Annotated in this window: 47 protein-coding genes and 3 pseudogenes (1 of these 50 running past the window's edge); 29 read left to right on the top strand and 21 right to left on the bottom strand. The window is 59.3% G+C overall.

The genetic code is table 11. The features are described 5' to 3' along the window. Positions 1–1,010 precede the first annotated feature (1,010 nt). Positions 1,011–1,982, bottom strand: a pseudogene (locus E5X88_RS28765) (cation:dicarboxylase symporter family transporter); the annotation flags it as partial. Positions 1,983–2,692: 710 nt separating this feature from the next. Between E5X88_RS28765 and E5X88_RS28770 the strand changes: the two are divergent. Continuing rightward, positions 2,693–3,082, top strand: a complete 390-nt coding sequence (locus E5X88_RS28770) for a hypothetical protein (RefSeq protein WP_029354905.1) — start codon at positions 2,693–2,695, stop codon at positions 3,080–3,082. Between the two features lie 488 nt (positions 3,083–3,570). On the opposite strand, the gene E5X88_RS28775 is transcribed toward E5X88_RS28770, so the two are convergent. Next, positions 3,571–4,167 (bottom strand): Crp/Fnr family transcriptional regulator, encoded by a 597-nt coding sequence (locus E5X88_RS28775; protein WP_348632930.1) that lies wholly within the window; start codon positions 4,165–4,167, stop codon positions 3,571–3,573. A gap of 642 nt (positions 4,168–4,809) precedes the next feature. Between E5X88_RS28775 and E5X88_RS28780 the strand changes: the two genes are divergently transcribed. Beyond that, a complete protein-coding gene (locus E5X88_RS28780; protein ID WP_029354901.1) occupies positions 4,810–5,058 on the top strand; it encodes a DUF6074 family protein in 249 nt (82 codons plus the stop codon). Positions 5,059–5,422: 364 nt separating this feature from the next. On the opposite strand, the gene E5X88_RS28785 is transcribed toward E5X88_RS28780, so the two are convergent. The 4 genes and pseudogenes from E5X88_RS28785 to panB form a co-directional block, all read right to left on the bottom strand. Beyond that, positions 5,423–6,055 carry an acyl-homoserine-lactone synthase gene (locus E5X88_RS28785; protein WP_029354900.1) on the bottom strand — a complete coding sequence of 211 codons (633 nt, stop codon included), beginning with the start codon at positions 6,053–6,055 and terminating at the stop codon, positions 5,423–5,425. A 92-nt stretch (positions 6,056–6,147) separates the two neighbouring features. Then, on the bottom strand, positions 6,148–6,867 hold the full coding sequence (locus E5X88_RS28790; protein WP_029354898.1) for a LuxR family transcriptional regulator: 720 nt from the start codon (positions 6,865–6,867) through the stop codon (positions 6,148–6,150). A gap of 99 nt (positions 6,868–6,966) precedes the next feature. Continuing rightward, entirely contained in the window at positions 6,967–7,875 is a 909-nt protein-coding gene (panC, locus tag E5X88_RS28795; protein ID WP_091595811.1) for a pantoate--beta-alanine ligase, read from the bottom strand. Beyond that, positions 7,872–8,707: pseudogene (gene panB, locus E5X88_RS28800) on the bottom strand (3-methyl-2-oxobutanoate hydroxymethyltransferase). Before panB ends, panC begins: the two are co-directional and overlap by 4 nt. A 172-nt stretch (positions 8,708–8,879) precedes the next feature. On the opposite strand from panB, the gene E5X88_RS28805 reads away from it, so the two are divergent. The 10 genes from E5X88_RS28805 (at position 8,880) to E5X88_RS28850 (ending at position 20,306) form a co-directional block, all read left to right on the top strand. Further along, the gene (locus E5X88_RS28805; protein ID WP_091595813.1) at positions 8,880–9,842 is read left to right on the top strand and encodes a hypothetical protein; all 963 of its coding nucleotides are present in this window, start codon (positions 8,880–8,882) and stop codon (positions 9,840–9,842) included. A 62-nt stretch (positions 9,843–9,904) separates the two neighbouring features. Further along, positions 9,905–10,879 (top strand): quinolinate synthase NadA, encoded by a 975-nt coding sequence (gene nadA, locus E5X88_RS28810; protein ID WP_029354894.1) that lies wholly within the window; start codon positions 9,905–9,907, stop codon positions 10,877–10,879. Beyond that, a complete protein-coding gene (locus E5X88_RS28815) occupies positions 10,876–12,417 on the top strand; it encodes an L-aspartate oxidase (protein WP_029354892.1) in 1,542 nt (513 codons plus the stop codon). The genes nadA and E5X88_RS28815 overlap by 4 nt, the downstream gene beginning before the upstream one ends. A gap of 4 nt (positions 12,418–12,421) precedes the next feature. Continuing rightward, positions 12,422–13,300, top strand: a complete 879-nt coding sequence (gene nadC, locus E5X88_RS28820; RefSeq protein ID WP_091595900.1) for a carboxylating nicotinate-nucleotide diphosphorylase — start codon at positions 12,422–12,424, stop codon at positions 13,298–13,300. A gap of 207 nt (positions 13,301–13,507) precedes the next feature. After that, positions 13,508–14,476: a biotin synthase BioB gene (gene bioB, locus E5X88_RS28825; RefSeq protein WP_236370746.1), complete on the top strand. Its 969-nt coding sequence runs from the start codon at positions 13,508–13,510 to the stop codon at positions 14,474–14,476. Continuing rightward, complete coding sequence (locus tag E5X88_RS28830; protein ID WP_091595817.1) at positions 14,473–15,612, top strand: 8-amino-7-oxononanoate synthase; 1,140 nt, start codon at positions 14,473–14,475, stop codon at positions 15,610–15,612. The genes bioB and E5X88_RS28830 overlap by 4 nt, the downstream gene beginning before the upstream one ends. After that, positions 15,609–16,244 carry a dethiobiotin synthase gene (gene bioD / locus E5X88_RS28835; protein ID WP_029354884.1) on the top strand — a complete coding sequence of 212 codons (636 nt, stop codon included), beginning with the start codon at positions 15,609–15,611 and terminating at the stop codon, positions 16,242–16,244. Before E5X88_RS28830 ends, bioD begins: the two co-directional genes overlap by 4 nt. Next, positions 16,244–17,509 carry an adenosylmethionine--8-amino-7-oxononanoate transaminase gene (locus tag E5X88_RS28840; RefSeq protein ID WP_091595819.1) on the top strand — a complete coding sequence of 422 codons (1,266 nt, stop codon included), beginning with the start codon at positions 16,244–16,246 and terminating at the stop codon, positions 17,507–17,509. The genes bioD and E5X88_RS28840 overlap by 1 nt, the downstream gene beginning before the upstream one ends. After that, complete coding sequence (locus tag E5X88_RS28845; RefSeq protein WP_091595821.1) at positions 17,506–18,489, top strand: beta-ketoacyl-ACP synthase III; 984 nt, start codon at positions 17,506–17,508, stop codon at positions 18,487–18,489. Before E5X88_RS28840 ends, E5X88_RS28845 begins: the two co-directional genes overlap by 4 nt. A 173-nt stretch (positions 18,490–18,662) precedes the next feature. Next, positions 18,663–20,306, top strand: a complete 1,644-nt coding sequence (locus E5X88_RS28850) for an MFS transporter (RefSeq protein WP_128260324.1) — start codon at positions 18,663–18,665, stop codon at positions 20,304–20,306. Positions 20,307–20,536: 230 nt separating this feature from the next. Here the strand turns inward: E5X88_RS28850 and hemN are convergent. Both hemN and E5X88_RS28860 read right to left on the bottom strand, forming a co-directional pair. Beyond that, positions 20,537–21,866, bottom strand: a pseudogene (hemN, locus tag E5X88_RS28855) (oxygen-independent coproporphyrinogen III oxidase). Between the two features lie 495 nt (positions 21,867–22,361). Beyond that, positions 22,362–22,718 (bottom strand): hypothetical protein, encoded by a 357-nt coding sequence (locus E5X88_RS28860; protein ID WP_091595902.1) that lies wholly within the window; start codon positions 22,716–22,718, stop codon positions 22,362–22,364. A 679-nt stretch (positions 22,719–23,397) separates the two neighbouring features. On the opposite strand from E5X88_RS28860, the gene E5X88_RS28865 reads away from it, so the two are divergent. Beyond that, positions 23,398–24,537: a porin gene (locus tag E5X88_RS28865; RefSeq protein ID WP_236387763.1), complete on the top strand. Its 1,140-nt coding sequence runs from the start codon at positions 23,398–23,400 to the stop codon at positions 24,535–24,537. A gap of 489 nt (positions 24,538–25,026) precedes the next feature. Here E5X88_RS28865 and E5X88_RS28870 read toward each other — a convergent pair whose 3' ends face one another. The 4 genes from E5X88_RS28870 to E5X88_RS28885 form a co-directional block, all read right to left on the bottom strand. Next, entirely contained in the window at positions 25,027–26,898 is a 1,872-nt protein-coding gene (locus E5X88_RS28870; protein ID WP_091595825.1) for an acyltransferase family protein, read from the bottom strand. Positions 26,899–26,982: 84 nt separating this feature from the next. Beyond that, positions 26,983–27,546 carry a CpaD family pilus assembly lipoprotein gene (locus E5X88_RS28875; RefSeq protein WP_029354878.1) on the bottom strand — a complete coding sequence of 188 codons (564 nt, stop codon included), beginning with the start codon at positions 27,544–27,546 and terminating at the stop codon, positions 26,983–26,985. Positions 27,547–27,555: 9 nt separating this feature from the next. After that, a complete protein-coding gene (locus E5X88_RS28880) occupies positions 27,556–28,977 on the bottom strand; it encodes a type II and III secretion system protein family protein (protein WP_051695798.1) in 1,422 nt (473 codons plus the stop codon). A 71-nt stretch (positions 28,978–29,048) separates the two neighbouring features. Next, positions 29,049–29,735 carry a response regulator transcription factor gene (locus tag E5X88_RS28885; RefSeq protein WP_029354874.1) on the bottom strand — a complete coding sequence of 229 codons (687 nt, stop codon included), beginning with the start codon at positions 29,733–29,735 and terminating at the stop codon, positions 29,049–29,051. Between the two features lie 607 nt (positions 29,736–30,342). On the opposite strand from E5X88_RS28885, the gene E5X88_RS28890 reads away from it, so the two are divergent. Further along, complete coding sequence (locus E5X88_RS28890; RefSeq protein ID WP_164747350.1) at positions 30,343–30,831, top strand: hypothetical protein; 489 nt, start codon at positions 30,343–30,345, stop codon at positions 30,829–30,831. Between the two features lie 580 nt (positions 30,832–31,411). On the opposite strand, the gene tdh is transcribed toward E5X88_RS28890, so the two are convergent. The 7 genes from tdh to E5X88_RS28925 all read right to left on the bottom strand — a co-directional run bounded on the left by tdh (position 31,412) and on the right by E5X88_RS28925 (position 40,570). Then, a complete protein-coding gene (gene tdh, locus E5X88_RS28895; RefSeq protein WP_091595827.1) occupies positions 31,412–32,446 on the bottom strand; it encodes an L-threonine 3-dehydrogenase in 1,035 nt (344 codons plus the stop codon). Positions 32,447–32,511: 65 nt separating this feature from the next. After that, positions 32,512–33,606 carry an adenosine kinase gene (locus E5X88_RS28900; protein WP_245316490.1) on the bottom strand — a complete coding sequence of 365 codons (1,095 nt, stop codon included), beginning with the start codon at positions 33,604–33,606 and terminating at the stop codon, positions 32,512–32,514. 19 nt (positions 33,607–33,625) lie between these two features. Next, on the bottom strand, positions 33,626–34,801 hold the full coding sequence (metK, locus tag E5X88_RS28905; RefSeq protein WP_063169265.1) for a methionine adenosyltransferase: 1,176 nt from the start codon (positions 34,799–34,801) through the stop codon (positions 33,626–33,628). Between the two features lie 57 nt (positions 34,802–34,858). Next, positions 34,859–36,196 carry a serine hydroxymethyltransferase gene (glyA, locus tag E5X88_RS28910; protein WP_091595829.1) on the bottom strand — a complete coding sequence of 446 codons (1,338 nt, stop codon included), beginning with the start codon at positions 36,194–36,196 and terminating at the stop codon, positions 34,859–34,861. Positions 36,197–36,233: 37 nt separating this feature from the next. Further along, a complete protein-coding gene (locus E5X88_RS33730; protein WP_091595831.1) occupies positions 36,234–36,578 on the bottom strand; it encodes a helix-turn-helix domain-containing protein in 345 nt (114 codons plus the stop codon). Between the two features lie 1,054 nt (positions 36,579–37,632). Continuing rightward, positions 37,633–39,444 carry an HrpF/NolX family T3SS translocon protein gene (locus tag E5X88_RS28920; protein WP_236370748.1) on the bottom strand — a complete coding sequence of 604 codons (1,812 nt, stop codon included), beginning with the start codon at positions 39,442–39,444 and terminating at the stop codon, positions 37,633–37,635. A 427-nt stretch (positions 39,445–39,871) separates the two neighbouring features. After that, a complete protein-coding gene (locus E5X88_RS28925; RefSeq protein ID WP_091595837.1) occupies positions 39,872–40,570 on the bottom strand; it encodes a secretin N-terminal domain-containing protein in 699 nt (232 codons plus the stop codon). A 186-nt stretch (positions 40,571–40,756) separates the two neighbouring features. On the opposite strand from E5X88_RS28925, the gene E5X88_RS28930 reads away from it, so the two are divergent. Next, positions 40,757–41,266, top strand: coding sequence for a nodulation protein NolB (locus E5X88_RS28930; protein ID WP_029354864.1), 510 nt, complete (start codon positions 40,757–40,759; stop codon positions 41,264–41,266). Between the two features lie 9 nt (positions 41,267–41,275). Continuing rightward, on the top strand, positions 41,276–42,139 hold the full coding sequence (sctJ, locus tag E5X88_RS28935; RefSeq protein WP_091595839.1) for a type III secretion system inner membrane ring lipoprotein SctJ: 864 nt from the start codon (positions 41,276–41,278) through the stop codon (positions 42,137–42,139). Between the two features lie 244 nt (positions 42,140–42,383). On the opposite strand, the gene E5X88_RS28940 is transcribed toward sctJ, so the two are convergent. Then, complete coding sequence (locus E5X88_RS28940) at positions 42,384–42,605, bottom strand: hypothetical protein (RefSeq protein ID WP_029354860.1); 222 nt, start codon at positions 42,603–42,605, stop codon at positions 42,384–42,386. Between the two features lie 170 nt (positions 42,606–42,775). Between E5X88_RS28940 and sctL the strand changes: the two genes are divergently transcribed. The 9 genes from sctL (at position 42,776) to E5X88_RS28985 (ending at position 50,314) form a co-directional block, all read left to right on the top strand. Next, positions 42,776–43,399 (top strand): type III secretion system stator protein SctL, encoded by a 624-nt coding sequence (sctL, locus tag E5X88_RS28945; RefSeq protein ID WP_091595841.1) that lies wholly within the window; start codon positions 42,776–42,778, stop codon positions 43,397–43,399. Further along, positions 43,396–44,754, top strand: a complete 1,359-nt coding sequence (gene sctN / locus E5X88_RS28950; protein ID WP_024505372.1) for a type III secretion system ATPase SctN — start codon at positions 43,396–43,398, stop codon at positions 44,752–44,754. Before sctL ends, sctN begins: the two co-directional genes overlap by 4 nt. Continuing rightward, entirely contained in the window at positions 44,730–45,242 is a 513-nt protein-coding gene (locus tag E5X88_RS28955) for a hypothetical protein (RefSeq protein WP_091595843.1), read from the top strand. The genes sctN and E5X88_RS28955 overlap by 25 nt, the downstream gene beginning before the upstream one ends. Before the next feature lie 89 nt (positions 45,243–45,331). Next, positions 45,332–46,360 (top strand): type III secretion system cytoplasmic ring protein SctQ, encoded by a 1,029-nt coding sequence (sctQ, locus tag E5X88_RS28960; protein ID WP_187331393.1) that lies wholly within the window; start codon positions 45,332–45,334, stop codon positions 46,358–46,360. Then, on the top strand, positions 46,353–47,018 hold the full coding sequence (gene sctR / locus E5X88_RS28965; RefSeq protein WP_029354851.1) for a type III secretion system export apparatus subunit SctR: 666 nt from the start codon (positions 46,353–46,355) through the stop codon (positions 47,016–47,018). Before sctQ ends, sctR begins: the two co-directional genes overlap by 8 nt. A gap of 2 nt (positions 47,019–47,020) precedes the next feature. Then, the gene (locus E5X88_RS28970; RefSeq protein WP_024505375.1) at positions 47,021–47,296 is read left to right on the top strand and encodes an EscS/YscS/HrcS family type III secretion system export apparatus protein; all 276 of its coding nucleotides are present in this window, start codon (positions 47,021–47,023) and stop codon (positions 47,294–47,296) included. Between the two features lie 8 nt (positions 47,297–47,304). Beyond that, positions 47,305–48,123 (top strand): type III secretion system export apparatus subunit SctT, encoded by an 819-nt coding sequence (gene sctT / locus E5X88_RS28975; RefSeq protein ID WP_091595845.1) that lies wholly within the window; start codon positions 47,305–47,307, stop codon positions 48,121–48,123. After that, positions 48,120–49,157: an EscU/YscU/HrcU family type III secretion system export apparatus switch protein gene (locus tag E5X88_RS28980; protein ID WP_029354843.1), complete on the top strand. Its 1,038-nt coding sequence runs from the start codon at positions 48,120–48,122 to the stop codon at positions 49,155–49,157. Before sctT ends, E5X88_RS28980 begins: the two co-directional genes overlap by 4 nt. Before the next feature lie 356 nt (positions 49,158–49,513). After that, entirely contained in the window at positions 49,514–50,314 is an 801-nt protein-coding gene (locus E5X88_RS28985; RefSeq protein WP_091595847.1) for an Effector protein NopP, read from the top strand. A 541-nt stretch (positions 50,315–50,855) separates the two neighbouring features. Here E5X88_RS28985 and E5X88_RS28990 read toward each other — a convergent pair. Next, entirely contained in the window at positions 50,856–52,970 is a 2,115-nt protein-coding gene (locus E5X88_RS28990) for a hypothetical protein (RefSeq protein ID WP_236387762.1), read from the bottom strand. Positions 52,971–54,312: 1,342 nt separating this feature from the next. On the opposite strand from E5X88_RS28990, the gene E5X88_RS28995 reads away from it, so the two are divergent. The 4 genes from E5X88_RS28995 to sctV all read left to right on the top strand — a co-directional run. Further along, complete coding sequence (locus E5X88_RS28995) at positions 54,313–54,642, top strand: hypothetical protein (RefSeq protein ID WP_091595908.1); 330 nt, start codon at positions 54,313–54,315, stop codon at positions 54,640–54,642. 72 nt (positions 54,643–54,714) lie between these two features. Continuing rightward, positions 54,715–54,957 carry a nodulation protein NopA gene (locus E5X88_RS29000; RefSeq protein ID WP_224570034.1) on the top strand — a complete coding sequence of 81 codons (243 nt, stop codon included), beginning with the start codon at positions 54,715–54,717 and terminating at the stop codon, positions 54,955–54,957. 116 nt (positions 54,958–55,073) lie between these two features. Further along, the gene (locus E5X88_RS29005) at positions 55,074–55,964 is read left to right on the top strand and encodes an EscD/YscD/HrpQ family type III secretion system periplasmic domain-containing protein (RefSeq protein ID WP_029354836.1); all 891 of its coding nucleotides are present in this window, start codon (positions 55,074–55,076) and stop codon (positions 55,962–55,964) included. Between the two features lie 232 nt (positions 55,965–56,196). Further along, on the top strand, positions 56,197–57,671 hold the 5' portion of the coding sequence (gene sctV / locus E5X88_RS29010) for a type III secretion system export apparatus subunit SctV (protein WP_292167314.1). Its footprint extends 589 nt past the window's final position; the window shows 1,475 of its 2,064 coding nt (coding positions 1–1,475); it begins with the start codon at positions 56,197–56,199; the stop codon falls past the right edge of the window.

Below are 57,671 nucleotides of genomic sequence, written 5' to 3' on the forward strand. Positions count from 1 at the left end.
CGGAGAGCACGGCGACCAATGCCGTTACCTACACCACGCCATGGGGCACGATCTTGAATATGACCAGAACGGCATCGCCTTGCGGGTTGCCGGCGATTGGCGAAGGGGGTCGTTGTCGAATGCGCCGCTCCACTTTTGCCTGTCGATCGACCACGCCTGCCGGTGCAGGTTCGCGCTATATTGGCTCGCCAGCACGGCGAGGAGTAAAAGAAGAGCTGCGACAGTGATGGCAGTCGGCTTAGACATGAGTCTCCAATCCATGGACGGCGTGGCAGCAACGGCCCGCCTTTTGGTGTAAAATGCTTTTGATCGAGCCCCGCACTTGCCACAGGGCGCAGTCGCGAGGGCGCACAGCTATAGATGCCGGTGCGCTCTGGCGGTTTCTGGAAAGATGGCCTTGCGCCATCGGGCCCACCCCACCCAGCTGAGCGTCGTTCGCGCGGGCCGGGCAACCGCGACCGCCATTCACCACGCCGGGCGACTGACCGTCCGCCCGGCAGAGCGCTGAAGGGTCCCCGGACCTTCCGGGTTGCCGGCGATTTGGCGAAGCGGGGTCGTTGACGAGTGCGCCGCTCCACTTTTGACTGTCCATTGGCACGACTGCATGGGCGGGGGCGGCCTTTCCCGCGGCGGGTGCGCGCTATTATGGCTCGCCAGCACGGAAAGCAGCACGGCGAGGAGAAAAAGGAGAACCGCGAGAGTGGTGGCCGTTGTCTTAGACATGAGGCTCCAATCCATGGACGGCGTGGCAGCAACGGCCCGCCTTTTCGGTGTAAAATGGGTCGCTTTTGATCGTGCCCCGCAGTTGCTACAGGCGCACAGGTGCGGGTGCGATCTGGCGGTTTCTCAAATACGGCTTTGCGCCATCGGGCCCACCCCAATAGCTGAGCGTCGTTCGCGCGGGGAACTGCGTTCACCACGCCGGGCGACTTGACCGTCCACCGCCAGAGCGCTGAACGGTCCGCTAGTGAGGCGCTCCCCGAATCGTCGTTTATCCCGCTCGCCCCAGACCGGGCGACAGCCAGCGTTGCCGCTACGCTGCGGAGAAATATCGTCAGCGCGTGGCATTCGGACATAAGCTGATCGACGCCAAGAATAAGACCCACGGAGGTGACCGGTGCGGCCGGAACAAGAAAGAGCGTTGCAGCCATTGTGACGAGGCCTGCACCGGTAATGCGGGTTGTTCCGTTCGAAGGGAACAATGCGACGAACAGCATGAGGATCCGGCAGCCGATCGGCAGATCAGTTTTCGTCGTCTGGGCGATGAAGAGGGCGGCGAGCATCATATTCGTGCCGTCCAGATTGAATGGAATGAGACCCACGACCGAATGCGTGGCGCCGGCCTTTTCCATCTTCTCCATGAGCGAGGGCAGCGCGGCCTCCGAGGAGGACGTTGCGAGCAGCAGCTCGTCCTTGATGTATCGGACGAGAGAGAAGATCGAGCGGCCGTTGTAGCGGCAGACCGCGCCGAACAGGACCGAGAAGAACAAGACTTGCAGGATGTCGCCTTCCGCGAAGGCACTGGCAATGGTTGATGGGATGATGTTCATCAGGAAGCTGGTCACGGACTGCTCGTGAGCCGTGGCCACATAGCCCTTAACGGCTTGGACATCGAGCGAGGCCGGATCGATGTTGAGGCCGGCGCCAGGCTGAACGATATTCGCGACAATCAGTCCGACAACGAGTGCAAGTGTCGAGAAGGTGAGGAAATAAACCATCGCCTTGGCGGCAACTCGGCCGACCTTCTGCAGATCGCTCATGCCGGCAATGCCGGTCGCTATTGTCAGGAAGATGACAGGTACGGTGATTATCTTGACGACATCGACGAAGGCATCGCCGAGCGGCTTCAGGCTCTGGCCGGTCTCCAAATGGAAATAGCCGATTGCAGCACCCAGGATTATGGCGGCAAGCATCTGCACGTAGGCCCGGGCAAAATGGCGCTTGCGGGCCGCTGCGTTGGCTATGGGGACTTGTGGAACCAACACCGTTTCTCTCCTTGACCGGATCGGGGTGGGGCTCCTCCTTCTCCCATGCAGTGCTCCGGTCGAACGCTGCGCCCACTTCGGCGCAAGCGATGTGCCAAATAGCAAAGAGGGGAAAACGCGCAGGACCTCTCACGCAGTGCTTGTTCGCTCTCCCGCACTCGCGCTGCGGTTGCCAGTCAACTATGGAAGGGTCCGTTCTTGGGAATTCCAAAGGTCGCTCTTTGCTTCGGCGCAGCTTGGCTGGCTGGAAGGTTCCCTGTTTGCCTTGGGGTCTGGGACCTGCGTCCAGATGGTCAACATTTTCCTGCGCGCCGCACGGGGCTCCAAAGATTCAATCGAGGACGGGCCCTCTTCGAAAACGGCGGCAGCGTTGGTCAAGCCCTTCCACCCTGCTGTCCCACCAAGGGTGTTCAGAAGCTCAGTTCACGATTAAGCGATGGATCAGCGTCATCTGGCGTTTGCGCCATCGCGGCGGCGTTGCAAGGGGTCTGCCAAGGATGAGCAAGCCGCGAGGCAGGGCCCGAGACCTAGACTCCATCCTCATCAACAGCGCTCGGCTCGCGTTAGGAATGTTCGAACCGCAGCACGATCAGGTGGCCACACCGTTGGTCGGAACCGGAACCCGACGAATGATCGTTCGTGACCGACATCTGTGAACAAGCAGTGTGTGTCATTGCAATCACCACCCATTGCGCGCAATTGCCCATATGGCCGTGAATGAACTGGATTTGGTGATTTTCCAGATGGCGGTGGAAAGCGTCCGCTTGCTCTCTTCAAGCTTTGATGAGAAGGCGGCTGAGATAGCCACGAGGAGCCGTGGTAGCCTTCTTTTCGACGTGCGGGTTGACGGTGACCTGGAGGTCCAGCGAGTCGCAGCCATTGGATATCCAGGCGACAAGATCGGTGTGGTGGCATTGGACCGAGAGGGCCTTGTTAGCTGCTGTTGCCTTGTCAATGGCACCTTCTCACCTTTCATTGCACCATTGGAGAACTGGACCAGCATGCCCCTGTCCATGCAGGCCCAGATCGATGTCACAGGCTATGCGAGGCTCCTTCTGGCCGCCCTGCGAAATGCTGGACATATGCTGGGCAGGTAGCATCACCGATGATGTCTGTGATGAGATGGTGCAGACGGCTGGATGAGGCGATCGCTTGCCGGCAGCTTTGGCCGCCAAGCGATCGGTGAGTTCGCAATGCTGGACACGTCCTGTAGACTCTGCCAGTTAAGTTAGCGGACAACCATCTGACGAATGCCCGATCTGACAGTCTGGACGGCGCGGCATGCCCTCCTAGGAATGCAGCCGTGGTTCTACTCCCTCGGCTGTTTTTGCGTCGAAGGCGACGGGCACACCGTGAACGATGGACGTCGCCGCCACCAATTCCTCAACTCGCGATCGGTCGCTTTGCACGCCGGCATAAGCGTTCGAATGGCGCGGATCGCCTGGGCGGTGGAGAGGAACCGGGCCTTGCCTCTGGACAGAACATAGGCTTCGGCGGCTTTTTCACCCGCCTCCCTGAAACTCTGACTGACACGATCTAGGACGGGAGTTCGGCAGCCTTCAAGCCTATGTCCGATACCGGACAATCAGGCAGCGGTGGCCAGGCCGAAATAACGTTGCTCCTCCTCGCCGTAAGCGCCATGCGTGAGTTCCATCAATCCGACGCGGTCGATAATCGTGACCTCGCCGCGCTTGGCACGGACAAGTCCTCGATATTCAAGCATTTGCAGGGCCGTGGTGACCCCGGGACGGCGGGCGCCGAGCATGGTCGCCAGAAATTCATGCGTCAGGTAGATCTTGTCTCCGTCAGAGCGGTCATGGATCATCAGCAACCAGCGGGCCAGCCGTTCCTCGATTTTGGAGTGGCCATTGACCAGTGCCGTCCGGGACGACTGGACAAGGAACGCGTGGGCATAGTCCAGCACTGACGTGCGCAGCGACGGGCTTTCCGCAACCGCAGGACGAATGATTTCAACCGGCAGGCGCCAGCCATTGCCTGCGACCTGGATATAGGTCTCGTTGGAAGAGCTGTCCTGTCCGAGAATGAGGGCAATTCCTGTCATCCCGTCATATCCGATAATGCCGACTTCACATTGCCGTCCGCCGGTCATGGTGGCGACCACCGAGGCGATGCCCCTCTCGGGAAAATATCCATTCCTGATCGGCTGATGCGCGATCTCCAACTGAGCCTTGATGTCCAGTTCGACGCGATGCAGCGATGGTCGCAACAGCGCGAAGTCCTCCGGCGAAAGGGATTTCAGCACCCGGTTGCGAAAAAGGGATTCGGGCAAGGCTCTCTCTCATGCGGGCAAGAGCGCGTACCTCTTACTGTCGGCTGCATCCGAAGTAACTGACGGCCGATGCCAAGCATAGGCTTCGAAACGCGCGATTGCAAAGCCCTGTCGGGGCAGTGCAGCCATGCTAGAAGTCGCGCGGCCTTACGATAGGCGCGGATGACATGATTCCCTTCTGCGGCCACCAAGAACGGCTCGGGCACGCTTTAATCATTCATACACAAGCTCGCAGGAATGTAAGCGGCGGAACAGTCGGGTGATTCGTGCCGCCCTGCCCTTTCAGAAATCAAGTCATTGGACGTCAATTCGGGCTGGAACGCCTCGTCGCGGAACGGCACAGGAAACGCAGCCGGATCAGCAATGGTGGTTCACCTTATGTGCGGTCCGGATGTGCGGTCCGGCGGCTCATCGCCCAATGGCTTGTCGAGGGGAAGTGGAACTCGTCATGTCGCCGCGAACCGTCACCGCGCTAAGCGGCGCTTTTGAAGACGCCGGTGTTTTCTTTGTGGAACTGAAACTGTGAGGTGATTGATGCATGACTCAAACATTTGCGTATTTCCGCTGCATCGGCGACGCACATTGGTCGAAAGTATCGCCCAGGCCCTCGAGACCAAGAACGGCGAGGCGGCGAGTGCGTTCTGGCGCTGTGCTGCCAAGAAAATGCTCATTCAATTGTCCGATGTAGGAATTGCGCCAGAGTTCGCTGCGCAGGAGGTTGGAAGGCTTCTTCATGCGGTCTTGGACGATATGGCCAACCGAACGGTAATGCACATAGCATAGGCTTGGGCGCTGTTGGATCGCGCGTCAGCTCGGGTCCTTATCGGGGGACTGCTCCGACTGGCCGACGGTCCGGCCAAACCGGCATACCGGCAAAGGTTTGAGGTTGGGATCGCTCACGGCGGCCGGTCCAATATTCCAAGGCGATCTCAGAAGCCACATTGGCTTCTTTCCAAGCGGACGGGCGCCACTTTGGCGTGCTCACGCTGGACTGCGGGTTGCGCCTACGGAAATCCGAAGTCCGGCCGCGCGAGTCGATCGACCGGAACAGTCGAATGCTCGTGGGGCCGGGTCCGCTCAGCTTGACGGCGGGCGGTGGCGGCCGTGAGCAGACTTAACCCAGGTCACGGCTGACCATCCGCAGGCGCTATGCCGATTGGACGAGAACTGGTTGCCACAACACCGGCCCGTTCAGGCGTCCCCTCCAGCGGATGCGCAAGAGACTGGCGTAGGAAATCTCGAGGAAGCCGGCGACTGCCTCGGTGTTGCCGACCTGCTGGGGCTGTCCGATACGTGACAACGGCCAGGTCGCGAGACGAAGGATCCTTTCGATGCGCGTATCTGTCACCGTTACGATCCCGGAGAGATTGTTGGCCAAGCCGAATTCGATGATGCCCGCGAAGAGCTCGTAGGTTGCTTGTGCCAGGCCGCCAGCAGCCTTCGGCGCTGTCGCAGGGAGATCGAGCGCGAAACGACTACTCTCCCAGATATCGGCACTCGCAGGGACCACCATCTCATCCAGCAGCGCCGGAAACGTATCGCGCAACATAGTCGGTCCGGTGGTCGGCAAAAGGCGGACGCAGCCGCAAGTTCGCCAATCGGACCCCTTGAGAAGTAGGTAGACGGGGTTCAGGCTGTCAAACGGGTCCGTTTCCATTTCGCCTTCGGTCTGCACTTCCCAATCGAGCCGCTTCTTGAAAACCCGATACCTAAGCCCGTGCATTTCCCTGAGTTCGCTCGCGAACTCGGCGTAGCAGTCGGGTGTTATCAGCTGCATCATTGTCGTCTCCGTGCGGGATGTGTCCACGCAATCGAAGGGCAAAGCCGTCATGAATGCAGCCTGTAGACCTTTACAGCTAGCCTTGGAGAGGATCAGGATCTCGCCCGAGCAGCCATCCGCACTATGGCCTGGTTGATGGTTCGCACGCCAAGCTTCGCCTTGGCGTTTTCCTGATGGAAGGTCACGGTGCGTTTCGAGACACCGAGAATCTGGCTGATATCCCAGGCCGACTTGCCGCACGCCGCCCATTTCAGGCACTCGAACTCCCGCGGGGTGAGCGTTATGCCATCTACCACGCAATCTTCGGCGAGCCTGCGCCGGGCATGGATATGAACGTTGATCGCAACCAACTGCATTGCTTTTTCGTAGCGCGTCAGCGACCTCAAAAGTGGCGGATGCGCCTCGTTGGAGGCGAAGGTCAGTGCGGCGAACCGGCCGCGATGATCATGCATCGACATGGTCAGTCCGCCGCGAATGCCGAACTCAGCTGCTTTTTCCAGGACTTCCTGCTGCGAGGTCGGCAAATAACGGTGATCGCGGTCCACACCCCAGTCGAAGGTATCCCAGCCTCGCAGTCCCCGCAGGATCACGGGATCCACGCTGTGGTAGCGCAGTTGCAGGTAATGTGATGTCCATGATGATGGATAATTCGAGATCAATCGCGGCGTGTCGCCGGAAGCGGATGGGTAGGTGAAATAAGCGAAGAACGGAAAGTCGAACCCGGCTGCGGCGGACGCCATTGCCTCATGGAGATCGACGGCATCGACGCTTGCAGAGAGTTGCTCGACCAAGGTTTCAAATACGCGATGCATCTGCGCTTTGCCTACCTCGCGGAGGTTGCTGGAAGCCGGGCGGAGACGTGGTTCTAAATGATGGCCTGTCCCTGCAGGGCGTACGACGCGCCGCCGTCATCACCGCAATTGCTGTGCTGCTTCCGATTGGAGAGAGCTCCGCGCACCTGACCAACTACCGATGGGTGATATTGCGACGTTATCGATGAGCCGCGTGTCGCCAAGCCAAGCCGCAGCAAGCAAGCGTGCCGGTCGGTCAAGGCTTGCTAACGATTGCAGGTCTGTTTCTCCGCGAAGCTCCAGGTATTCGAGCTCGCGATAGCCGGCAGCCAGAATTGTTGCACGCGCTTCATCAAGCGTAGGCAGGATGGGAGAGCCGCGTGCAAGCCGCTCGGCCGTATCGAGCAGGACCGATGCTAGTTTTGGGGCAATGGCGCGTTGGGCTGGGGAGAGCCGCACGTTACGCGACGATAGCGCAAGACCATCGGCTTCGCGGACTGTCGGACAGGGCACAATAGTGATCGGAATGTCGAGGTCCCGGACCAAGCGCCTGACAAGCTGAAGTTGCTGAAAATCCTTTTCGCCAAAAAAGGCGAAGTCAGCGCCGGCCTGCAGGAAGAGCTTGGCCACGACCGTCGCCACGCCATTGAAATGGCCGGGCCGGAATGCGCCGCACAGGCATTCGCTGATGCCGGACACTGAAACGACCGTGGCGAAGCCCGCCGGGTACATTTCCTCTGCGTCCGGCACATAGAGCAGATGCGTGCCCAGCGGCGCGAGCTTGGCAGCATCTTCGCTTTCCGTCCGAGGATAGGCAATCAGGTCGGCGGGGCTGTTGAACTGCTTGGGGTTTACGAACAGCGTCACGATCACCCGCTCGGCCCTTTCAAGCGCCTTCCGCACAAGGCTCAGATGCCCGTCGTGCAAGGCTCCCATGGTCGGCACAATACCGATCGTGGCACCCGAGCGACGCCATTGCGCAACGACGGCGCGCAGCTCGCTCACAGTTCGAGCGATCGGCACGCTCATGTGAAGTCTCCGGCCTTCAAGGCGTTGACATAGAGATGTTCGACCGCCGGAAAGTGCCGGTTCCGCACATCGGTGGCGTAAGCGGCGATTGCCGCCTCAGCCTGCTCACCGAGCTCGGCATAGCGTTTGACGAACTTCGGCCGAAATGAGGTGAAGAGCCCGAGCATATCGTCGCTCACCAGAATCTGGCCGTCGCAAGCTGGCGAGGCACCGATGCCGATGGTGGGTATGTCGATATCGGCGGTTATCTGCCGTGCAAGCTGCTCCGGTATCTTTTCGAGCACCAAGGAGAAGGCGCCCGCCTCGGTTACCGCCCTGGCGTCGCGCCTGATCCGCTCTGCATCGGCTCCCCGGCCCTGCACACGATAGCCTCCGAACGTGTTTACCGCCTGCGGCGTCAGCCCCACATGGGCCATGACAGGTACGCCGCGCGCGGTAAGGAAGCGGATGGTTTCCGCGATGGTCTCGCCGCCCTCGAGCTTCACCGCTGAACAACCGGTCTCACCCATCACGCGCGCAGCGTTGCCGAAAGCGTGCTCTGGGCTTTCCTCGTAGGAACCGAAGGGCAGGTCGACGACCATCAGCGCGTGTTCAAGGCCGCGGCGAACGGCCTGTCCGTGCATGATCATCATGTCGAGCGTGACGCCCAGCGTCGACGACAGGCCGTGCCCACCATGCCGACGCTGTCGCCGACAAGAACGATGTCGCAGTGGCGATCGAGTAGCCTCGCGACCGGCGTGGTGTAGGCCGTCAAGCATACAAGTGGCGTTTGGCCTTTTCGCAATCGAATATCTGGAGGGTTAATCCCTTTTATCTCACCAGCCGCGCTCAACCGACGCCCCCTTCCCTTACGTTACCAACAGCGGGTGTCGCGTTTGGCATATTTTTGTGCGACTGCGAAGAGCTAAAAACAGTGCTTGAGTAGTACGGTGTTGACGTGCTGGCTGCCAAGGTTACATTCAATCGATTAAGGCGCTCCGTTGGGCCAACCCACTTTCGCAAACATGGATCCTCAGACAAGAAGAACCAAGAAAGGCAAAGCCGCCGTCAAAGCTGACGAAGCCAAAGTGGACCTGACTGCCGTCGTGGTCGCCGTAAACGACAGTGAGCCCTGTGTCCTCACCGTCGGTCATGCGGACACCCTCCCTTCTGGACCTTTTGCGCTTGAGCATCGATCGCTGCAGTCGGGTTTGAGGGGGTGGGTGGAGCAGCAGACCGGCCATGCACTGGGATACATCGAGCAACTCTACACCTTCGCCGATCGCGATCGCATCGGCACTGAGCGCCACCAGCGCGTCATCTCAATCAGCTATCTCGCATTGACCAGGAAGGAACAGGCAACGAACTCGGCCGCGTGCGGCTGGCAAAGTTGGTACGAATATTTTCCCTGGGAGGACCACCGCTTCGGCACGCCGCCTGTGCTGCTCGATAGATTGCGGCCCCGCCTGATTGAGTGGGCCGGCGGCGCCAGCGAGCCGACCACTCAACGCGAGCGCCGGCAGCGCGCTGCGATAGCCTTCGGCTTCGACGACCGCCATTGGAACGAGGAACTCACGCTCCAACGCTACGAGTTGCTCTATGAAGCTGCTCTGATTGAAGAGGCCGGTGGCGGCAGGGACGCGATTGCGGCCGCGGCTGGCAAACCAATGGTCGCTGACCACCGTCGTATTCTGGCAACCGGGATTGCGCGGCTGCGTTCGAAGATCAAATACCGGCCGGTCGTGTTCGAGCTTATGCGGCCTTCCTTCACGCTGCTGCAACTGCAGCGAACCGTGGAAGCTCTGGCTGGCAGGCTCATCAACAAGCCCAACTTCCGGAGACTGGTCGAGCAGCAGGATCTTGTTGAGGAGACTGGGGAGACCTCCCTCGACACGGGCGGCCGACCGGCGAAGCTTTATCGCTTCCGCCATGCCGTTCTCGACGACAGGGCTATCGCCGGGACAAAATTACCGCTGGCGCGGGCTTGACATACTTATAGTCAAGGTAGACATATTCCCTTATTGTCAAACCGAATATAATCGAGGCGCCAATGGCTGGGGCGTTACCTATGGCTGCGTCCCTGTATGAGCGTGTCCGGCGGGTGATCCCTCCCGTTGAATGGCTCGCGTTCGCCGGCGATATTGAAGCCATCTTAGCGCTGAAGCGTGAGCGCAATGCGGTGGTGCTGGCGCACAATTACCAGACGCCCGAAATTTTTCATTGCGTGGCAGACATCGTCGGCGACAGCCTGGCGTTGGCCCACAAGGCGGTGACGGTCGACGCCGACATCATCGTGGTTGCCGGCGTTCATTTCATGGCCGAGACGGCAAAACTGCTCAATCCGAACAAGACCGTGCTCATCCCGGATCTCAGCGCCGGCTGCTCGCTGGCCGAATCGATCACGGCAGACGACGTGCGGCTAATGCGGCTGCGGTATCCGGGGGTCCCCGTTGTTACTTACGTCAACACTTCGGCCGCCGTAAAAGCGGAGTCCGACATCTGCTGCACGTCCGGCAACGCGAAGGCGGTGGTGGAATCGCTTGGCGTGGCGCGTGTGCTGATGCTGCCGGACGAATATCTGGCGAGGAACGTGGCAGCCGATACAGACGTCGAGATCATCGCCTGGAAAGGCCATTGCGAGGTGCATGAGCGCTTCACCGCAGCAGACATTCGGGAACTGCGCGATGCCCATCCAGGCGTCATCGTGCTGGCCCATCCAGAATGCCCACCAGACGTTGTCGCGGAGGCGGAGTTCTCCGGCTCGACCGCAGCGATGTCGGATTATGTCGAGCGGGAGAAACCGACGCGTGTCGTCCTTCTGACCGAATGTTCGATGAGCGACAACGTCGCGGTCGCGCATCCCGACGTCGAGTTCGTTCGCCCATGCAACCTGTGCCCGCACATGAAGCGCATCAACCTGGCCAACATTCGCGCCGCGCTCGAGCAGAACCGGCATGAGGTCCGGATTGATCCCGAAATTGCCGGCCCCGCCCGCCGCGCGGTCGAGCGCATGCTTTCCCTATGAGCCTGGAGGTTCGCGACATCGCCGGGGCGCCGGTCGTCATCGGTGGCGGCATTGCCGGCCTGATGACGGCGCTTCATCTGGCGCCGGAACCGGTCGTGCTTTTGACCAACGCGCCGCTTGGAACCGGAGCCTGCAGTGAGCTTGCCCAGGGCGGTCTTGCGGCAAGTCTCGGCGGCGACGACGGCCCGGATTTTCACCTTTGCGACACGATAGCTGCCGGCGACGGACTCTGCGACGAGGCCACGGTGCGGCGAGTGGTCCGAGCTGCACCCGAAGCGATTAGGACGATCCAAAGGTTCGGCGTCGCCTTCGACCAGCACCCTGACCGCGCGTTGCGACTTGGGCTCGAGGCGGCACACTCGCGACGGCGGATTGTGCATGCAGCCGGCGACGCCACCGGTCGCGAGTTGGTGCGCGTGCTCATCGCCGCGGTTCGGCGTACAGCCTCGATCACCACTATCGAAAATGTGGAGGTCCGCCGGCTGGTCGTGCAGGACGGGTCGGTCATCGCCGTGGTCGCCGCAGGACGAGCCGGCGCGCTCGCTCTGCCCACGCGTCGCGCGGTGCTGGCGACCGGCGGCGTCGGCGGGCTGTTTTGCGACACGACAAACCCCGCTGGCTCATGGGGTCACGGGCTGGCGCTCGCCGCATGGGCGGGGGCGGAACTCGCCGACTTGGAATTCATACAGTTCCATCCAACTGCGCTCGACGGTCCGCGCCGGCCGATGCCGCTGGTGAGCGAAGCCGTGCGTGGCGAAGGCGCGGTGCTCATCGATGAGCGAGGAGAGCGCTTCCTCGCTGACACACCTGGCGGTGAACTTGCGCCTCGCGACGTCGTAGCGCGCGCCATTTGGCACCAGCTTGCCGTTGGACGCCGCGTATTCCTGGATGCACGGCAAAGTCTCGGCCCGAGATTTGGCAAGCGTTTTCCAGGCATCGCCGAATTGTGCCGGAGCGCAGGGGTCGACCCCGCGACCGACCCGATCCCGGTGCGCCCGGCGGCACATTATCACATGGGCGGCGTCGCCGTAGACAGCGCCGGCCGCAGCTCCATCGAGGGATTGTGGGCCTGCGGTGAGGTCGCCTGTACCGGCCTGCACGGCGCCAACCGCCTGGCCAGCAACTCGCTCACCGAAGCGGCGGTCACCGCGAGCTGGGTTGCCGAAAGCGTTGCCGGCACGTCGTATACCCGGCGACCGCGCAGATGCTCCACATTCGTCCCTCCACGACCAGACGCTTCCGCGGTCCGCCCAATTGTCTCCGCCGCCCTGGGTATCATCCGCGACGGCGAGGCAATGCGCGAAGCGGTGGCGACCCTGCTGCCGATCGCAGCTGACAATGTCGCTGCCTCTGGTCCGGCTTTGGTCTCACTGATGATCGCCGTGGCGGCCCTGGGGCGGGAAGAGAGTCGAGGCGCGCACTGTCGGTCCGATTTCCCGCTCCACGATGCCGACGCGCGCCCATCACGGCTGACACTGCACAGCGCAATGCGGGCCGCGGCCGCACTCGATTGCCGGGCTACCATACGGAGCACCTGATGTGATTTCATTCTCCCCCCTCCCCGCGACCCTGATCGAACCGATTGTGCGCGGTGCGCTCCTCGAAGACCTGGGCAGATGCGGCGACCTGACCAGCGATGCGGTTATCCCGCATGATTGCACTGCCACGTTGGTGCTCAGATCGAGGCAGGCGGGCGTCGTTGCCGGGCTCGATCTGGTCTCGTACGCCTTCCTGCTCGTGGAACCGGCGATCAACATCCAGATCTGGCGCCCTGATGGCAGCGATGTCGGGGCCGGGGAAACCATTGCAAGATTGTCCGGACCCGCGCGAGGCCTGCTCACGGCCGAACGCACTGCCCTCAATTTCTTATGCCGGCTGAGCGGCATTGCCACTGCCACAGCGGCGATGGTTGAGGCCGTGCGCGGTCACAAGGCGAGGATCGTATCGACGCGAAAGACGACGCCCGGCCTGCGGGTATTGGAAAAATACGCCGTGCGCGTCGGCGGCGGTGCCAATCACCGCTTCGGCCTCGATGACGGCGTGCTCATAAAGGACAATCACATCGCGATCGCCGGCGATATCCGCACAGCAATAGAGCGGGCGCGCGCCGCCGCAGGGCATATGGTGAAGGTCGAGGTTGAGGTCGACACGCTGAAGCAGCTCGATGCAGCGCTCGCGATTGGTGTTGACGCGGTGCTGCTCGACAATATGTCGGTCGAGGATCTTGCCCGCGCGGTTTCTATAGTGGGTGGCCGTACGATCACCGAGGCTTCCGGTCGGGTGACGCCGAAAACGGCGGCGGCGATTGCGGCGACCGGTGTCGATCTCATCTCCATGGGATGGCTGACGCACAGCGCCCCGATCCTCGACATCGGCCTGGACATGCCGGACCACCAGAACATCTGCAAGCATTTGAACTGAGGATTACGGCATGAGGAGCAACATCAGCTCGGCAGGCGTAGGAAGGCGGTGGAAAGACGTGCCGCAGCTCGCCTTTTAGCGAGTGCGCTCCAAAGCCAAGTCGGACCGAGCTTGCCGGTCGACAGACTCCTGAAGGCGTACCGGACTAGCAACAAAGGTTTGACGATGACGGTTGGAATGAACTCGGAGTTCGACGTGAACCAGACCATGCAATCGGTCGATGGAACGCCTCCGCGATGGAACCGCAAAGAGGCTGAGGCCATCTACGGCATGCCATTCAACGATCTGCTGTTCCTAGCTCAGACGATCCACCGCCAGAACTTCGATCGAAACCGAGTGCAGCTGTCGCGGCTCCTTAGCATCAAGACCGGCGGCTGCCCCGAAGATTGCGGCTATTGCAGCCAGTCTGCGCATTACGAAACCGGGGTGAAGGCGTCGAAGCTGATGAACGTCAAGCATGTCATCGACGAAGCGGCCAAGGCGCGTGATGGCGGCGCAACGCGCTATTGCATGGGCGCAGCGTGGCGAAGTCCCAAGGAGCGCGACATGGACGTTGTGGTCGCCATGATCGAGGGCGTCAAGGCGCTCGGCATGGAGACCTGCATGACGCTCGGCATGCTCGATCTTGAGCAAGCTGCTCGCCTGAAGCAGGCCGGTCTCGACTACTATAACCACAACATCGATACCTCTGAGCGCTACTATGGCGAGGTTATTTCAACCAGGACTTTTGCCGACCGGCTGGAAACGCTTGGGCACGTGCGCGCGGTTGGGATGAAAGTCTGCTGCGGCGGCATCGTCGGGATGGGAGAAGAAAAGACCGATCGCATCGACATGCTGGTCACGCTCGCGAACCTGCCCGAGCCGCCGGAAAGCGTGCCGATCAACATGCTTATTCCCATCGAAGGCACGCCGCTTGCCGCGGCCGACGCCATCGATCCGATCGATTTCGTCCGCATCGTTGCGCTCGCGCGGGTGATGATGCCGAAATCCTGTGTAAGGCTGTCCGCCGGCAGGACGGCGATGAGCGACGAAACGCAGGCGTTGTGCTTCTTTGCCGGCGCTAACTCGATCTTTGTCGGCGACACGCTGCTGACGGCGGACAATCCCGGCGAGGACAAGGATAGCCTTCTGTTCCAGCGTCTCGGCATCGAGCCGATGGAACTCGCCACGCAATGAACGAGGCAATTCTTGCCCGCTATGACGCATCCTTGCGCGGACTGGCGCGCAAGGACCGGTTGCGGACGCTCGCACCGCGCGCCGGTCTCGACTTCTCGTCGAACGACTATCTCGGACTTGCCGCCTCCAAAAGACTTGGCGAAGCGGTTGCGGCGGCGATTGCGCGGGGCACGCCGGTTGGCGCCACCGGGTCGCGGCTGTTGCGCGGCAACGCACCGGAACATGAGCAACTGGAGGCGGACGCCGCGGCATTCTTCGGCGCCGACCGTGCGCTGTTCTTTGGCAGCGGCTACATCGCCAACTTCGCCCTGTTGACCGCGCTGCCGCAGAAAGGCGACCTGCTGGTCCTCGACGAACTCGCCCATGCCAGCATGCATGAGGGCGCGCAGGCCGGGCGCGCCGAGTTCAAGCTGGCCGCGCACAACGACGTCGACGCTGTCGAGGACGCAATCACCCGCTGGCGCGCCGAAGGCGGCACGGGGCGCGTGTGGATCGCCGTCGAAAGCCTTTACAGCATGGATGGCGACCGCGCGCCGATGGAGAGCCTGGTCGCGATGGCCGATCGGCACCAGGCATTCATCGTCGTCGATGAAGCGCATGCCACCGGCATCTGGGGACCGGACGGCCGGGGACTGGCCGCCGCGTGCCAAGGCCGCGACAACATCGTCACGCTCCACTCATGCGGCAAGGCGCTCGGCGCATCCGGTGCACTCGTCACCGGGCCGAGGACACTGTGCGATTATCTCGTCAACCGGTGCCGGCCGTTCATCTACGCCACCGCGCCCTCGCCGCTGATGGCGGTCGCGGCGCGCGAAGCGCTGACTATTCTGTCCGACGAGCCCATGCGCCGCGCTCAGCTGCAGGAACGCGTTGCCTGCGCCGGCCGCCAATTGGCCGAGCGCTGCGGCGTCGTACCCAGCGGCTCGCAGATCCAGCCATTTGTCATCGGCGACGTTGGGCGCACCATGGCGGTGGCGGCGGCCCTGCAGGCACGCGGCTTCGACATACGCGGCATACGTCCGCCGACGGTGCCCGAGGGCACATCGCGCCTGCGCATTTCGCTGACGCTCAACGTCGACGAGACCGACATTTCCGCCATGGTCGAGGCTCTCGTTGAGGTGTTGGCCACAGCATGACCAAACGCATCGTCGTCACCGGAACAGACACCGGAATTGGCAAGACAGTATTTTCGGCCGGACTTGCCGGGCTGCTCGACGGCTTCTACTGGAAGCCGGTGCAATCGGGCCTCGACGAGGAGACTGACAGCGAGGTCGTCGCCCGGCTTTCCGGCTTGCCCGACGGACGCGTGCTGCCCGAAGTCTATCGACTGACGATGCCGCTGTCGCCGCATCGATCAGCCGAAATCGACGGCGTCGCGATCGAGGCCGACGATCTTTCATTTCCGGTCCTGCCGACACCGCTCGTCATCGAAGGCGCCGGCGGGCTGATGGTGCCGCTCAATCGACAGACAAGGTTCATTGACATATTCGAACAATGGCGGCTGCCGGTCATACTGTGCGCCCGCACCGCGCTCGGCACCATCAATCATACGCTGTTGTCGATCGAGGCCCTGAGAGCCCGCTCCATCCCGCTCATCGGCATTGCCTTCATGGGCGAAGAGGTGGCCGATACGCAAAGGACAATCGTGGAATTCGGCGGCGTGCCGCAGCTCGGCAGGCTGCCGCACCTCGGTCCGCTGACGGGTGAAACGTTGAGAGATGCAATGATTTCCGGCTTCGACCTGGCCATGATTGCCGGAGGCGACTGATGGCGCAGTCTCGAGTCTGGCATCCGTTCACGCAGCACGCGCTAGAGCCCTCGATCCCTGAAATCGTGCTGACTGAAGGCGCCTATCTCCACAAGGCCGACGGCTCCCGCATCCTGGATGCGATTTCTTCCTGGTGGGTCGTCACTCATGGCCACCGCCACCCCCGCATCATGAAGGCCATCGAGACGACCGCGTCGAACCTCGACCAGATCATCTTCGCGGGCTTTACCCACGAGCCGGCCGAGCGCCTGGCCGAGGCGCTTGTCGGCCTCGCACCCGCCGGCCTTGACCGGGTGTTCTATTCCGACAGTGGCTCGACCTCAATCGAAGTCGCGCTGAAGATGGCGCTCGGCTATTTCCGCAACATCGGCGCGCCGCGTTCGCGCATCGTCGTCATGGAGCACAGCTATCATGGTGACACGATCGGGGCGATGAGCGTCGGCGCCCGTGGCGTGTTCAACGCCGCCTACGAGCCCTTGCTGTTCGAGGTCGACACCATCCCCTTCCCGGCCGCCGGGCGCGAGCAGGAAACGCTGGATCGGTTCGAGGCACTCTCCCGCGACCGGCGCGCCGCCGCGCTGATCGTCGAGCCGCTCGTGCTCGGCGCCGGCGGCATGCTCATGTATCCGGCCTGGGTTCTGACCGAATTGAAGAGGATCACTGAGGCCGCCGGCACGCTGCTGATCGCCGATGAAGTGATGACCGGCTGGGGGCGCACCGGAACCATGTTCGCCTGCGAACAGGCGTCCGTCTCGCCGGACATCCTGTGCACCTCGAAAGGTCTGACCGGTGGTACCATCCCGCTGGCCGCCACGATCGCCACCGATGCCATCTTCCAGGCTCACTATTCCGAGGATCGCAAGAAGACGTTTTTCCATTCGAGCTCCTACACCGCCAATCCGATTGCATGCGCGGCGGCACTTGCCAATGTCGAGATCTGGCACGACGAGCCGGTGGCCGATCGGATCGCGGCCTTGAGCGAGCGACAGGCCGCCGGGCTTCGACGCTTTCGCGACAACCCTCGCTTCACCGATTGCCGGACAACCGGCACCATCGCGGCACTCGACCTACGCACCGGCTCAGCCGGTTATCTGGCCGAGATCGGGCCAAAACTGCGCGCTTTTTTTCTTGAGCGCGGCCTGCTCGTGCGCCCGCTCGGCAATGTCCTGTACCTTCTGCCGCCCTATTGCATTACCGGCAACGAGTTGGATGGGCTCTATGACGCCATCGAGGAGGCCGGCGAACGCTTCGGCTCAAAGCCATGAGCCGATCATCGCGCATTCTCGGGCTTGGCCATCATGCGCCCGCGCGCAAGGTGGAGAATCCGGAAATCGAAGATCGTCTCGGGCTTGAACCCGGCTGGATCGAGCGGCGCACCGGGATACGGTCGCGCTTCTGGGCAGCGGACGAAGACACGCTGTCGGCCCTTGCCGCGCACGCCGGCGACATGGCGCTGACCAATGCCGGTATCGACCGCGGCGACATCGGCCTGCTGTTGCTCGCTACCTCCACACCCGATCATCTTCTGCCGCCAAGCGCGCCCCTGGTCGCACATCGGCTGGGACTAGGTCGCGCCGGCGCGATCGACCTGACCGGCGCTTGCGCCGGCTTCATCTATGCGCTGATGTTCGCCGACGGGTTCACTCGCCTGCATGGCAAAGCGAGCCTTGTCATTGCCGCCAACATCCTCAGCCGCCGCATCAATCCGGCCGAGCGCGCCAGCGCCGTGCTGTTTGCCGATGCCGCCGGCGCGGTGGTGATCGGTCCGTGCGATGACCCGGATCGAGGCATTCTCGGCGCTTCGGTGGATTCGGACGGCTCGCGTTACGGGCTGATCCAGATTCCTGCCGGTGGAAGCAACAATCCGTTCCATGGCGGCCTCGACCTCGAGCAGACCCGGATGACGATCACCGATGGCCGCGAAGTGTTCGCCAAGGCCGTGGAGATGATGACCGCCTGCTCGAGAGATGCGCTCACTGCTGCCCGACTGAGGCCGCAAGACCTCGATCGTTTCGTGCCGCATCAGGCCAATGCTCGCATTTTCGACGCGGTCGGCAGGAACCTCGGCATCACAGATCACTCGATGGTCAAGACGATCGCCGAATATGGCAACTCTTCCGCCGCGACGATCCCGCTCTCGTTGTCGCTCGCCCATCGGGCGCAGCCGTTTCGGCCTGGCGAGAAAGTCCTCTTGGCGGCAGCGGGTGCGGGTCTCAGCGGCGGCGCGCTTGTCGTGGGAATTTAGCAAAGCAACGCTTGCGCATAGGACTGCTCATGAATGAGACTATGAGAATGGCTCAATACGCAAATAGTCGCCGGCAAGCTCCATAGAGCTGGGTTCCGTGCGGTGCTCCGCGATGTCTAAGTATCGACCCACTTGCTCAAATCGCAGCGCTCATCGAAGGCCAGCAAAACCTCATGCAGAGCGAAAATCCTCAACCGCCCGTTTCAAAGACGCTCGCCCCATTTCGAAACAAGGTGTTTCGCTCAATTTGGACGGCCACCCAGATTTCCAGCCTCGGTTGGCTAGTGCAAACGGTCGCCATCAGTTGGCTTATGGCAACGATTTCAGCGTCCGACCTTATGGTGGCTCTCGTCCAGGCCGCATCCACACTGCCGGTGTTCTTCCTCTCAGTTTTCGCCGGAGCCATTGCCGACAACTTCAGCCGCCGGTGGGTGATGTTTGCGGGACACTGCCTGATAGCATCGGCGTCGATGACGCTGATGATTTCTGTGGGTCTGGGATTTGTCAGTCCTTGGCTGATTCTCGGGTTAGGTTTCCTGGCCGGCTGCGGCTTTGCCTTGAATGATCCGGCCTGGCACGCTTCGGTCGGCGATATCCTTCACAAACGCGACATTCCGGCCGCAGTGACGCTTATGTCCGTCGGATACAACATTGTGCGCAGCGTTGGTCCGGCCTTAGGGGGCGTGATCCTGGCCGTCTTTGGGCCGCTGGCCGCTTTCGCCTTGGCTGCGGTGAGTGATCTGGCGCCTATAAGCGCGATATGGCGCACCAAATGGGAGGTCCGCTCTTCGCCTCTCCCTCGTGAGAGAATGACGACGGCAATTCATGACGGAGTGCGCTTTACGGCGATGTCTTTGGAGATCAGGGCAGCGACCGCCCGAGCAGCTCTTTTCGGATTGGCAAGCATCTCCATTCTGGCGTTGCTCCCTCTCGTCGTCCGGGATCAGTTGAAGAGTGGGCCAATTGTCTACGGTATCTTATTGGCCGGCTTCGGCATGGGTGCTTTCATCGCGGGCATGGGCAACGGCTTCTTGAGGAAGGTCACGTCTCAAAACAGGCTGGTGGCCTTCGCCTCTGTGGCTTGTGCAGTCTGTTGCCTCTCCCTTGCCCTGACATCGTCGGTTCCTGTGGCGGCCATTTCGCTGGCGCTCGGCGGAGCGGGTTGGCTTGTCACCTGGACGGGCATTGACGTGTCGGTGCAGTTGGCAAGCCCAAGGTGGGTTGTAGGCCGCACGCTCTCCATTTACTACGCCTTGAGCGCAGGCGGTATGGCTGCTGGCAGCTGGATCTGGGGTTCTGTCGCGCAAAACTATTCCTTGACCTCAGCATTGGAGGGCGCCGCGGGCGCTCTGTTGCTGGTTGCAGCAGCGGGGATCGTGTTGCCGGTCCGTCCCTGGGAAGAAACGGATCAAGAAAGTTCAGTTTTTCATCCGCCGGACGTGGCTCTCGATCTGAAACCCAGAAGTGGCCCTATCGTGGCCAAGGTCGAGTATTTGATATCGGAGGAAAATATCGAGGCCTTTCTGGGCTACATGCGCACGCGGCGACACGTCCAGAGCCGTGCCGGTGCACGAAACTGGACGCTCCAGCGAAATCTGCAAACACCGTCACTTTGGACGGAGACATTCCGCACCCCCACCTGGATGGACTTTCTCCGCCTAAATCATCGACTCACCGCAGCAGATAAGGAGGTCGGCCAGCATCTCCTGTCACTGCATGAAGGAGAGGTGCCTCCGCAGACAGTGCTTTCGATTGAACGAACGACCGAGGCAATTCGTACCCGTACCTCGACAATCTTTTCTCGTCCTCCAAGATGACGCCATCAAGCTGCTATCCAGGGACAGGGTGGATCACCGGTGCTTTGCAGAGCACAGCCTCACGCCGAGAGCAGCGTGCTCCGAGTTGTGCGATCGAGCGCACCCAGGCGAGATGATGATGAACGCGGCGTCAAGTGGAGTCCCCTGCATGCGCTTGCGGAGTCTTCTGCGAGAGCCCATGCCGACGAGCGCCAAACAAGGTCTGATGCCTTCGGAGTCGTGGCCTCAACTCATCGATTCGCGAGAAAAGCATCGAATGCAGCAGCAACGGCGCGAACAACAAAGCGGTGCTCCGGCCGCACGCGGATGAAGCCGTTTTCGACGTCCACGATCCCCTCCTCAGCCAGCGTCACCAAACGCTCAACTGAATCGAGAAAACGAGCTGGTTCGATTTCGTGGGCGGCACAGATGGTCGGCACGTCGGCCTCCAAATCGCACATCAGTCGCTCGATGATTGCTGCGCGCACCCGGTCATCGTCGGTCAGCCGGTGGCCCTTTGATGTCGCCAGACGTCCACTTGCGATGTGCCGGGCGTAAGAATCCCGTGTTACTTCGTTCTGAACGTACCCCTCGCCGACTCGGCCAATAGCCGACGCGCCGAAGCCGATCACGGTTTTGCAAGTATCGGCCGAGTATCCCAGCGAATTACGCCGCAGGCGCCCGGTCTTCTGCGCTAGCGCGAGTTCGTCGTCCGGCAGAGCGAAATGATCGAGCCCGATCTCCCGGTAGCCGGCGCCAACCAGTGTCTCGGCGACAGCTGCAGCCTGTTCGGCGCGAACATCGCCGTCCGGTAGACCTGCCTGCTCGATTAGGCGCTGATTCTTTATCACGGAAGGAATATGCGCGTAGCCGAACACCGCAAACCGGTTGGGGCGCATGGCGACCGCAGCCATCGCGGTCTGGATGGCAGGACTGCACAGTCTGTTTCGGGAGACCGAAGATGAGATCGAAGTTGATATGGCCAACGCCATGCCGGCGGAGATTTTCGACGGCAGCGGCCGTCTGCACCTTACTCTGGATCCGATTGATCGCCTTTTGCACATCGGGATCAAAGCTCTGCACGCAGATGCTCGCGCGGTTGACACCGGTAGCTGCCAAGGCTTCGGCCATTTCCGGTGTGAACGTTCGGGGATCGATCTCCACGGCGATCGCAGCAGTTTTGCTGAAAGCGAAGTGGCGGCGTAGAAATTCCATCAGCGCCAAGTGCTCGGCTGGCCCGATAAGGTGAGGCGTTCCGCCACCGAAATGCACATCGCTCACCGGCAGCCCTTGCCGAACTTGCTCCGACACCAAACTGATCTCCTGACGCAGCACCGCCAAATAATTAAGGATCGGGCCGTTGCGACGGGTGACGGCGGTAGGGAAGCCGCAATACCAGCACATGGATCGGCAAAACGGAATGTGGAAATAGAGCGACACCGATTCGTCGGCCGGGAGGCCCCCCAGCCATTCCTCATAATCGTCAGCACCAACCGCCGCAGAGAAGTCTGGCACAGTCGGATAGATGGTATACCAAGGCGGCCGGGGGTCCCGGTACTTTGTCAGGATTGAGGTGTGCAAGGAGCTGTCGTCCCACGTCGCTGATCCATCATTCTTTCGTTGCGCGCTCGTCCTGTCTCTGACCTAAGTCAGTGCGTCCCGCTTTCTCCGCGTTTTCAAGGCGGAGGCGGCGATGTCGCAGTCTCGCTTGGACAGGACGGTATCAACCGAGCGCGCGTGCCATGGTCCGCCTGAGGTGATGGTGCGGTGCCGCATTCAACGTTTGAGTACGTGACGCCGACGCAGTGTGCTTGAGGCGTCTGCGGAAGAACTTTGCAATGCGAAATTCATGTCCGACGCCAAACGTCGCAACGCACCTGTCAAGCCTCGTTCAGACGCCATCCAGGTCCAGCCAGCGGCCTTCCCTGCCGGCCGAAAAACCATACCGGCTTTAGCCACCGAGACGCTCTAAAGCTGACGTCCGCTCATTTGATGAAAGGAAGGCGCCGCTAGGGGGTGCACAAGGCTCCCCAGCTTGACGTCGCTTCGAGCGATGAGCGGCGGTGTGGCTTGTCGTCAAGCGCCGGGCAGCGTGCCCCCTACCGATATCCCGAAAAGATCGACCAAGATCGCCATCCCGACGCCACACGCGGTCTGGATGAGGCCGACCATGAAAATGCGATTGGCGCGTTCGTAGATGGGGCGGCGCAAGGAACTCATGTCGAGCAGCATGGACAGCGCTCTCATCTGCAGTGCGATGCCGAGCAGGATCGGCACTACGGCGAACAGATCGTAGAGTTGCCATGGCAAGGGGTTCGCCGCCCAATGAGTGAGGAAGCCGAGCGAAAAGGCAAGCAGGATACCCACGGCAGTGATTGTGCCGTTGCGGAAAATGGTCTCGATCAGTTCTTCCTTCGGATCGTGCTCGTCCAAGCGGCTTCCTTTCGTTGCTCTTTCCGTCGAGACTAAGTTCTCGAGAATGCTGTTCATCGCCAATTACTCGAGGCGAGCCGTAGGCAACCGTTTCAGGGTGCGATCCCTTCTCGCTATCGGCCGCGCAATGTACCTGCACGCTTACAGCGGCGAAAAGGTGCTTCGGCCACCATGCGACACATCGGACGTGGACGCCCTCTGTTCCTGGCGCAGCCCTTGCGGACCGCACGCGCGCAGTAATCCTTCTCGGTAGCGCATGAAGCGGCCTCCGTTGCGGTCAGACGGGAAGCCGTCGCTGTTAAACGAGACTGTCACATATCGAACATGGCGAACCGTGTCGCACATTGCTTTTCGCAGTGACCCTCAAAAAAAGTGATTCCAGCGAGACGAAGGCGCGTCGGCCCAATTTTGGTGTCGGCCGCATCTACGCTTCAGGTTGGCATGTCGCTTGCTGCTCTATTCCGAGGCTGCAGCGGTCTGACCGGAGTGTTTCACATATAAACGATAATGAATCTCCTAGCAGAAAACACTATTATAAGTACATGTGGCTTTTTACGCTGGCTAAACTCTCGTGTCCAGCGCTTTGGAGTCCAACCATTGGAGACCACACGCACAAAATTCAGATGAACAGCTTGCTCTTACGCCTACATCCTTTTTAATCCTTCATGGAGATCTAGATATGTACATCAAGAGTCCACTTCTCGGCTTAACTGCTCTGATGGCCGCTTCCGTCGTTCGAGCAGCTGGCGCCGAGCGGGAACCGGCCGAGTACATCAAGATCTGCGACGTCCTCGGCTCGGGGTATTCCTATATTCCCAACACCGAGACCTGCCTGCGCATCGGCGGCTATGTCCGTTATGATATCGGCCTGGGTGATGTCCGATCGTACGACAGCGCAAGAACCTCGGATGTGAGAACTGGCGAGGAGCAAGGCACTTGGCGAAACAACACACGCTTCACGTTTAAAACTTGGAGCGGCCAGCAGACCGAGCTCGGCGCGTTGACGACCTATACCGAAACCCACGTGAATTTTGGCAATAGCGCTAACTCGCGTGACAGTCCTCAGAACTATGATTTCAACAGCGGCCTCGCACTGGCTTCTGCCTGGGTCGAGCTGGGGGGCCTGCGAGTTGGCAAGGACGGGTCGGCCTTCGATACGTTTGTAAGCTACGCTGGCAACGTTCTCGATAGTATGCTCGTTCGGTCGGCCGGCTTCGACACCAACGTGGCTCAGTACTACTTCGACGCCGGCAACGGCATTTCGACCGTGATTTCGCTCGAACAAGGATCGGGCTCAGCCGGTACTATCGACAGCTATATTCCGCACGTTGTCGCCGGCTTGAAATACACGCAAGGCTGGGGCTCGATCACCGGCGTCGCGGCTTATGACAGCAACTACGAAGCTTTGGCCGGCAAGATCCGTGTCGACGTCGCTGTCACAAACCAGCTGTCGCTGTTTGGACTGTTCGGCTACGGTTCCAATGGCAGTCTCAACGAGGACTCAAACGGCGCAATCGCCAATCATGTGCGCGGCTCGTACAAAATCTGGAACGGCCAGTGGGCTTTCTGGGCGGGCGCCACCTACGAGTTTGACGAGAAAACTTCGTTCAACTTTCAGGTCTCGAGTGATCAGCTCAAGAATTCTGGTTTGGCTGCAAACGTCGTCTATATGGTCGTTCCTGGCTTCACGGTCACAGCCGAGGTCGATTACGACCACTACGGCAACTTTGGCGTCGGCCCTGCCGACCCTACCACCGTCAAGGGCACGAGCAAGCCGAACAGCGTCGGCGGCATTCTCCGCTTCCAACGCTCATTTTGAAATCTCTCCAGCCGCGAGCATCTCTGGCAAAGGCACTTGCCTCGACAACGCACGCATAGAGAGCTTCTTTCGCCATCCTTGAAGTCTGCATCGACCGTCCACGGCCCATCGTACCAACTTGAGACTGAAAGGGGTGAGCCCTGTGTAATACAGCCTAGCCCTTGACCTGCCCAATGAACCGGCCAGGGGTGGTCAGTTCAAATTCGGGGCCGTTTAGAGGGCAGTGTGAGGCCGTGTCAGGTAAGTGCCACTGCTATGTCGGGACCGCGACACGCCTGTCGCTGTGGATGGCTGGAATTGCCCTTCGCGGCGCCATTCATTCTCTCAACATTTACGTGATAATGCACGCTTAGTCCGATCCGCGTGGCAGCACCCATCCTAGCTCGCTATCGGGTGGCCTTAAACCTGAACAGCTCCATCGTCGCGGCTGCTGCCGAAGCAGGAGCAATCACAGGGACCCGCACTGGTGCTTGTCAGCCGTCTGACCCGCTACTTCGTCTTAGGAAGAGCATTGTCTTTGCCAAAAGCCGGCCAGTATTTCGAGATTGCCAGTGTGGCGCCGGCTGAAGAGAAATGACCATAGTCGAAATACATAAACTCTCCTCTGTCGGAATAGGGGCAGCGTCCTGCGCTGCACAGGAATTTCAGCGGATCGATGAATGTGGCGCCTTTGGTAAATGAGCGCACACGTTCGTTGATGCCGGGGTCCATCGCCATCGGCCAGGACGTATCGTCCAGATTTTGGCGCTTGGCGAAGAACGCAATTTTCCGGACGTCAGTTGGGAACTGCGGAGACTGGCCGATGACAAACACGCGCACGCCCAGGGCACGAAGCGTATCGATTGTTTGCTGAAGACCGTCGAAGCCTCTGACCTCATAGTCACTCCATTTACCGCTGAGGATAACCGTCTTGATGTCCGCTTCCAAGATGATGTCCAAGGCCTTGCGATTGAACCGGACACAATCAAGACGAGCGTAAGAGTAGTAAGAGAGTATCGGCGGGCAGCCGGCGTACGTATATTCCACGATGTTCGCCTGCAACCGATTTATGTTAGCACCCAGGCCGGAAACATAGTGCGCGGCGAAGGAGTCGCCCCACAAAAAAACCGTTGTTGGAAAACCGCGAGTGCGCGTGCAATCCTCCATATTCCAGCTTTCGATCCGGCTGGTGCCCTCGTTGAAACAGATGCCATTCCTCCAGTCCCCGACGGAAATGCGCCGCTGGACATAGTCCGGAAACCGTTGCGGAAAGCCGTTGCCGAGCGCCCCCGCCGCTCCGCCGGCACAAAGAACAACGATCGCGAGCGCTGAAAAGGCAAAGATAGGCCCCGGGGCGGTGAAGGCCCTCTTCTGTCGAAACGGCTGCTCTACAAACTTCCAGGAGAATGCAGCCAATGCGAGGCTTGCTACCAACATCGCACCGGTCATCAAAGGATCGAGTTTTTGGAACGAAAGATAATGCGCGAACGCATTGAGCGGCCAGTGAACAAGATACAAAGAATACGAGATGAGCCCAATCCAGACCAGCGGCCGGACTTCGAGCATGCGGCTGGCGACCGTCGAGGGGGAATTTTGGCCAACATAGATCAGAAGGGCCGTTCCGATGCATGGATACAAGGCGTTGTAGCCTGGGAACGGGTCGCTCTCCGAAAGCGCGAAGAACCCGATGGCGAGAAGGCCAAATCCGGCCAACCCCACCGACTCCATCAGGAATCTGTTGCCCAACGGCGGGGGGCGTTTGAGCATGAGCAGGGCGCCCAACATGAGTTCCCAGATTCGGGTCGGCAGCAGATAGAATCCGGCGGTGGGCGCCAGCGATGTCGCCATCACCGCCATTACGAAGCTGCAGAGAATTATCGGAAGAAGTGTCGTCAGCCAGCGCTTCCCGATGTAGCGATAGATTAGGAACATCAGGATTGGGGCGAAGATGTAGTACTGCTCCTCTACGGAAAGCGACCAGGTGTGCAACAGTGGTCGAAGCGCGGCATCGATCGAGAAGTAACTTGACGTTTTCCAGAAAAAAACGTTCGACCAGAAGGTCGAGGCAGCTATGATGCTAAGACCGAATTCGCGCAGATCCGATGGCAGAAGAATGAACAATGCGGCAATGCAGGTGAGAAGCATCACAAAGACGAGAGCCGGCAGAATGCGCCGGGCACGGCGCCAGTAGAAGTTGACGATCGAAAATTGGCCGCGTTCAAGGTCATCCAAGAGGCTTCCGCTGATAAGGTAGCCGGAGATGACGAAGAAGATATCAACCCCGCTAAAGCCACCCGGGATCGCCGAAATTCCGAAATGAAAGAGTACGACCGGAAGTACAGCAACAGCCCTAAGGCCCGCGATATCGCGCCTATATTGCATCCAGCGGTTCCTTTGATTTTAGATCAGGACGAGATTGGAAGCTTTCAATCTCCGGTAGGAGTGCTGCCAAGATAAGGGCCGGTATCAGCCACCTTTATCCGTCCCGAACGTTCTGTAAGTGGCAACTGGTACAGAAGCACGATCGCCATCGCCGGACTTGACGGCCTGATTGTCGAGCAGATCGCGCGGATCGTTGACCATCACGGCCAGGTTAAATCCTGTCGAACAACCAAGCGGCTGTTTGAAGGATTCTTCATTGGGTAAGGCACCATATGAGGGACAGACCGGCGGACGGGCGTGATAGACAATCGCCTCAATTCGCACTGAGCCGGCGTCGTGTTGATCGAGCAATTGAATGTTGTCTGCTTCGATTGCCAACTGCCTGGCCTGATGGGCTACCCCTGCGCTGAGCTGGGGCGAACCGCTGATGAGGAGGTGGAGGGCATCGAATCGGCCGCGACTGGCCTTGTTTAGGAAATCACGCAAACGCTGCCGTTCGGAAGCGCGCAGGCTTTGCAACGTCAGGAGGGTGGTCTCCTCTCGGACAAGCATTGATGCCGATGGTTCGACATCAACTGGCGTAGTGCTTGTGCAGCCACTTACGCTTGGTGCCAGAGCGACAAAGAGGACTATAAAACGCAACATCATTGGACGACACTATTCGATGATGAAGCCGAGACCGCCCTGGGCGCTTGGCGCGCCCGCACGGATAGCAGCGCGGTCTCGCGGGGGACTTGCCACGGAATTCGTCGGAGCGCCCCCTCCGTTCAAAGCCGGTGCCGCCCGCTCCGTAGGTGCGCTCATCTGGTTTGGGTTGGAGCCTGGTCTTACAATGTAAGGCGTAACTAGAATGACCAGTTCTGACTCCTCTTTTTGAAACGAGGACGAGCGAAAAAGCGGTCCCAGGATCGGCATTTCTCCGAGCCAGGGAAAGGCCCTGACATCATTGTTGACGTTCCGCCTGATTAGACCGCCGATTGCGAAGCTCTGCCCACTGGCGAGTTCGACGACCGTATCGGCTCGGCGCGTGGAAACTGCCGGCACGGAAATTCCGTTGATTTGCACGGCACCTTGCGTCGACAGTTCACTGACTTCGGGCGTTACGTGAATGTTGATTTGATTGTTGCTGAGAACTGTCGGCACAAATTCCAGACTGACGCCGAAGTGACGGAATTCAACCGATACCTGCCTGTTTTCCTGCAGGACAGGAATGGGAAATTCGCCGCCAGCTAGAAAGCTGGCTTTTTCACCCGACATAGCGGTGAGGTTCGGCTCAGCCAGGACGGAAGCTATATGCTCCTTGGCGAGCGCGTCGAGAACCGCGCTGACGTTGACGACACCGTTGTCGAATCCGATTTCTGCTGTACCGCCACCCTGGGTTGAACCAGATCCAGCGCTTGCACCGCTTCCGCTTAGAACGCCCACTTTGAAATTGCCGATTTGACCGAAGGCGGACAGGTTGACGCCAAGTGACTTCATGGCGCTGCGTGAGACTTCGGCTACGCGCACGCTGAGGTTAACTTGCAGGGATCCAGCGACCTTGATGTTGTTGACGACTTGCGCTCCGTCGCCCAGATATTGCTCAGTGACTCTTTTTGCGGTGTCGGCGACCTCTGCGTCGGGCGCCGTCCCGCTAAGGATTGCGCCGCGCGGCGTATAGTTGACGCGGATGGGATAGTCGCCGACCTGCTCCCGCAACATGGCGCGTAAATCCCCGATCGGTTGCGTGACAACGATACGCAATTCGGCGAGAGGCTCGCCGTTGCCGTCCAAGGCGAATAGGCTGGTCCGCCCCGATTTCTTGCCAAAGACGAAGATTGTTTTGCTCGATGGTGCCTGAAAATCCGCGATCGTCGGGTCAGCAACAAAGATGGTCGTGGCTGGCGCGGGCAGATGAACGGTCTCCCCGAGCGAAGAGGAAAGGGTCAGCGTGGCATTGATGCTATTCGAAGCCGCACGCGGCGCGCCTTTGTCCTGCTTGTTTTGCGCCGCGACACCAAGTGGGAAAGTCACAATAAGCGCGCAGAGGAGATGGCCCAGGTAACGGGGCACTGCAGGTCTCGGAACCTTGATGGCGATCGCCCGCCAATTGAGCGCAGGGCAAGGATGTTGAAGGATCAGCAAAATAGATCTTCTTTCGATTCGACAAACTATGCGGATGACGCGTCAGTCAATTCTAGAATGTAGCCAATGCCACGGATGGTCTTGATCCGTGGCGTTGCACCTGATCTGGTCAGATGTCCACGTAAACGATAGATTCCGACTTCAAGCGCGTTGGCAGACACGTCGTCGTTGAACGAATAGAGGTGATCTTCCAACTGCGCACGGGGCACGATGCGGCCTGCCCGGTTAAGCAGATGCTCTAGAATACAGAGTTCGCGACGTGCGATCATCATTGGGTGCCCAGCAACGAAAACCTGCCGGGCGACCGGATCGAAGTTGAGATTGCCAAATACGAGCCTCAGGTCGGTCATCTGTGACGCCCGGCGCAGAATGGCTCTCATTCTGGCGATAAGCTCATCGGTAGAGACGGGTTTGAGCAGAAAGTCGTCCGCACCACCGTTGAAGATCGCAATTCGCTTATCGAGATCGTTAAGGCTGCTCATAATGACGGCAGGAACTGAATGCCCGTGGGTCCTCAACTGCCTCAGCCAACCCAAGCCATCGCCATCTGGCAGAGCCAATTCCAGCAGGAGAATTTCATAGCTGGCGCAAGAAAATGCACTCGAGGCCAGTTCCAGAGTACCAACGACATCAACGACGAAGCCGCCATCCCCGAGCGCAAGTCGCATGGCGCGCGCAAGATCCGCATGATGATCCACGAGCAGCGTTCGCATTTCATCTCCTATCGAAGAGAGACGCGTCACCGGCGGCCATCTGATCGGAGCACACGGCGCACAACTCGTCGCATCTCTCGGAACAGGTCCGAGTTGGAGGGACATGCAAGTCGCTCGGTGGCAATAGGCGCGGGTGAGGACCAACTGACGGGCTCAAATACGCCGGTCGGCGAACCCACGACGCCAGCAACCCGCGTGCGATTTCTCGTTGCATCATCTCTCCTACGTGCAGCCCCTGCGCTCGCAAGGCAGCGTCGCGGCCCAGAGCCCGATTCCCACAGAGGGTAGGGTTAGCTTTCGAGAAACTGATTGAACAAATCGATTATTTGGATCGAATGCATCCACGGTATGGATGCAGCGCCGCATCTTCAACGACTGCGGCTTCCTGATGGATTGTTGTGTCTGTCGTGCTCTGCTATTTCGCTGTCCTTCAAGGCTGGCGAGTCTGGTGGAACCTGCGCGTCATTGGCTGTGGTAGCTTGATGCTCAAAAATGGAGCGCCCCGCGGAAAGCCGCTCTCAGATTTCCAAAAAGCCTTGCTGGTCCAAAAGAGCACTTCGCATCTCGACACCAAAATGGGCGAGGAAAACTGACGTCTGACAGGGATGTGTATGCAACAGCCGATTTGCGGCACCAGGAAACGACCGCGTTCAGGCTGGAGATCGACGACCAACGGCTCCTCGATTTCCGCATTCAGGCCACGACGATCGACCGCTTTCCAAGCTCTTCCTGTGCGGGCGGATGCCGGCAAACAGCAGCACAGGGTCAGGGAAACCGCGAGCGGGCCTGCTTGATCGCCATGATCACATTGCCGCTGTTGCGCGTGCGGACCGGAATGCATTCGGTCCAGCCGGTGGCAATTTCGGTCAGCACCATCGTCTGCACGAAGCTCCCCGACCAAGACGTGCCCGAATGCGCTCAACAAAGCCGGGCGGCGGATCTTTCCAATCGCCGAGGTGCGGGCTTGCACCGAGCGGCGAACTGCCGAACTCATTCCTGCCCGGCGGCGCTGGCCGCCGCGAGCGACGATGCGGACCTCAGCCGCTCCGAAGCCTCCCACAACACGATGAGCGCCTCGCGGACATCGCTGCCGTAACAGCGGCTGCGGCTCTTGCTCGCAGACGGCCTCTGCTCACGACGGTTCATAAGACGGATCGCGCGCGCTTGCGATAATAGCCGATTACCGCCCCGAACTCATTCAGAATGCGCCGCTTGTCAACGCCGCGATAACGCTCCACGATCGCCGCTTCAGTTCCGACCGTGTCGCCATGCTGAGCCGCGCCATACTTCCCCCGAACCGGAATGGCACGACCTGTCCAATGCGGCTCGTTGCCTTCGTTAATTCGCTGACCGGAAAGGTACCGGAAGTCGTCTAACGCATCTTACCCGCTGAAACGGCGGCAACACCTCGACCTCAATCGCAGATCTTAGGAAATAGACGATCGCGTGGGGGCCTGTGAGCATCCGTTCACCGGATTTCCGTCATCGGCTGAGGCGAATTGCCACCATCGACCGTTATCGGATGGGCCGCGATACGTCGCCGTATCATGATTAGGGGGCGCACCTAGCGGAGCCATAGCTCTCCACCCAGCCATGTTCCCCTCGTTGGAAGATGTCCGGCGGACCAGAGGGGTGCTGTCCCGTCAGCTTTTCCTGAAGAGCGGCCAAGGCAATCCCTACCAATCCATCACCACCTTCCCCGAATTGCCGCTCTTCATCGCCTCGAAACCGTCGAGGTAGTCATCGACCCCGATGCGGTGTGTGATCAGGCCCGACACGTCGAGAGGACCCTGCACCAGCGCGATCATCTTGTACCAGGTCTCGAACATCTCGCGGCCGTAGATGCCCTTGAGATGCAGCATCTTGAAGATGACCTTGTTCCAGTCGATCTCGAAGCCGGTCGGCGCAATGCCCAGAATGGCGATCTTGCCGCCATTGTTCATGGTATCGATCATGTCGCGGAAGGCGGGGGCTGCGCCCGACATTTCGAGGCCGACGTCAAACCCCTCGGTCATGCCGAGCGCCGGCATGACGTCGCGCAGCTTTTCCTTCGAGGCGTCGACGACATGCTGGACGCCGAGCTTTTTCGCCAGTGCCAGCCGCACCGGGTTGATGTCAGTGATGACCACTTTGCGCGCACCGACGCATTGGGCGACGAGCGCGCCCATGATGCCGATCGGCCCGGCGCCAGTCACCAGCACGTCCTCGCCGACCAGATCGAAGGACAATGCGGTGTGGACGGCATTGCCCAAGGGATCGAAGATCGCGGCAATCTCATCGGGCACATCGTCGGGGATCGGCACGACATTGTGCTGCGGGATCGCCAGATACTCGCCGAACGCGCCCGGACGGTTGACGCCGACGCCGAGTGTGTTGCGGCACAGATGCCCTCGCCCGGCGCGACAGTTGCGGCAATGGCCGCAGACGATGTGGCCTTCGCCCGATACACGCTGGCCGACCTTGTATTCGGTGACCGCTGCGCCGAAATCGGCAACGGTGCCGACGAATTCATGGCCCGTCACCATCGGCACCGGCACCGTCTTCTGCGCCCACTGGTCCCAATTGTAGATGTGCACGTCGGTGCCGCAGATCGCCGTCTTCTTGATCTTGATCAGCACGTCGTTGGGGCCGATTTCCGGCACCGGCACCTCTTCCATCCAGATGCCCGGTTCGGCCTTGGCCTTCACAAGCGCCTTCATCATGTTCGACATCAGGATTTCCCTATTCCGTGATTGCGCTTCTGGCGAGATAGCCTGCACAACGGGAAGGTAGGCCACTAACTCGTTTGAACGTCCGGAATGGTCAGCCCCGCCTGCTCGGCCTCGCGGCGCAAATTCTGACGGGGCCTGGGGCCGATCTGCTGGATCACCAATCCGGCTGCCAGTGAGCCAAGGTCGCCGCAGGTCTGCAAGTCACGGCCTTGCGTGTAGCCATGCAGGAAGCCGGCGGCATAGAGATCGCCGGCGCCCGTCGTGTCGATCAGCTCCTTGATGGCGGTCGCCTTGATCACCACGGTCTCGTCGCCGCGCACGATCACCGAGCCTTTTTCCGATCGGGTCACGGCGGCGATGCGGCAATCCTTGCGAATCTGCGCCAGCGCTTCGTCGAACGACGCCGTCTGGTAAAGCGATTTGATCTCGTGGCTGTTGGCAAAGACGATGTCGACGGTACCCGAACGCATCAGCTCGAGGAACTCGTCGCGGTAGCGGTCGACGCAGAACGAATCCGACAGGGTCATCGACACTTCGCGGCCTGCCGCGTGCGCCAGCATCGCCGTCTGGCGGATTGCTTCCTTGGCGCGCGGCGGATCCCACAGATAGCCTTCGAAATAGGTGACCTTGGCGCCAGAGGCCTTGTCCGCCTCGACATCCTCAGGCCCGAGCTCGACGCAGGCGCCGAGATAGGTGTTCATCGAGCGCTCGCCGTCGGGCGTGACGAAGATCATCGAGCGCGCCGTCGGCGGTTCACCCTTGAGCGGCGTGGTGTCGAAGGCGACGCCTTGCGCATGGATGTCGTGGGCGTAGATTTCGCCCAGCGCATCGTTGGAGACCTTGCCGAAGAAGGCGGCGCGGCCGCCAAAGCTGGCGACGCCGGCCGCCGTGTTGCCGGCGCTGCCGCCGGAGGCCTCGATCGCCGGACCCATGCGGCTGTAGAGCAGCTCGGCGCGCCTTGTGTCGATGAGGTTCATCGCTCCCTTGATGATGCCGTTGGTCTCGAGGAATGCCTCGTCGCACTGGGCGATGATGTCGACAATGGCATTACCGATGCAGAGCACGTCATAATCCGCATCAAAATCTCCGCCAAAAACCCGAGCCGGCTTCTTGCCATGCCGGCCGGGCGTGGTCTCGCGAGTTGAAATGGGTTGCCGCATGCGCTTGATCCAGCCGCCCTCACGCAGCTGCCGGTCCTGCTTCACGCAGCAAATCGTCAGCTTTGTCCGTCTTCTCCCAGGTGAACTCAGGCTCTTCACGCCCGAAGTGTCCGTATGTCGCCGTCTTGCGGTATATCGGGCGTAAGAGATCAAGCATCTTGATGATGCCTTTCGGTCGGAGATTGAAAACCTCGAGAACAAGGCGCTCGATCCTTTTTTCCTCGATCCTTGCGGTTCCGAAAGTATTGACCATGACAGAAACCGGACTGGCCACGCCGATCGCGTAGGCAAGCTGAACCTCGCAGACCTCCGCAAGGCCGCTGGCAACGATGTTCTTCGCGACATACCGGGCGGCATAGGCCGCCGAGCGGTCAACCTTGGATGGGTCCTTGCCCGAAAAGGCACCGCCGCCGTGACGCCCGGTCCCACCGTAGGAATCGACGATGATCTTCCGTCCTGTGAGGCCGCAGTCGCCGGCAGGCCCACCGACCACGAACCGCCCTGTTGGGTTGACCAGAAATCTGATCCCCGAAGTATCCAGGTGGGCCGGCAGGACCGGTTTTATGATCTCCTCAATGACGCCTTCGCGGACCGTGGCTTGTGAGACCGCTTCGTCATGCTGCGTCGACAGGACTATGGTATCCAGCGCCACCGGGCGGAGCCCTTCGTAGCGTACGGACACTTGAGATTTCACGTCCGGACGCAGCCAGCCAAGCTGTCCCGCTTTCCGGACCTCGGCCTGTCTTTTCGTCAAATGGTGAGCGAGTTGGATCGGCAGGGGCATCAATGTATCCGTCTCGTTGCATGCGAATCCAAACATGATGCCCTGATCCCCTGCCCCCTGCCCGAGATCCTGCCCTCGTCCTTCATCAACGCCCTGGCTTATGTCGGGCGACTGCTCGGTGAGGGCCAGAACGACGGCGCAACGTCGACCATCAAAGCCAATCGCATCATCGTCGTAGCCAATATCGAGTATCGTATCGCGGGCGACTTGGCTGTAATCGATGTGGGCATGGCTGGTGATCTCGCCAGCCACAACGACCATCCCCGTCTTCACCAACACTTCACAGGCGACGCGCGCCTTCGGATCGGTGCGCAGGACCGCATCGAGAATGGCATCGGAGATGTTGTCTGCCATCTTATCGGGGTGTCCCGCGCCGACGGATTCGGAAGAGAACACGAACTGCCTGGTCATAAAAATGCCCTCGCTTCAAGTGCTGGAGTTAGTGAGGAGTTTCTGGATTGGGGTGGCTTATCGGTCGGGGATGCCGGGAACATCGAACGCAGTGCAGAAGTCGGCAACGTCTCTTCGTACGCTCGCATGAACTTCCTGGTCATCGGGCTGGCGGCAGACCGAGTCGATGAAAGCGGCGATCTGCACCATCTCCGTTTCGCGCATGCCCATGGACGTCACCGCTGGCGTCCCTAAGCGGATGCCGCTTGTCAGCGCCGGATGCCGCCGGTCGCCCGGGACCATATTGAAATTCGCAATGATGCCTGCACGCGATAAGCGCTCCGCATAGGCTTTGCCTGACAGCGGCCGGTCCCGAAGATCAAGGATCAGCATGTGATTGTCAGTGCCCCCGGTGACGAGTTCATAACCTCGCTCCAGAAGCGCCTGGGCCAGAGCCTTGGCGTTGTGGACGATCTGCTGACCGTAGACACGAAAGGACGAGTTCGCTGCTTCCTGCAAAGCGACGGCAAGCGCGGCGATAGTATTCATATGCGGTCCGCCTTGCAGAAGAGGGAACACGGCGCGGTCTATACGTTTGGCCAGATTGTGTTTGCTCTTCGGATGATGGAGGGGCTGATAACGGTCTTCATTCCTTGATAAAATGAAGCCACCCCGGGGACCGCGGATCGACTTGTGAGAGGTGCTGGTGACCACATCGCAATGGGGCACGGGGTTCGGATGCACTCCTGCGACAACCAGGCCGCTGATGTGGGCGATGTCAGCCACCAGATACGAGTTCACCTCCGAAGCAATTTCGGCCATTGCCGCGTAGTCAAAAATACGCGGATAAGCAGTTCCGCCGACCCAAATTAGCTTCGGGCGTTCCCGCTTGGCGGTCTCGCGCAAGTGGTCATAGTCAATTTGCTGTGTCTTTTCGTGCAGCCTGTACGGGACGCGCTGATAATCGCTGCCGGAAAAATTGACGGACCAACCGTGAGTCAGATGGCCGCCTTCGGGTAAAGGCAAGCCCATCACTTTGTCACGGGGGCTCAAAAGCGCGCGATAGACAGCCTGGTTGGCTGGCGAGCCTGAATAAGGCTGGACGTTGGCGTGTTCACTGCCAAATAGCGCTTTCAGGCGCTCGATCGCGAGGGTCTCAAGCTCATCGACGATCTCGTTTCCGGCGTAGTAGCGCGCACCGGGGTATCCCTCGGCATACTTGTTGGTGAAAATCGACCCGGTCGCTTCCAACACCGCCGAGGAGGCAAAGTTCTCGGAGGCGATCAGTTTGAGAGTTGTCCGCTCCTGGCGCTCCTGTCTTAGAAGCAGTTCGCGAACGCGGGAGTCGACGGCGGCTAAGTGAGGCCGCCCGTAAGTGTCGGGCTGCGCGATGGCGCCGCCGGCGGAGTTATCCATGGTAGTCGCGCTCCATTTGGACTGATCTATTTCACGATCAAGCAGGCGGTCCCTTCAACCGCGCGTCTTGTATTGCTTCCAGGCGTTGTAGGTCTCTTTTATGATGACCATCATCGTGGGGCAGGAGATCGACCACCAATTGAGCCAGCCCGCCATCCTTGCCTCCTGCTTGCATATGGTACGAAGACTGCGGACGTTGTTCGTTGCAGCAAAGAAAGTTGGCTCTGACCAGCCGCCGGACGTGGCGTCGAACCTGCTCGCGAGGCAGACTGGTAATATCGGCCAGCTCGCCGACGGTTAGATCCGCATGCGCGCAAAGGCCCAGGATTCGAAGGCGATCAAGATGCGCTGCCGTCCTTACGCGATTTACCAGTGTCAACATTGGTTGGCATCAACCCGGACGGGATGCAGCAAGCCGCTAGCCCTTCTATCCCCATCAATCCGCATGAGATCTCTTCTCGTCATTTGCTGTAAATCCGCTGGTATGGATGCTAATGGAAGATGGATCACAGTCCTTTCTACGACTAAGACGCCAGATATTGGGGCTAATGTACCACCTGACAGGAGACTACGCTCACGAACATTATGTGAATTTTTTTTAACGTTGCTGAAATCAAGGGTGAGGTTTGGCGAATGTCTCGCCGTCGACTGTCGAATCCTGCCCGACGGGATTATGGGGTGCGTAGCCTGCTTGTCCTTTCCACATGACCAGCGACGATGGGGCGAAGGCGGCAGACATAGCTCTGGAGCATGCTGCGGTGTCTTTGGCCTGAAGCCGAGGAAGGCGGACCGTGGCTTCCGCGCCGCTGCCGGGAGCCCCCGAACAGGCCAAGTGGATCAGCCGGGTGTTGCCGTCATAGAGCGTGAGACCCAAAGCTGGCCAGCCGCGCCCTGAGGCTGACGCACCGCTCAGCGTCCACCTTGCTCTCGAAGCCCATCGGCATAGCGCCGATAACGACTTGACCGCGTGCGTGTCGACGAGCGATCGGTGAGCGCAAGGATCGAGGGTGCAGTGCAGGATAATGCTGTTTTAAATCAGCGCTGTTTTCAGCCGACTGCCTTGAGCGTGGGCACAAGGATATAGGCCGCAGGAGATCATCGTCTGGCTGTTCGGGAGGCCGCCCTGGGCGCGCGACAGCCGTTCCTTCGGCTGCGCCAGCTCCGCCACCATCCGCGCCGTGCCTTCCGGAGACCATTCCCGCTGCCGGCCGGCGCCCGTGAAAACCTCGACCGGCGCACCGGCTCGAGATGGCTGGGCTCAGCGTAACTCTGAAGTCGTCATATACCGAAGCCTTCACAGACTTCGGACATCTCCCTCACAGTCCGATCAAGATGGCGTCAGGAACACCGCTTGCGTTGATGCGGATGAACCCCTGCTTGTGCCACAATGACCCTTATCTCAGCGCGCGAGCCAAAGCTTCCGCGCAAGGCGACGGCTAGGATAAGGCAATGCCGACGAAGGGCACATTGCTTGCCACACTCTGGAATGATGGCATGCTCGGAAGGCCTAGGTTTTGCTCAGGGCCGCCTGCAAGGCGCGCTTGGAGGTTATTCACATAGCCTTCTGCGTAGTCCTGCGCCGTCGAGACCGAAAGATCAATGCCTGCCGCCAAGGCCTCTTCCATCAGGTGCTTTACGAGCCCATTTCGAATGGCCAGCTTGACCTCGGGGCCTGCGATAAGGCCGATCGCCTGCGCGGCCATATTGAGGCCAGCTTCCTCCAGCGCTCGCTTCATATCGCCTCCGTTAATGGCCGTACGCAGGAGATTGGCTGCTTGCGACTCAGCCTCGAGAACCATCGAGGCAAGATCGGCTACTTGTCCGAGGCCCGGAATGAAGCTGAGCAGTCCCACCGCCGTTGCCGCCAAGTCGAGCACTTTCGTCTCGATTTTGAGCACGGAGTCGACGACGTGCATGACGGCCCCGCCGTTCTTTTTGGCTGACTTAATGTCAGGCTGGTCCATCAGGCCCATCTTCATGTCCGCGACGGCATTCTGCTCTTCTGCGGTTTGGGCGCCGTGGGTGATTGGCTGCTGAACGTTGCGGTTCGCAGACGACATGTTTGTGCAAAAATGGGCAAAGTCTTTTTTGCTGATATTGCCGGAATCAACCGTATGCCCGCCGCCAAAGTCGAAGAATTTATGATGGGTCTTATAGCCCGTGATCGAATTGTTCAGGAGGCCAAACAAAAGAGGATCTGAAAGGAGCTGAGAGGCTGCTTCCCGCACTTTCGGATCAAGGCTCTTGTCGTCTTTCATTTTCGCCAGTTTGTCGCGAGTCAGAACACCGCTTCCAAAGAACGTGTCCTGATGGTCCTTGATCATCTCGACCGTATTCAGCTCAGTTTGCGTGAGGCTCATCGACGATGAGGCGACTTGCAGGAAATCCTCTTTGTGCATCTTCCCTTTCGAGCCACCGCACAACTGGTTCCAAGCATCGGGGTGATCGAGGAAATATTGCGCCGCCGCAATGACCTGGGGCGGAAATTTGCCGTTTTTCGATTCGCCGCCGACCATTTTCTTGAACTCATCCAGACTCAGGTCCTTGGACAGATTTTCGGAGTACCGGTAAAACTCCCGCAAGGCATCGCTCAAGGTCATGACCGAAGGCTGCAAACCTCCGCTGCCGTCGGATGGTATGTAGTTCTGCTCGTAGCTTTGCGCTTGGGCTTCCTGAAATGCAGCAACTTGTGGGTGGTGGTTTGAAAATCCGGCCAAGTCCTTGGCGTTGATCTTGCCTCCACAGCGGCCGTCGCCCTGCGAGCCAATCGCATAAAAAAGTCCCGAATCCTGCTGCAGTCCCTTGATCGCCGCTTTCAGATCCGGTGGCGTAGAGGGATCATTGGCTTTCTCGGTCAACGACTTCCAACTAAGCGGGCATTGGTCCTTGTGACGGTTGAGTACCGCAACAATCTGCAACTCAGCCGTGGTCAGCGACCCACCGTTCCACGTGATTCCGGGGCTCGGCCTGGGAGCCGGCTCGATCTTCGGGGTGACGCGGAGCAGATGTTGGGCTTCAGTCGCCTTGGAGCGTTGCGATTGGTCCTCCTTGAGAGCCGCCCTCATATGTGGCGGCAGCAGATCCAGTGGGTGTTGCTCCAAGCCCTTCAATGTCGATTCGACATCCGGTGCCAGATGGCCCAAAGGGTCCTGCCGCAATTTATCCATTGTCGAATCAAGATTCGACGTTGGCAGATCCCCTTGCGCGAAAGAGCCGGGCTTGTTTGCCAGCACACAAGTGGACAGCATCGCTTCGAAGCACGATGCACTTTGCTGATGCTGGGTCGCAAAATGGGAAACTTTCAGGCCCGGCCAACCCCTTGCGGACTGTAGCGAATTTGAGCGGTAGAAAGTTGAAAGATTGCTGGCCGACATTGTGCATCCTCAGACGTGACGTTGAAATCCCCACAAGAGACCCCGACAGAAGATCCCTTGCGTTTCACAAAATTCGACAATTCCAAGCGTCGGCAGGTCACGAATGCGCCTGCCCTGCCTTCAATTGCTGTGTTCCGGGCCGGCTCCAAGGTTCGGTCCAACACAATGGCCGGAGTCACCGCGAGAGCTGCCGGGACTCATCATGAGCGGATTAGCTTTCGAGAAACTGACGAGTTTGCGAAGAGTTCACAAAGGGGTAGCCGCAGTCATGTTCTTCAGAGCTGCGGCAAATCCTCAATGTTCATTTCTTGCCCAGCTCAGGCTTCCCGCCAACGCTATCCTGTTGTGGGATGTCAGAAGAATAAGAAGCATCCGGTCGTCCGTCGCGAACGACCGTAGTGGAGGAGCCGCGAAACAAGATCAGCACTGATTCCTTTGGCGTGGCCGCTATGTGAGTCTGCGCCTGCGCCTCCGCCACCAAGCCGTTAAAGGTCTGCTCCACGAGTGCGACGAAGCGCGGTGGACCGGAAACGAAGACGAGGCCATTGCCTGGCACGGGTTTGACCACATAGCGCTCGTCGGAGATATCAAGCTTGTCGAGAGCCCCCTTGAACGCATCGAAGCGAATCGACGTCATCAAAAGCATTCGAGTTTGCGATTCTTGTGCAGCAGACACATAGAGCACAAGGCCGTCATAGTACCATTGGAGACCGTAAAGGTTCGTCAAGCGGTCGAGGAACGCGCGCGGTGGCAAATCAGGCATACGTCCGCGAATTCGCCCCTTCACCGCAGGACTGATGTTGACCCTGATATTCAGGTTGTTGCCGAATTCCTGCAACGCTGCAGCGAGTTCCTGATCCAGAACCGTGTATCTATAGGGTGTCGCCGGAAGGGACAGCGGGACTGCGTGCGCCGGGTGAATCCCGGTGGACAGAAAAAACCCGGCACAGAGAAGTCTCAAAACATGCAGGGTGACGGGTTGGATAAGCGTTCTCGGCATGTCGCACTGATAAACCAAACGCTGAAATCATCACAAGTGACTAAATTGCCGAAGAGATTTTAGATGTCGAAATGACGCCGCCGTTAGTCAGCTTGTTGTCAGCTTGCCCCCCTAGGAGTGTTGCGCCGACACCGGGTGATGAATGGGCGGGGCCCGCCCGGTCAGAGAGAGCAACCGAGTCCTTACATGATGATGCCTGTCACGTCGATCTCTGCCACTCTAACGGCTGGCCTCCCCAGGGTCGGATCACCGTCGATTGTCGAGCAGGCCCAGTTTGAGCGCGCCTTAGGGCATGCAGCCGACTCGCTGAAAAACAATGCCGCCGCGGAGCCAGCGAGTGCGGCGCCAGTTGCTGCGGCGATGGATGTTCAGCGCGCGGCTGCGCCGACGAGCGGCATGGGCGATCGCGTGTTGCAGACGATTTCCTCCCTATATCCACACAACACTGTTTCCTTCCCCGCGCTCGACCATGACATAGCCCTTTCGAAGGGCGCTCTACCGGGACCGGCGCAGAAGCTTCCCGTCGCAGGTGAGGCGGGAACCGGAATCTCGGGCATTCCTCAACAAGGGCAAGACTTCGAAACGATGATGGCTGGTCTTCGGGATGTTTACAACGGCGTCACCCAGGTGGCGCTTATCTCCAAAGGCGTCAGCGGCGTCACATCATCCGTGAATAAACTTTTGAAGGAAGGCTGAACCGCGCGCATGATTGGCTTGGCCGAGGGCGAAATCATGCGTGGCCTGTCAGGGTGGCGGTCGGTTAGACTTGTCATGCTGCTAGTTCTCGTCGCCCTCAGTGCTTGCAAAACCGACCTCTACACGCAATTGCAAGAGCGTGAGGCAAATGAAATGCTCGCACTTCTTGAAGACAACGGGGTCGCCGCGATCCGGGTGGTCGCCAAGGATGGGACCAGCACGATCCAGGTTGACGAAAAGCTGCTCGCCTTCTCAATCAACCTTCTGAACGCCAAGGGGTTGCCGCGCCAATCCTTCAAGAACCTCGGTGAGATATTCCAAGGATCAGGCCTGATTGCCTCGCCGACCGAGGAGCGTGCCCGTTACGTGTATGCCCTGAGCGAAGAGTTGTCGCGGACGATCAGCGATATCGATGGCGTTTTTTCTGTACGTGTTCACGTCGTGCTGCCGCATAACGACCTTGTGCGAGCCGGCGCCACGCCATCCTCGGCCGCGGTGTTTATCAGGCACGACGCCAAAACAAATGTCGCGGCTCTGCTGCCAAAGATAAAGATGCTGGTAGCCGACAGCATCGAAGGCTTGTCCTACGATAAGGTGGAAGTGGTTTTGGTGCCGGTAGAACGGTCCGCACACGAGCAACGGCCCGATCCGACTGCTGTTTTGCCACAAGCATCAACACCTCTTCCTGCGCCAATTCTGGCGACCGTGACAGGTTTTGCCGCAGCCGTATTCGCAGTGGCCTGTTATCTCTTGGTCAGCGTTGCTACGCGTCGGCGCAAGCAATCAACCGGCGTTTCCAAGGTCGAGGGGCGCCGGGATGCTTCTGCTGTCGAGGCCATTCGCAAAAGAATGCCTGCAATTGGACGTGGGTGACATCTCATTGCCAATGCCTATACAGACCGCCCGACCTGATGGTCCGCACCAATTGCGTTTTCCGGGCGCGAGCGAGCTTGCGGCTTCGGCCCATCCGACCCGTCTAGCGGCGCGTCTTGATCCAGCGTTATCGGCAGAAACGTTAGTGAAGTTGCAGAAGTGTTCCAGACTGCATCCAAGGCTGGCAGAATTGCTGGGCAACTATGACGTGGATCTGAACCACATCGGCTGCAGGCCGGACCTTCTACGCGGGCACGATCCATATCGAGCTGCCCTTCTTGCTGGTAGTATCTGGCATGCCCGTTCGCTGGTCGCGTTTGTCTCTCAGCCTGAGCTTGCCATCCTTGTTAAACGCATCGGCGTGGATGCACACGCATTCGGAATCCGACACCTGCTGCATGCCGTTGAGAACAGACTGATCGCGGACCCAGAAAAACTCGCTCAGCAAATCGAATACGATGGACATGCATGTCTTGGGGCTTGGCTCCAGGACAGTTCAGCGACCGAGCGTAACCGCGTGCTTCTTCGGTTGCCCGAGGGGACTGCCGCGGAGACTCCAGCACCTGAGCATTGGACCGCCGCCGGCCAATTGCTTTCACTTGTACTAGCTCATTTTGAGACAGAGACCCCGGTGAAATGACAGCCGAACTTTCCGAGGGGCCAATAGCGCCGCAGATGCGTCCAATCGGACCACTGATACCCGCGAGCGAGCTCGAAACCTGGCACAGCGCCGCGCAAGCGCTTGCCGCGGCAGAACGGCATCGGCAGCGCGTTCGAAACTGGGCACGCGCCGTTTACCAGCGGGCGTGGGTGCGCGGCCACATGGAGGGCTCGAATGCAGGCACCGAGGAGATGGCAGGGCTGATTGCGGAGACAATCTCCGAAATCGCGCGACGAAAGGCGGCTCTGGAGCAGGAATTGCCGCAGCTCGTGATGGAAATATTGAGCGATCTTATCGGCGCTTTCGATCCGGGCGAGCTACTGGTGAGGGCTGTTCGTCACGCCATAGAGTGTCAATACAGCGGCGCCGAAGTTTGCCTTCATGTTTCTCCCATGCAAGTCGACATGCTTGCACGAGAGTTTGCTCGATGCGACGGCCAGGATGGTCGACCAAGGGTGCGGATCGAGCCCGACCCGACGTTGTCGCCGCAACGGTGCGTGCTGTGGAGCGAGTACGGCAATGTCGACCTGGGACTTGACGCCCAGATGCGCGCGCTGCGCCTTGGTTTCGGGACGCTATGTGAAAAAGGCGAGCTATGAGAAAGCCCGTCCCAGAACATAACGCTGACGCCGACACTCGAGCTCTCGTTCCAGCAATCTCGTCTTTGAGGGCTGCGGCCAAGCGAATTGACACGCGTGCGGTGCGCGGTCGGATCACGCGGGCTATCGGCACACTGGTTCATGCCGTCTTGCCAGATACTCGTATTGGGGAACTTTGCCTCCTAGAGGACCCGCGAACCGGGCTGTCGCTCGAGGCCGAGGTGATCGGCCTGTCGGGTGATGGTGTATTGCTGACACCGATCGGGGACTTGGTGGGCCTATCCAGCCGCGCAGAGGTCGTGGCCACTGGCCGAATGCGTGAGGTGCCCGTCGGCGGCGATTTGCTCGGTCGCGTGATCGACAGTCGTTGCCGCCCATTGGACGGCAAAGGCGAAATCAAGACCGTCGAAACTCGGCCCCTGCATGGCAGAGCCCCCAATCCGATGACGAGGCGCATGATTGAGCGGCCATTCCCGCTTGGGGTCCGTGTCCTCGATGGTCTGCTGACGTGCGGCGAGGGCCAGCGGATCGGGATTTATGGCGAGCCAGGTGGTGGCAAGTCGACGCTGTTGTCACAGATCGTAAAGGGTGCCGCCGCTGACGTCGTCATAGTGGCGCTCATAGGCGAACGTGGACGGGAAGTTCGTGAATTCATCGAAAGGAATCTTGGTGAAGAGGGCCTTCTCCGTACGGTCGTCGTGGTTGAAACCTCCGACCGCTCGGCGGTGGAGCGTGCGCAATGCGCTCCAATGGCGACTGCGCTCGCGGAATATTTTCGCGATCAGGGCCTACGCGTTGCTCTCATGCTGGATTCGCTGACGCGCTTCTGCCGCGCTATGCGCGAAATAGGCCTTGCTGCGGGTGAGCCGCCGACGCGACGGGGCTTTCCTCCTTCCGTTTTTGGCATGCTGCCAGGCCTGCTCGAGCGCGCCGGCATGGGTGAGCGGGGCTCAATCACGGCCTTCTATACGGTGCTTGTAGAGGGTGATGGCACGGGTGATCCAATCGCCGAGGAATCGCGTGGTATTCTCGATGGCCATGTCATCCTCTCACGCGCTATTGCGGCGCGATCGCATTTCCCCGCTATTGATGTGCTGCAGAGTCGCAGCCGCGTCATGGATGCAGTCGTTTCGGGGACACATCGCAAGGCAGCATCCATTTTCCGCGAGCTCCTATCGCGCTATGCCGAGACCGAGTTCTTGATCAATGTTGGCGAATACAAGCCAGGTGGAGATCCCCTGACTGACCGGGCCGTCGCGTCAATCGACGAACTGAGGGAGTTTCTGCGCCAGAGCGAAGATGACGCGTCAGATTTCGAGGAGACGGTCGCATGGATGTCGCGTCTGACCGCGTGAACTGGGTTCAGTCTTCGAGGTTACGGCTTCTGAAGGAAATGCAAGAGCGTCGTGCCCTTGGCGAGCTGTCCAAGAAGGAAGCCCAGCGCGATGTGGCCGCCTCAGCCGTACAAAATGCCGCTAGGGAGCTTGCAATGATACAGCAACATTGTTCAAGAACAGAAGCAGCGCTCTATCAGCATCTGATGTCACTCGACAACTTGTCTAGCGCAGCGCTCGACCGTCACCGCCTTCACACTGAACAGCTTGCCGCTGAGATCACTTCCAGACGGCAGATGCTTGATGATGCCCAAATCGCTCAAGAGGAGGCTGAGATGGCGGCGTCCAGGACGAGGGAGCTATGGGTCATATGTTCGGCGGCAAGGGACAAATGGCAACAAATCGAGGACGACGTGCGGCGCGCCGTCGAGACTCATTCGGAGGCCGCAGCCGAGATCGAGGCCGACGACGAGATACTGCTGAAATATGCGAGGGGGTCGCTTGCCTAAATGCCGCGCAACCGGATCCGACAGTCGCAAGAGGTCGTCCGAATGACACGACCGTGCAGTCTTTGATAGCCGCTGCGGTCACACCCGCCATGTTCGAACCAGTTCTGAAACTGTCCCGCACGGTTGTCTCGTGGCTCAATGATACAGCAGCGCCCCGCACGCCGTTTCAAAGCCGGATCAACGAGGTGCCGCTATCGGTGCGAACGGCAGGGCTTGTCTGGCAGCAGGAACCTGCTGCCATTCCGATGCTTGACTGCGTCTGGAGAGTGGGAGCCGAAACGGTCATCTTGTCGCTGTCGCGCCCGCTCGTAGAGGAGTTCATCACGACAGTGCAGAACGGCTTGGCCTTCCCTTCCGAGCCAACTGCTTCGCTTATTCTCGAACTCGCTCTTGAGCCGCTTGTCACTCGACTGGAGGAGACGACGCGTCTGAACGTGCAACTCGTGCGCGTATGCGAAGCCACGATGCTGGCTCCTCATCTTGAACTCGACATCATTTTCGGCGCGGTCAAGGGCAAGGGCCGTCTATTCCTGTTCACGCCTCTTGACGGCTTAGTACCGCCTGCGTTTCGCGCGCTAGGCGAACTGCTTGCCCAGTTGCCGCGGCAGCTGGGCGGGCTGCCTCCAGAGCTCCCGCTCATTGTTGCAGGAGAGGTCGGCACGCTTCGCCTTCCTGCGGCGCTTCTTCGAAGCGCATGTGTCGGTGATGCATTGTTGCCCGATATTGCGCCGTTCGGCCGCGGCCAGATCACCCTAGCTGTCGGCCAGTTGTGCGCCGGGGCGGATCTTGACGGCGATGAATTAATCTTGCGGGGGCCTTTCCGCCCGCGACCGTGTCCTTTGGAGAATGCGCATATGACACAACCCGGATCGCAACTGGAGCTTACTAAGGATCTCGACGATGTCGAGATCGTGCTTGTCTTTGAATGCGGCCGCTGGCCTATTTCTCTTGGGGAATTAAGAAGTGCCGGCGAAGGGCATATTTTTGAACTTGGATGGCCGATCGACGGCCCGGTCGACATAGTGGCCAATGGTCAGCGTATCGGGCGTGGCGACATTGTCCGCATCGGAGAAGAGCTGGGCATCAGGCTCCGTGGCGGGTTTGCATGCAATGAGTGAAGCTCAGCCGACAATCCTGGCGCTTCTTGCGGTTACCGCCGGACTCGGTCTGCTGGTTTTAGCAGTTGCCACGACAACGGCCTTTGTAAAGGTATCAATTGTTCTTTTCCTCGTCCGCAATGCGCTCGGGACCCAGACCATACCACCCAATGTGGTGCTGTACGCCGCGGCGATGATCCTCACTATGTTCGTTAGTGCGCCCGTTGCTGAGCAGACCTATGACCGCATGTCGGATCCCAAGCTCCACTATCAGACATTCGACGACTGGGTAAGCGCCGCTAAAGCCGGAAGTGAGCCCTTGCGCGAGCATCTCAAGAAATTCACAAATGAAGAGCAGCGGCGATTTTTCCTATCTTCGACAGAAAAGGTCTGGCCAGAGGAAATGCACGCTGCAGCCACGCCTGATGACTTTGCAATACTTGTACCGTCTTTCTTGCTATCAGAATTGAAGCGCGGATTTGAGATAGGATTTCTACTTTATCTGCCTTTTATTGTTATAGATCTGATAGTGACAACTATCTTGATGGCAATGGGTATGTCGATGGTCTCACCAACTGTTATATCTGTCCCGTTCAAGATCTTTTTGTTTGTTGCCATTGATGGTTGGTCAAAATTGATGCATGGGCTTGTGCTGAGTTATACGTTACCGGGAGGCTGATCATCACTGAATCCAGCATCATTACTCTTATGAGCCAATCACTGGTGGTTTTCATGATCTGGATTCTACCGCCGCTCATTGCATCAGTGGTTGTCGGCCTCGTCATCGGCATCCTCCAGGCGGCGACGCAGATCCAGGATGAAAGCTTGCCGCTCACCGTGAAGCTTCTGGTCGTTGTCGCGGTGATTGGGCTGTTTGCTCCTGTGCTAAGCGCCCCGCTCATAGAGCTAGCCGATCAGATCTTCACCGAGTTTCCCGCAATGACACTTAGCTACTAGTCCGCCCCATGGACGCGCCATCGGCCGATATTCAAATTCTGATCCAGACGGCTCTCGAACTCGTCGTTGCGGCAGGTCTTGGGGCAGCCCGCGCGATGGGCATCATGCTGATCTTTCCCGTATTCACACGCTCGCAGATCAGTGGGCTGATCCGGGGCTGTTTGGCTGTTGGCTTCGCACTACCATGCCTGGCACACGTCAGCGGCGGATTGCCGGCGCTGGATTCTGATACACGCCTGATCCAGCTAACCCTGCTCGGATTCAAGGAAGTTTTTGTCGGTGTACTCCTTGGCACTTTTCTTGGCATTCCGCTTTGGGGCCTTCAGGCTGCCGGGGAGCTTATCGACAACCAACGCGGCATCAGCAGCCCGACCGCTTCGGCCGATCCCGCGACGAACAGTCAGGCTTCCGCGATGGGCGTTTTTCTGGGGATCACTGCGATTGCCATATTCGTCGGATCAGGAGGCCTGGAAACTTTGATCAGTGTCCTGTACCGCAGCTACTTGATCTGGCCGGTGTATCAGTTTCACCCGACACTGAGCGGGCCAGGAGCAATGGAGTTGTTGGGGCTTCTCGACCGCATAATGCGCACGGCATTATTGGTATCGGGGCCTGTCGTGTTCTTCCTGATACTGATTGATATATCGATGATGCTGCTGCGTCGCTTTGCCCCGCAATTTAAGGCGAGCCAACTGTCTCCGGCAATCAAGAACATTGTCTTTCCAGTTCTCATGGTCACCTACGCTGCCTATCTGGTGGAGAGCATGAAACTGGAGGTCACACAAGCCAACGGCGCGCTGGAGTGGTTCGACAAATTGCTGCCATGAGCGACACAAGTGAAGAGAAGACACACGCCGCCAGCCCGAAGAAGTTAAGTGAAGCGCGCAAAAAAGGACAGCTGCCACGTAGCTCCGATTTCGTCCGCGCGGTCGGGACTTGCGCTGGGCTCGGCTACCTTTGGCTAAGAGGCAGCGTGATCGAGGACAAATGCCGGGAAGCGCTCCTATTAGCCACCAAGTTGCAGAGCCTACCTTTCGATACCGCGGTGCCGCAGGCATTGGTTGTGCTCGTCCAACTCACCGTCGCGGCTGTTGGCCCGCTGCTTGGAACCCTCGTCGCCGCGGTGATTTTGGCCAGCCTGCTAGCCAATGGTGGATTTGTCTTCTCTCTGGAGCCGATGAAGCTCAGCTTTAAGAAAATTGACCCCTTTGAAGGGCTGAAGCGCTTGGGGTCTGCTCGTTCCATGGTCGAAGTCTGCAAGACCATGTTCAAGGTATTGGTTCTCAGCGCAACCTTTTCCATTGTCCTTCTCGGGATGTGGAAGACAATGGTCCCTCTGCCGATCTGCGGCATGGGCTGTGTTGGCCTCATCTTTATGGAGACAAAATTGCTGATGGGAATTGGCGCCGGCGCACTGCTGGTCGGCGGACTGATCGATCTCCTGCTCCAGCGCGCGTTGTATCTGCGCGAAATGCGCATGACCAATACCGAAGTGACGCGCGAGTCGAAGGATCAGCAAGGAGCGCCAGAGTTGAAAGGTGAACAGCGTCGCATCCGCGAGGAGGCGGCCGACGAGCCTGCGCTTGGCGTGCATCGCGCCACGCTGGTCTTAACAGGAAGGGCGGTCCTGATCGGTCTGCGTTACGTTCGCGGTGAAACCGGGGTGCCGTTCTTAGTTTGCCGTGCCGAAGGTGAGCGCGTTTCACATGTGTTGAGTGAGGCGCGGGCACTACGCCTGACGATCGTCCATGACCATGTCTTAGCGCGTCAGCTGATAAGCACTACAAAACTCGGCCACGCGGTTCCTATGCAATATTTCCAGCCTGTCGCGAAAGCATTCTTTGCCGCAGGCTTGGCCTAGTCATTGGAAGTCCACGACTGCCCAGTTCAAAACTGACCTGGTTCCATGCTAGTGGCAAATGTCGGCTGGCCATCCGTGCCCCAGTGTCTCTGTCAGGCCAACCGCGCAACCGCGGGCCTGGGGCAATCACTCCCCTCGGATCTGCCACCCAGCAACTACGGCAAGTCCTCCGGGCATGACCTTTCAGCCTCTGCTGGCCGGTGCGTGGCGCAGTCCGAGGTTTTGAGGCCGGCAGTGCGGATTTGATTGGTGCAGCCGTTGGAATGCCCTCGTCAGCTAGTCGTCAACTAAGCGCCCTATGTTGAACAGCCGTGCTAACTTGAGCTCGGTTGCGAAACATAGGAGTACGAATCGTCATGTATGGTCGAATTGGCTCATCCGATAGTTACCGCGCGCATAATGCCGGCGAGCAATCGGATGCAGGAAGCGAAGGGTTCGCGGACACATTTGCCCGAATGCACTTATCCGGATCGGAAGGTAGCGGCGCCTCATCATCGGCGGCTCCCCAAGCATACTCCCTCAATTCCCGACCTCCTGTGGTGGAGATCAACAGGACTTCCTTCAGGAGACAGGTGAGGCAATTTCATGGTGATGAAATCACGCACATCGCCGACAATCCTCAAGAGTATTCGGAGTTCGTATCGTCACGAGCCAGGCGCACCGCGGACGTTGCTCAGCAATATGGCATCCGTCGAGATACGGAGCACGCGCGATATTTCAGTTACCAATTGGGAGACCGGAGTGCCGGACTGCTGAGAATGGAAGGCGGATTCAGCATGAACGAGTTCGAATCGGAAAGTTGGCGGGAACAATTTCCTGGTCGAACTGAGGTCACTTCCATAGTGGATCTTCAAGTCGCCCATCCGCTCGTCGAAAATGCGGGCGATATTCTGCTGGAGCATCAACTTCGGATAGACGGCGACCGACCGTTGCTGAATTGGCGTGCGGCTAATCCGGAAGCACAAGCGCGCGCGCAGACGATGGGGTTTGTTGAAGTGGATCATGGCGACCTGGTGCTTGACCCTACGCAGCATCCCGACAAATGGACGAAGAACAGTGCCGGTGAGTGGCAGCGTGCAGGCAAACCTCCACTCTATCTCCACAAAACCGAGGACAGCGACAGCAGCGATAGCGGGTCTGACGACGATTTCATGTGATTTGTCGACCCGCCGCCGAGCCTTGCAACTGGTGACGGTTGCAAGGCTGTTGGCAGTGAATGCTAATTGTCCGGCGACAGCCCCGCCTTAGCGCCAGCGCCGCCGAGCGATCCAGCCCATCTCCCAGACAATAAACTGCGGATGCGCATCGTGGGTGCTTGCGAGCGGATTGTATTCGGGCCGGAACTCCGCCTCTTGGATACGAGCTCTCCCGAATCCAATTTTCTCCACCACACCGTTGGGTCGTTGCGATGCGCCGATCCCGATCGGATCGGCTATGCCTGCTCCGCGCTCGCAGGAAGACCTTCCGCCTCGATCTTGGCGGCGCGATCTCGGCGATAAGTTGGATGGGAGGCAAGATACGCCGCCACGTCAACAGCAGGTAACGCGACATCGCAAATCGGCCCTGACGGTAGCCGATCGACTCCAATCGCCGGACCGCAACTCGCGCAGCGGCATCGCGGTTTGGCCAGGAGAAATGCTCGCTGACTCACAGCGTGGCCGGCCGCATTCTGCCCTAGACCCCAAAGTACGTGCCCTGTCATGCAGCCTGCGCCGACGGGAGCTCGGCACGCGAATGGCGTGGTTGGCGGCCAAGCCCCGAGGTCAACAAGGACTTACAGAAAGCGGGGGTGAGTTTGCCGCGATGAATTATGACCTTCTCGCGACCGGACCTAGCATCGGCTTCCTCTCGCTCTCGATTGTAGCCGCGCTGTTCGTTGGATTTAACGTGGCAAGCGGTGAATTCGGAATCAGCCAGCCCTTCCAAGTTTCTGGCCATGACGGGGCGACTCGTGTGGATGTGCACCCACATCGGGCTCGGCATCGCACCATTGACCAGCATCTTGGGCTGCAGCTTCATCTCAAACAGCTTTCCTGGCTCGCCACGCAGCGCGACCGGTGCCTCCGGCGGCATCAATTCGTCGGCATTGCACAAATGTTCCAGGTATTTTTGCGCCGGAAATGCGTAGGTCTTCATGCAATCAGTCGTAATGCCGGCTTTTCCTTCATTCAATGCGTTGGCCTGTCCCAGCACCATGTTCAGCAACCCTTTGAGCTGGTCTGTGCGTTCGTGCACTTTGGGTAGCTGGGTGGAGGTGAGTAGCAGGCGTACATTACGCCCCTGCAACCCGGCGAGACAGGTTTGCATCTCAATGGCCTGGGCTCGCAGGTACTGGGCCACATCGTCCACGACCTTACCGGCCTCCTCAGGCTTCATCTGGCGCACTTGGGAGACGACGCTTTGCTGACCGGCCAGATCGAACTGCAAAAGTTCGTCCAATCGTTTGAGCCGCTCCGTCAATACCTCCATTGACAACGCGGCGCCCCCGATTGTCGAGCCTGCCCCCGACGAACTCGCAGCCACCTCTTGCGCTCTCACCTGTGTACTCGCAACTTGATCCGAGCGCGCGAGAACCTTGGCTGCTGGCACTGTGCCGGCGTTCGCAGCGACTGGTGTTGATGGCTGCCCGGCGGCAGAAGTCCCGGCGCGAGCTGCCGACTTATGCTTTGACTTCCCTTTCCTTCGCGCTGTAGTGCCTTCTGACACTGCAGCCGTACCAGCAGTGTCAGCCGGTATCGCAGCGCCTGCCCTGGCCGGCATCGCAGCGCCCGCCTGGGCCTGTGGCGCCATGATGGCTGACGGCGGAGACTGCAGGTTCAACAAGTGCATGGCATCGTGCGCAGTGATCCATGCATCGTCCACGATCCGTTCGAACAGTTTCAATGGGAGGCCGGCATCTGGGTAGGTATGGCTTAGCTTGGTATGCACCTCGTGCAACGCCAATCCAAAATCCGAAAGCCGCTCCATGATTTTTTCTACAACCGCGCAATCATGAGCGTTGAGTGCTTTGCCATCATCCATTATGCCCTTCGCCAAAGAGAGGGCGCGAAGAGCTTCTTGAACGGCGCTTGCCATCAGCTGCACCACTCCATTTCGACCGACGAGGAGTTCCTTCAAATCTGGCTCGAACCTGCTCGCCCGCAGTTCAATCTTGGCCCGCGCAAGACCGATCCGCTCATGGACCAGCCAGATCCTGACACTCAGTACCGAGCCGGCACGCAGCCGCAGTGCGCACCGCTCGGCTTCCCGCATCACGGGCGTTCCACTGGATAGGCTAGCGGTGGCAGCGCAGGCGGATCGCTGCCGTTCGGAGCGCCATGCCTTTTTTTCCCACCACTTAATTGCCGCCGTATGGTGGTTCTCCACATTTAAAATCAACAGCTCCTGCCGGTCCGCCTGGGAGTAGGAGTAGAGTTTATCGACCATACCTGCCGCTTTCTTGGTCTTTTTGTCCAATTTCGTGATCGTCGACAGGCCAAGTTTGTCTACTTCATTCGCGGCGTCGCACACGATCTGGCAACATCTACGCACCTTGTCGTCTGGCATAATTGTCTGCGCCTCAGCCGCAGGCAGGCTAGCGCGGTACTCCAGAATTGCTGAGGCTGCATCGACGACCCGACTGATCAGCTCCACCGCCTCCTCGGGGACGTCGGTTTTCCTGGCCGCAGCCTCGCAATCAGTCAGTTGTTGAACAAGACTGTTCATTCTGAGCTGTGTCGGACTGATATCTTCATTTGACGATGAGCTGGTGCCTTCCACCTGCGCGGTTGATAGTTGGCTACCGACCGGCGCCATGGCTTCGCCCTCAGACATGGAGGGAGAACCGCGCCGCCTTGCGGCTGCGCCACGTGGCGCTACGGTTCCGCGTGGTGGCGCAGCGGCTCCACGTGGCGGTGCGTTCAGGATTTGATCTTCGCCAATCGAGGCGCCTGGCAGACTTTCGCGGGCATCGCCTGGACCGCGCGCAACTGGAAGGGAGGAGGGCCTCCTATCGGCGTCCCCAGAGCGCATCTGCTCCACAACGGAATCGAATGACTGTCCACCTTCTCCCGCAGCAAGACTTGATTGCGAAAGGGAACTGCTCGCCCGCCCCGCGCGGCTGGCTCCAGTTTCAGCCTGCGATTTCCGTGGTCGGCCAATGCCCTTCATATTGCGTCTCCGTAGTAGGCGAGAATGTGCTGCTATTGTGCTGGCGGCTGACGAGACCAGCGGCATCTTTCGGTTAACGTCACGGTCAGCCAGACCCGCGACGGCGTAATGTTCCCGCCAAAGTGCTTCTCAGTAGCAGGCCAAGATTGGCCCGAGCTCACAGGACTTTCGCATATCGATGTCCTGAGATTATCAGCGCTTCAGTCCGCCGATTTCCAGGAACAGCGAATGAAATCAGACCAACTCGGCTAGCTCCCCTTCCTAGACACGTGCCTGACGATTTTATTGAGGCGTCACTCCTCTCGTTCGCCACCGACAAAGTCACACATTTGCTTCAGAGAAGCGTGTGCGTTGCGTATCGCGCGGGAAACCATTTCGATCTATAGTTACAAAAAGTGTCGAGACGGGACCTTTGGATCCGAAGGTCAGGCACGGCCGGCCTAGATAGACCGCTTGGCTGACGATTAGCTGACGATGGGAGTTCTCACGAACAGGGCAAGAAAATCCGACCGCTTCAAGCTTTCGATATGGTGAGAAGAGGATCCGCACCGGCCTCCCAAAGCCGGCAGACCATCCCATGTTCGTACTCGCCGACCTTCTCGAAGCCAATGAGCTCACCGCGCCGGGCCGTGATGTGCAGGCGAGAGAATGGTGATGCAAAGACCGAGTTCCTGCTCGTTGCGTGCGCCCGTGGAGCCAGCAAGAATACGGTCATTGCGGTCATGCAGCACGTGGACCGTGTCTCCTGTTCGACACCACAGCATCGAGGATGCAAACGAGCTGCTGCGGCTGCCATTCGGTCGCGGCATGCGTGGACGGCGGGATTGGCCGAACAGCCGAGATCGTGGTCGACTGTTCGATGCGAGAGCAACATCCTGCAGAGCATACGTTTTTGCGCTGGCCGGTTTTTGTCAAAAGCCGTCAGGTTCTCGAAAGCTCCCGCCCTTAGCTTGATCGAGGTTAACCTTTAACACGTCGCCGCCAATGGCAAATGCCGGAGTACCTGATGATAGCAGCAATTGGGAGTGGAGTTGGCAACCTCGGGACTTCCTTGATCCGAAAGGGCCATGGGGATTCGAAATCCGAGCATTCTGGTGATGGCAAGCCGGCTGGTGGCAATGATGGCAAGCCAGCTGGTGGGAATGATGGCAAGCCAGCTGGCGGGAACGATCGGGCGGATAACCGGACCGTTTCAAATGATCAACTTCAAGACAACTCACAGTCTGCAGCACAAAGTGAAGCCTTCCAAAGTATCCTGCGATCGTTCGCGTTCCAATTCGCGAACGATGCGATGGCTGAGGCCGATGAAGCTTTGGATGACACAGAAGATGCCTGACGCGGGAAAATCCGGCGTGAGGTCATACAGGCCGTTATTGACGGCACAACTCCAACAGAAAAAGGAATGATCATGGCTGCAGTTGATAATAATAAGAAATCAGGCAATACCAATACCAGTAGCGCCGGCAATACCGATAAAACTAACAGTGGCACTCCCGGCAATACAAGCGGAGCTGATGCTACTGCTTTTCAGGCGCAAGTGCAAGAACTAACCAATGTTAGCTTGGAGGCGACGAAAAGGAGTGTCCAGTTGCGCACTCTAACGACCAATCTCCAGACCATCAAGAAGGCCGCCGACGAACGCGTTTCGTAATGTCGGAAGCGGCTTTTAGACTGCCCCTAGCGCGTCTCCTTATTGACGCGACGTAGTCCCGAAATGAGCCGCATGGCAATTGCCGTGCGGCTTCTATCCTGTTTGAGAGATGCTCTGTGGATGACGCCGTTTCCCTCCGTTTCGAAGTGCTTTCGGGGCTCTATTGCGGACTGACCGGCAAGACGGATCTTCAAACGTGTTTAATCGGCAGCGGCTTCGATGCCGATTTGGTCTTTGTCGAGCAAGGACTGGCACCGCATCATCTTCGTGTAACTCTTCTTGGCAAGTCGATCGAACTCGAGGCGCTTGCACCCGGACTCAGTATCGAGGGCAACCGGAATATCGCCGCAGGCCAGTCCGTTGTTGTGCCCCTTCCTGCCGTCCTGCTCGTAGGCGAGATGTCCATTGCTTGGTCCGTGCAGGATGCAGAGCCGCCTGGTTCGACCGGCATACCGCGCCTACCGATCGGTGTGCTCGCCATGGTCATAATCAGCTCACTCGGGATCGGCGCGCTTTCGGGCATGTTCTCCTATCTTGGCAATGCAAGTGGATCGAGCCCCAATTCACTTCGGGCTGAAGTCGCGTCCAGAACGATCAGTCACCGCGCTGACAATGAACTTACGGGGGCAGCGGCCAAAGAGCTGCAGGAGGAAGTCGATCGAGCGGGTCTTCTCGACGTCAAGATTGGCTCCGCAAAGGGTGTTGTGACCGCCGAGGGCACCGTCACGTCTGAATCGGTCATCAGCTGGCAGAAGCTTCAGCAATCGTTCGATCGTCGCACCAAGGGTACTCTAACACTGGTGAACGGAGTGCTCATCAAAGAGGAGAAGGCGCCATCCGCAATCGCGGTCGAAGCTGTGTGGCATGGGGCCCAACCGTATCTTGTCATCGACAGCGAGAAGTATTTTGTCGGGGCCATTTTAGCTGATGGATGGGTAGTCGATCGTATTGAGGACAGCCGTGTGCTGCTGAGCAGGAATGGCCGCATTGCTGCTCTCCCATATTGAAAGCTCGCAGGCCCCATCAAGCAGCACTCTATGGCCAGCCAAACATCCTGTGGCGCTCGGTGCTGACAAGCTGGCTGCGTTGGAAACATTTGCTGCCCAGCCATTTCGCGCCTGTTTGTGGCTCTCATGCAGGGTCACGCGCTGGCCAAGGCCGAGGCGCCTTCGGAGTTCGAAAGCTACGTTTCAGGGCGTAACAGCAGAGTAAGTCTCAACCGATTGCAAAGGTGTCTCGATGGCCAACGTCCTGCGTGACTTCATCAAGCGTGCGCCGGCCAGCCCGGATTTAATGGTTGCGTTGATGCTGCTTCTGGCTGTCGCGATGATGGTCATGCCTATCCCGGTCGTGGTGGTCGACGCACTGATAGGATTCAATATGGGGTTGGCCATACTGCTGATGATGGTTGCCCTGTATGTCAGTACTCCACTTGATTTTTCCTCTTTGCCCGGCGTTATTTTGATTTCCACTGTATTCCGTCTCGCGCTGACGGTCGCAACGACGCGACTGATCCTGGCCGAGGGGGAGGCCGGCAGCATTATTCATACCTTTGGCGATTTCGTCATCTCAGGCAATATCGTGGTGGGTTTCGTCATATTTCTGGTCGTCACCATGGTGCAATTCATGGTCCTCGCGAAGGGTGCCGAACGGGTGGCAGAAGTGGCGGCGCGTTTCACGCTGGATGCTCTGCCGGGCAAGCAAATGGCGGTCGACGCAGAGCTACGCAACGGCCACATCGATGCCAACGAATCCCGCCGGCGGCGCGCCGAATTGGAGAAGGAAAGCCAACTATATGGCGCGATGGACGGCGCGATGAAATTTGTGAAGGGCGATTCCATCGCCGGGCTGGTGGTTATCTGCATCAACATGCTGGGTGGAATTTCGATCGGTCTGCTCTCCAAGGGCATGTCCTTCGGCGAGGTGCTGCATCACTATACTCTGCTGACGATAGGCGATGCATTGATATCGCAGATTCCGGCCCTTCTGCTCTCCATTACTGCGGCGACCATCGTCACCCGTGTGACTGGGACGGCGAGGATCAACCTCGGTACCGAAATGGTCAGTCAGCTCACGGCCAGTACTCGAGCCTTGCGGCTGGCGGCCGGCGTCCTGGTCGTGATGGGGTTCGTTCCTGGGTTTCCCCTCCCCGTCTTTCTGATGCTGGCCGCAGTGTTCGCTGCGGTAAGCATTGTCAAGGCTGATGTGCTGGGCGCCGGCACTGCCGATGCGAAAGATGGAACTGCAGCGGAGCCTAAGCAAGCCGCGCCTGCGAAGGAATTCCCGATCGCATTTTTTTTAGCGCCAAATCTTATGCAGGGGATCGATCAAGCCGAATTGCAAAAACATATTGGGCGCGTTTCGCTCCTGGTCACAGCCGATCTGGGCATTATCGTTCCCCGCATCCCTGTCTTGGTTGACGAGCAGCTGCCTACATCGCAATTCCGGATAGATGTCGAGGGCGTGCCAGTCGAACAGGACGCGATAGATCCAAGCCAGATGACGCTCCGAGCCGATGTAGCGCACGTCGACTCGAGCGGTATCCCCCTTAGGCGTGAGCCGAAAACGGACAGACTCCCGGTCGAACATACCCCTGCACAGGCCCTTACGGGCGCCGGCACGGAGCATTGGGCTCCCGGCGAACTCCTCGCCTTGCGCGTCCATGCAACGTTGACCCGCTACGCACCGCGATTGGTGGGCATCCAAGAGACCCG

The organism is Mesorhizobium sp., from assembly GCF_004962245.1.
Classification (GTDB): Bacteria; Pseudomonadota; Alphaproteobacteria; order Rhizobiales; family Rhizobiaceae; genus Mesorhizobium.

Bases quoted from the DNA above. Each gene is read 5' to 3' on its own strand.
- glyA (WP_091595829.1), bottom strand. From the start codon at position 36,196: ATGGATAACTCCGCCGGCGGCGCCATCGCGCAGCCCGACACTTACGGG.
- E5X88_RS28940 (WP_029354860.1), bottom strand. From the start codon at position 42,605: ATGTCCATCGTATTCGATTTGCTGAGCGAGTTTTTCTGGGTCCGCGAT.
- E5X88_RS28785 (WP_029354900.1), bottom strand. From the start codon at position 6,055: ATGATGCAGCTGATAACACCCGACTGCTACGCCGAGTTCGCGAGCGAA.
- tdh (WP_091595827.1), bottom strand. From the start codon at position 32,446: ATGTCGAACATGATGAAGGCGCTTGTGAAGGCCAAGGCCGAACCGGGC.
- E5X88_RS28865 (WP_236387763.1), top strand. From the start codon at position 23,398: ATGTACATCAAGAGTCCACTTCTCGGCTTAACTGCTCTGATGGCCGCT.
- E5X88_RS28875 (WP_029354878.1), bottom strand. From the start codon at position 27,546: ATGATGTTGCGTTTTATAGTCCTCTTTGTCGCTCTGGCACCAAGCGTA.
- bioD (WP_029354884.1), top strand. From the start codon at position 15,609: ATGACCAAACGCATCGTCGTCACCGGAACAGACACCGGAATTGGCAAG.
- E5X88_RS28990 (WP_236387762.1), bottom strand. From the start codon at position 52,970: ATGTCTGAGGGCGAAGCCATGGCGCCGGTCGGTAGCCAACTATCAACC.
- panC (WP_091595811.1), bottom strand. From the start codon at position 7,875: ATGAGCGTGCCGATCGCTCGAACTGTGAGCGAGCTGCGCGCCGTCGTT.
- E5X88_RS28930 (WP_029354864.1), top strand. From the start codon at position 40,757: ATGATGATGCCTGTCACGTCGATCTCTGCCACTCTAACGGCTGGCCTC.
- sctJ (WP_091595839.1), top strand. From the start codon at position 41,276: ATGATTGGCTTGGCCGAGGGCGAAATCATGCGTGGCCTGTCAGGGTGG.
- sctT (WP_091595845.1), top strand. From the start codon at position 47,305: ATGGACGCGCCATCGGCCGATATTCAAATTCTGATCCAGACGGCTCTC.
- E5X88_RS28900 (WP_245316490.1), bottom strand. From the start codon at position 33,606: ATGCGGCAACCCATTTCAACTCGCGAGACCACGCCCGGCCGGCATGGC.
- sctR (WP_029354851.1), top strand. From the start codon at position 46,353: ATGAGTGAAGCTCAGCCGACAATCCTGGCGCTTCTTGCGGTTACCGCC.
- E5X88_RS29000 (WP_224570034.1), top strand. From the start codon at position 54,715: ATGGCTGCAGTTGATAATAATAAGAAATCAGGCAATACCAATACCAGT.
- E5X88_RS28830 (WP_091595817.1), top strand. From the start codon at position 14,473: ATGAACGAGGCAATTCTTGCCCGCTATGACGCATCCTTGCGCGGACTG.
- E5X88_RS28850 (WP_128260324.1), top strand. From the start codon at position 18,663: ATGCAGAGCGAAAATCCTCAACCGCCCGTTTCAAAGACGCTCGCCCCA.
- E5X88_RS28815 (WP_029354892.1), top strand. From the start codon at position 10,876: ATGAGCCTGGAGGTTCGCGACATCGCCGGGGCGCCGGTCGTCATCGGT.
- metK (WP_063169265.1), bottom strand. From the start codon at position 34,801: ATGACCAGGCAGTTCGTGTTCTCTTCCGAATCCGTCGGCGCGGGACAC.
- nadA (WP_029354894.1), top strand. From the start codon at position 9,905: ATGGCTGGGGCGTTACCTATGGCTGCGTCCCTGTATGAGCGTGTCCGG.
- E5X88_RS28805 (WP_091595813.1), top strand. From the start codon at position 8,880: ATGGATCCTCAGACAAGAAGAACCAAGAAAGGCAAAGCCGCCGTCAAA.
- bioB (WP_236370746.1), top strand. From the start codon at position 13,508: ATGCAATCGGTCGATGGAACGCCTCCGCGATGGAACCGCAAAGAGGCT.
- E5X88_RS28995 (WP_091595908.1), top strand. From the start codon at position 54,313: ATGATAGCAGCAATTGGGAGTGGAGTTGGCAACCTCGGGACTTCCTTG.
- sctQ (WP_187331393.1), top strand. From the start codon at position 45,332: ATGTTCGAACCAGTTCTGAAACTGTCCCGCACGGTTGTCTCGTGGCTC.
- E5X88_RS28980 (WP_029354843.1), top strand. From the start codon at position 48,120: ATGAGCGACACAAGTGAAGAGAAGACACACGCCGCCAGCCCGAAGAAG.
- E5X88_RS28885 (WP_029354874.1), bottom strand. From the start codon at position 29,735: ATGCGAACGCTGCTCGTGGATCATCATGCGGATCTTGCGCGCGCCATG.
- E5X88_RS28840 (WP_091595819.1), top strand. From the start codon at position 16,244: ATGGCGCAGTCTCGAGTCTGGCATCCGTTCACGCAGCACGCGCTAGAG.
- E5X88_RS28770 (WP_029354905.1), top strand. From the start codon at position 2,693: ATGGCCGTGAATGAACTGGATTTGGTGATTTTCCAGATGGCGGTGGAA.
- E5X88_RS28920 (WP_236370748.1), bottom strand. From the start codon at position 39,444: ATGCTGTCCACTTGTGTGCTGGCAAACAAGCCCGGCTCTTTCGCGCAA.
- E5X88_RS33730 (WP_091595831.1), bottom strand. From the start codon at position 36,578: ATGTTGACACTGGTAAATCGCGTAAGGACGGCAGCGCATCTTGATCGC.
- E5X88_RS28985 (WP_091595847.1), top strand. From the start codon at position 49,514: ATGTATGGTCGAATTGGCTCATCCGATAGTTACCGCGCGCATAATGCC.
- sctL (WP_091595841.1), top strand. From the start codon at position 42,776: ATGACAGCCGAACTTTCCGAGGGGCCAATAGCGCCGCAGATGCGTCCA.
- E5X88_RS28870 (WP_091595825.1), bottom strand. From the start codon at position 26,898: ATGCAATATAGGCGCGATATCGCGGGCCTTAGGGCTGTTGCTGTACTT.
- E5X88_RS28790 (WP_029354898.1), bottom strand. From the start codon at position 6,867: ATGCATCGCGTATTTGAAACCTTGGTCGAGCAACTCTCTGCAAGCGTC.
- E5X88_RS28925 (WP_091595837.1), bottom strand. From the start codon at position 40,570: ATGCCGAGAACGCTTATCCAACCCGTCACCCTGCATGTTTTGAGACTT.
- E5X88_RS28955 (WP_091595843.1), top strand. From the start codon at position 44,730: ATGGATGTCGCGTCTGACCGCGTGAACTGGGTTCAGTCTTCGAGGTTA.
- sctN (WP_024505372.1), top strand. From the start codon at position 43,396: ATGAGAAAGCCCGTCCCAGAACATAACGCTGACGCCGACACTCGAGCT.
- E5X88_RS28845 (WP_091595821.1), top strand. From the start codon at position 17,506: ATGAGCCGATCATCGCGCATTCTCGGGCTTGGCCATCATGCGCCCGCG.
- E5X88_RS28780 (WP_029354901.1), top strand. From the start codon at position 4,810: ATGCATGACTCAAACATTTGCGTATTTCCGCTGCATCGGCGACGCACA.